Source organism: Mesorhizobium sp. B2-3-4 (assembly GCF_006442315.1).
Classification (GTDB): domain Bacteria; phylum Pseudomonadota; class Alphaproteobacteria; order Rhizobiales; family Rhizobiaceae; genus Mesorhizobium.
This window is the reverse complement of sequence record NZ_VFVY01000013.1, coordinates 1-54,879: the sequence shown is the minus strand read 5'-3', so window position 1 is coordinate 54,879 and position 54,879 is coordinate 1. Positions and strand designations below refer to the sequence as shown.

Annotated in this window: 56 protein-coding genes (1 of these 56 only partly in view); 32 read left to right on the top strand and 24 right to left on the bottom strand. The window is 64.3% G+C overall.

Features of this window, described 5'->3' with window-relative positions; translation table 11 throughout:
• A protein-coding gene (rph, locus tag FJ967_RS19555) for a ribonuclease PH (RefSeq protein ID WP_140733469.1) crosses the window boundary here: on the bottom strand, positions 1-262 show its 5' end (the start). The gene continues 455 nt to the left of window position 1, outside the view; only the first 262 of its 717 coding nucleotides appear in the window; its start codon is at positions 260-262; its stop codon lies off the left edge, out of view.
• Positions 263-440: 178 nt separating this feature from the next.
• Here rph and hrcA point away from each other — a divergent pair, with 178 nt between their 5' ends.
• The 6 genes from hrcA (at position 441) to FJ967_RS19525 (ending at position 6,273) form a co-directional block, all read left to right on the top strand.
• A complete protein-coding gene (gene hrcA / locus FJ967_RS19550) occupies positions 441-1,523 on the top strand; it encodes a heat-inducible transcriptional repressor HrcA (RefSeq protein ID WP_140733468.1) in 1,083 nt (360 codons plus the stop codon).
• Between the two features lie 239 nt (positions 1,524-1,762).
• Positions 1,763-1,960 (top strand): hypothetical protein, encoded by a 198-nt coding sequence (locus tag FJ967_RS19545; protein ID WP_140733467.1) that lies wholly within the window; start codon positions 1,763-1,765, stop codon positions 1,958-1,960.
• A 254-nt stretch (positions 1,961-2,214) separates the two neighbouring features.
• Complete coding sequence (locus FJ967_RS19540; protein WP_246675320.1) at positions 2,215-3,567, top strand: sorbosone dehydrogenase family protein; 1,353 nt, start codon at positions 2,215-2,217, stop codon at positions 3,565-3,567.
• Positions 3,568-3,681: 114 nt separating this feature from the next.
• Positions 3,682-4,299 carry a LysE family translocator gene (locus FJ967_RS19535; protein ID WP_140733465.1) on the top strand — a complete coding sequence of 206 codons (618 nt, stop codon included), beginning with the start codon at positions 3,682-3,684 and terminating at the stop codon, positions 4,297-4,299.
• Between the two features lie 231 nt (positions 4,300-4,530).
• Positions 4,531-5,511, top strand: a complete 981-nt coding sequence (gene cysK / locus FJ967_RS19530) for a cysteine synthase A (RefSeq protein WP_140733464.1) — start codon at positions 4,531-4,533, stop codon at positions 5,509-5,511.
• 135 nt (positions 5,512-5,646) lie between these two features.
• Complete coding sequence (locus FJ967_RS19525; RefSeq protein WP_140733463.1) at positions 5,647-6,273, top strand: glutathione S-transferase family protein; 627 nt, start codon at positions 5,647-5,649, stop codon at positions 6,271-6,273.
• 31 nt (positions 6,274-6,304) lie between these two features.
• Here FJ967_RS19525 and FJ967_RS19520 read toward each other — a convergent pair whose 3' ends face one another.
• Together FJ967_RS19520 and FJ967_RS19515 are read right to left on the bottom strand one after the other, a co-directional pair.
• Complete coding sequence (locus FJ967_RS19520) at positions 6,305-7,549, bottom strand: RNA polymerase sigma factor (protein WP_140733462.1); 1,245 nt, start codon at positions 7,547-7,549, stop codon at positions 6,305-6,307.
• Positions 7,549-7,917, bottom strand: coding sequence for a YciI family protein (locus tag FJ967_RS19515; protein ID WP_140733461.1), 369 nt, complete (start codon positions 7,915-7,917; stop codon positions 7,549-7,551). Before FJ967_RS19515 ends, FJ967_RS19520 begins: the two co-directional genes overlap by 1 nt.
• A 257-nt stretch (positions 7,918-8,174) precedes the next feature.
• On the opposite strand from FJ967_RS19515, the gene FJ967_RS19510 reads away from it, so the two are divergent.
• The 3 genes from FJ967_RS19510 (at position 8,175) to FJ967_RS19500 (ending at position 11,702) form a co-directional block, all read left to right on the top strand.
• Entirely contained in the window at positions 8,175-9,134 is a 960-nt protein-coding gene (locus FJ967_RS19510; protein ID WP_140733460.1) for a TAXI family TRAP transporter solute-binding subunit, read from the top strand.
• A gap of 73 nt (positions 9,135-9,207) precedes the next feature.
• Positions 9,208-11,322, top strand: a complete 2,115-nt coding sequence (locus FJ967_RS19505; RefSeq protein ID WP_140733459.1) for a TRAP transporter permease — start codon at positions 9,208-9,210, stop codon at positions 11,320-11,322.
• Complete coding sequence (locus FJ967_RS19500) at positions 11,319-11,702, top strand: DUF1850 domain-containing protein (protein WP_140733458.1); 384 nt, start codon at positions 11,319-11,321, stop codon at positions 11,700-11,702. The genes FJ967_RS19505 and FJ967_RS19500 overlap by 4 nt, the downstream gene beginning before the upstream one ends.
• Positions 11,703-11,734: 32 nt before the next feature.
• Here the strand turns inward: FJ967_RS19500 and FJ967_RS19495 are convergent, their stop codons facing one another.
• Genes FJ967_RS19495 through FJ967_RS19485 form a run of 4 tightly spaced genes read right to left on the bottom strand, consistent with a single transcriptional unit; the run spans position 11,735 to position 14,120 of the window.
• Positions 11,735-13,342 carry an SDR family oxidoreductase gene (locus FJ967_RS19495; protein ID WP_140733457.1) on the bottom strand — a complete coding sequence of 536 codons (1,608 nt, stop codon included), beginning with the start codon at positions 13,340-13,342 and terminating at the stop codon, positions 11,735-11,737.
• A gap of 21 nt (positions 13,343-13,363) precedes the next feature.
• Positions 13,364-13,801, bottom strand: coding sequence for a DCC1-like thiol-disulfide oxidoreductase family protein (locus tag FJ967_RS19490; RefSeq protein WP_140733456.1), 438 nt, complete (start codon positions 13,799-13,801; stop codon positions 13,364-13,366).
• A 51-nt stretch (positions 13,802-13,852) separates the two neighbouring features.
• Positions 13,853-13,978, bottom strand: coding sequence for a hypothetical protein (locus FJ967_RS33990; RefSeq protein WP_281405685.1), 126 nt, complete (start codon positions 13,976-13,978; stop codon positions 13,853-13,855).
• A gap of 1 nt (position 13,979) precedes the next feature.
• Positions 13,980-14,120 carry a hypothetical protein gene (locus tag FJ967_RS19485; RefSeq protein WP_013892047.1) on the bottom strand — a complete coding sequence of 47 codons (141 nt, stop codon included), beginning with the start codon at positions 14,118-14,120 and terminating at the stop codon, positions 13,980-13,982.
• Positions 14,121-14,521: 401 nt separating this feature from the next.
• Between FJ967_RS19485 and FJ967_RS19480 the strand changes: the two genes are divergently transcribed.
• The 3 genes from FJ967_RS19480 to ligD all read left to right on the top strand — a co-directional run bounded on the left by FJ967_RS19480 (position 14,522) and on the right by ligD (position 18,553).
• Complete coding sequence (locus FJ967_RS19480; protein WP_140733455.1) at positions 14,522-15,028, top strand: ferritin-like domain-containing protein; 507 nt, start codon at positions 14,522-14,524, stop codon at positions 15,026-15,028.
• 125 nt (positions 15,029-15,153) lie between these two features.
• Positions 15,154-16,023 (top strand): Ku protein, encoded by an 870-nt coding sequence (locus FJ967_RS19475; protein ID WP_140733454.1) that lies wholly within the window; start codon positions 15,154-15,156, stop codon positions 16,021-16,023.
• A 13-nt stretch (positions 16,024-16,036) separates the two neighbouring features.
• Positions 16,037-18,553: a DNA ligase D gene (ligD, locus tag FJ967_RS19470; RefSeq protein ID WP_140733453.1), complete on the top strand. Its 2,517-nt coding sequence runs from the start codon at positions 16,037-16,039 to the stop codon at positions 18,551-18,553.
• Positions 18,554-18,559: 6 nt separating this feature from the next.
• Here the strand turns inward: ligD and FJ967_RS19465 are convergent, their stop codons facing one another.
• Positions 18,560-19,234 carry a winged helix-turn-helix domain-containing protein gene (locus tag FJ967_RS19465; RefSeq protein ID WP_140733452.1) on the bottom strand — a complete coding sequence of 225 codons (675 nt, stop codon included), beginning with the start codon at positions 19,232-19,234 and terminating at the stop codon, positions 18,560-18,562.
• Between the two features lie 68 nt (positions 19,235-19,302).
• Here FJ967_RS19465 and FJ967_RS19460 point away from each other — a divergent pair, with 68 nt between their 5' ends.
• The 3 genes from FJ967_RS19460 (at position 19,303) to FJ967_RS19450 (ending at position 20,271) form a co-directional block, all read left to right on the top strand.
• Positions 19,303-19,518, top strand: a complete 216-nt coding sequence (locus FJ967_RS19460; protein WP_140733451.1) for a DUF1127 domain-containing protein — start codon at positions 19,303-19,305, stop codon at positions 19,516-19,518.
• Between the two features lie 79 nt (positions 19,519-19,597).
• A complete protein-coding gene (locus FJ967_RS19455; RefSeq protein ID WP_140733450.1) occupies positions 19,598-19,930 on the top strand; it encodes an NIPSNAP family protein in 333 nt (110 codons plus the stop codon).
• On the top strand, positions 19,927-20,271 hold the full coding sequence (locus FJ967_RS19450) for an antibiotic biosynthesis monooxygenase (RefSeq protein ID WP_140733449.1): 345 nt from the start codon (positions 19,927-19,929) through the stop codon (positions 20,269-20,271). The genes FJ967_RS19455 and FJ967_RS19450 overlap by 4 nt, the downstream gene beginning before the upstream one ends.
• Before the next feature lie 256 nt (positions 20,272-20,527).
• Here the strand turns inward: FJ967_RS19450 and mbfA are convergent, their stop codons facing one another.
• Positions 20,528-21,511 (bottom strand): iron exporter MbfA, encoded by a 984-nt coding sequence (mbfA, locus tag FJ967_RS19445; protein ID WP_140733448.1) that lies wholly within the window; start codon positions 21,509-21,511, stop codon positions 20,528-20,530.
• Positions 21,512-21,673: 162 nt separating this feature from the next.
• On the opposite strand from mbfA, the gene FJ967_RS19440 reads away from it, so the two are divergent.
• The gene (locus FJ967_RS19440) at positions 21,674-21,997 is read left to right on the top strand and encodes a hypothetical protein (RefSeq protein ID WP_140733447.1); all 324 of its coding nucleotides are present in this window, start codon (positions 21,674-21,676) and stop codon (positions 21,995-21,997) included.
• 210 nt (positions 21,998-22,207) lie between these two features.
• On the top strand, positions 22,208-23,188 hold the full coding sequence (locus FJ967_RS19435) for a threonine/serine dehydratase (RefSeq protein WP_140733446.1): 981 nt from the start codon (positions 22,208-22,210) through the stop codon (positions 23,186-23,188).
• Between the two features lie 477 nt (positions 23,189-23,665).
• Here the strand turns inward: FJ967_RS19435 and FJ967_RS19430 are convergent, their stop codons facing one another.
• The 4 genes from FJ967_RS19430 to FJ967_RS19415 are packed head-to-tail and all read right to left on the bottom strand — an operon-like array spanning position 23,666 to position 27,370.
• The gene (locus FJ967_RS19430) at positions 23,666-24,802 is read right to left on the bottom strand and encodes an ABC transporter permease (RefSeq protein WP_140733445.1); all 1,137 of its coding nucleotides are present in this window, start codon (positions 24,800-24,802) and stop codon (positions 23,666-23,668) included.
• Positions 24,799-25,719 (bottom strand): ABC transporter ATP-binding protein, encoded by a 921-nt coding sequence (locus FJ967_RS19425; protein ID WP_140733444.1) that lies wholly within the window; start codon positions 25,717-25,719, stop codon positions 24,799-24,801. The genes FJ967_RS19430 and FJ967_RS19425 overlap by 4 nt, the downstream gene beginning before the upstream one ends.
• On the bottom strand, positions 25,716-26,669 hold the full coding sequence (locus tag FJ967_RS19420; RefSeq protein ID WP_140733443.1) for an HlyD family efflux transporter periplasmic adaptor subunit: 954 nt from the start codon (positions 26,667-26,669) through the stop codon (positions 25,716-25,718). The genes FJ967_RS19425 and FJ967_RS19420 overlap by 4 nt, the downstream gene beginning before the upstream one ends.
• A complete protein-coding gene (locus FJ967_RS19415) occupies positions 26,666-27,370 on the bottom strand; it encodes a DUF1956 domain-containing protein (protein WP_140733442.1) in 705 nt (234 codons plus the stop codon). Before FJ967_RS19415 ends, FJ967_RS19420 begins: the two co-directional genes overlap by 4 nt.
• 90 nt (positions 27,371-27,460) lie before the next feature.
• Between FJ967_RS19415 and FJ967_RS19410 the strand changes: the two genes are divergently transcribed.
• The 3 genes from FJ967_RS19410 to FJ967_RS19400 all read left to right on the top strand — a co-directional run bounded on the left by FJ967_RS19410 (position 27,461) and on the right by FJ967_RS19400 (position 29,529).
• Positions 27,461-27,934, top strand: a complete 474-nt coding sequence (locus tag FJ967_RS19410; RefSeq protein ID WP_140733441.1) for a CYTH domain-containing protein — start codon at positions 27,461-27,463, stop codon at positions 27,932-27,934.
• Positions 27,931-28,869 carry a CHAD domain-containing protein gene (locus FJ967_RS19405; protein WP_140733440.1) on the top strand — a complete coding sequence of 313 codons (939 nt, stop codon included), beginning with the start codon at positions 27,931-27,933 and terminating at the stop codon, positions 28,867-28,869. The genes FJ967_RS19410 and FJ967_RS19405 overlap by 4 nt, the downstream gene beginning before the upstream one ends.
• A 264-nt stretch (positions 28,870-29,133) precedes the next feature.
• Positions 29,134-29,529 (top strand): peptidase inhibitor family I36 protein, encoded by a 396-nt coding sequence (locus FJ967_RS19400; RefSeq protein ID WP_246675317.1) that lies wholly within the window; start codon positions 29,134-29,136, stop codon positions 29,527-29,529.
• A 73-nt stretch (positions 29,530-29,602) separates the two neighbouring features.
• On the opposite strand, the gene FJ967_RS19395 is transcribed toward FJ967_RS19400, so the two are convergent.
• Together FJ967_RS19395 and FJ967_RS19390 are read right to left on the bottom strand one after the other, a co-directional pair.
• Positions 29,603-30,760: a tetratricopeptide repeat protein gene (locus FJ967_RS19395; RefSeq protein WP_140733439.1), complete on the bottom strand. Its 1,158-nt coding sequence runs from the start codon at positions 30,758-30,760 to the stop codon at positions 29,603-29,605.
• A gap of 92 nt (positions 30,761-30,852) precedes the next feature.
• Positions 30,853-31,149: a hypothetical protein gene (locus FJ967_RS19390; RefSeq protein ID WP_246675316.1), complete on the bottom strand. Its 297-nt coding sequence runs from the start codon at positions 31,147-31,149 to the stop codon at positions 30,853-30,855.
• Between the two features lie 170 nt (positions 31,150-31,319).
• Here FJ967_RS19390 and FJ967_RS19385 point away from each other — a divergent pair, with 170 nt between their 5' ends.
• From FJ967_RS19385 to FJ967_RS19370, 4 genes are all read left to right on the top strand, one after another.
• On the top strand, positions 31,320-33,365 hold the full coding sequence (locus tag FJ967_RS19385; protein WP_181176000.1) for a caspase family protein: 2,046 nt from the start codon (positions 31,320-31,322) through the stop codon (positions 33,363-33,365).
• A 235-nt stretch (positions 33,366-33,600) separates the two neighbouring features.
• Positions 33,601-33,981 (top strand): nuclear transport factor 2 family protein, encoded by a 381-nt coding sequence (locus tag FJ967_RS19380; protein ID WP_140733437.1) that lies wholly within the window; start codon positions 33,601-33,603, stop codon positions 33,979-33,981.
• Positions 33,960-34,586, top strand: a complete 627-nt coding sequence (locus FJ967_RS19375; RefSeq protein ID WP_140733436.1) for a DNA-3-methyladenine glycosylase — start codon at positions 33,960-33,962, stop codon at positions 34,584-34,586. Before FJ967_RS19380 ends, FJ967_RS19375 begins: the two co-directional genes overlap by 22 nt.
• Before the next feature lie 83 nt (positions 34,587-34,669).
• A complete protein-coding gene (locus tag FJ967_RS19370; protein ID WP_140733435.1) occupies positions 34,670-37,513 on the top strand; it encodes a caspase family protein in 2,844 nt (947 codons plus the stop codon).
• Between the two features lie 35 nt (positions 37,514-37,548).
• Here FJ967_RS19370 and FJ967_RS19365 read toward each other — a convergent pair whose 3' ends face one another.
• From FJ967_RS19365 to FJ967_RS19350, 4 genes are all read right to left on the bottom strand, one after another.
• A complete protein-coding gene (locus FJ967_RS19365) occupies positions 37,549-39,297 on the bottom strand; it encodes a SulP family inorganic anion transporter (protein WP_140733434.1) in 1,749 nt (582 codons plus the stop codon).
• A 68-nt stretch (positions 39,298-39,365) separates the two neighbouring features.
• Entirely contained in the window at positions 39,366-39,644 is a 279-nt protein-coding gene (locus FJ967_RS19360; protein WP_013528670.1) for a helix-turn-helix transcriptional regulator, read from the bottom strand.
• A gap of 93 nt (positions 39,645-39,737) precedes the next feature.
• Complete coding sequence (locus tag FJ967_RS19355; protein ID WP_140733433.1) at positions 39,738-40,433, bottom strand: phosphatase PAP2 family protein; 696 nt, start codon at positions 40,431-40,433, stop codon at positions 39,738-39,740.
• A gap of 25 nt (positions 40,434-40,458) precedes the next feature.
• On the bottom strand, positions 40,459-40,797 hold the full coding sequence (locus tag FJ967_RS19350; protein WP_140733432.1) for a hypothetical protein: 339 nt from the start codon (positions 40,795-40,797) through the stop codon (positions 40,459-40,461).
• A gap of 219 nt (positions 40,798-41,016) precedes the next feature.
• On the opposite strand from FJ967_RS19350, the gene FJ967_RS19345 reads away from it, so the two are divergent.
• On the top strand, positions 41,017-42,408 hold the full coding sequence (locus FJ967_RS19345) for a sensor histidine kinase (RefSeq protein WP_140733431.1): 1,392 nt from the start codon (positions 41,017-41,019) through the stop codon (positions 42,406-42,408).
• Complete coding sequence (locus tag FJ967_RS19340) at positions 42,405-43,067, top strand: response regulator transcription factor (RefSeq protein WP_140733430.1); 663 nt, start codon at positions 42,405-42,407, stop codon at positions 43,065-43,067. The genes FJ967_RS19345 and FJ967_RS19340 overlap by 4 nt, the downstream gene beginning before the upstream one ends.
• Positions 43,068-43,164: 97 nt before the next feature.
• Here the strand turns inward: FJ967_RS19340 and FJ967_RS19335 are convergent, their stop codons facing one another.
• Positions 43,165-43,773 (bottom strand): hypothetical protein, encoded by a 609-nt coding sequence (locus FJ967_RS19335; protein WP_140733429.1) that lies wholly within the window; start codon positions 43,771-43,773, stop codon positions 43,165-43,167.
• 278 nt (positions 43,774-44,051) lie between these two features.
• On the opposite strand from FJ967_RS19335, the gene FJ967_RS19330 reads away from it, so the two are divergent.
• Both FJ967_RS19330 and FJ967_RS19325 read left to right on the top strand, forming a co-directional pair.
• On the top strand, positions 44,052-46,055 hold the full coding sequence (locus FJ967_RS19330; protein ID WP_140733428.1) for a PhoX family phosphatase: 2,004 nt from the start codon (positions 44,052-44,054) through the stop codon (positions 46,053-46,055).
• 133 nt (positions 46,056-46,188) lie between these two features.
• Positions 46,189-46,413, top strand: coding sequence for a hypothetical protein (locus tag FJ967_RS19325; protein WP_140733427.1), 225 nt, complete (start codon positions 46,189-46,191; stop codon positions 46,411-46,413).
• A 107-nt stretch (positions 46,414-46,520) separates the two neighbouring features.
• Here FJ967_RS19325 and FJ967_RS19320 read toward each other — a convergent pair whose 3' ends face one another.
• Complete coding sequence (locus tag FJ967_RS19320; RefSeq protein WP_140733426.1) at positions 46,521-47,702, bottom strand: NAD(P)/FAD-dependent oxidoreductase; 1,182 nt, start codon at positions 47,700-47,702, stop codon at positions 46,521-46,523.
• Positions 47,703-48,104: 402 nt separating this feature from the next.
• Here FJ967_RS19320 and FJ967_RS19315 point away from each other — a divergent pair, with 402 nt between their 5' ends.
• The gene (locus tag FJ967_RS19315) at positions 48,105-49,142 is read left to right on the top strand and encodes a phosphatidylglycerol lysyltransferase domain-containing protein (protein ID WP_140733425.1); all 1,038 of its coding nucleotides are present in this window, start codon (positions 48,105-48,107) and stop codon (positions 49,140-49,142) included.
• An 87-nt stretch (positions 49,143-49,229) separates the two neighbouring features.
• Here the strand turns inward: FJ967_RS19315 and FJ967_RS19310 are convergent, their stop codons facing one another.
• The 3 genes from FJ967_RS19310 to FJ967_RS19300 form a co-directional block, all read right to left on the bottom strand.
• Entirely contained in the window at positions 49,230-49,991 is a 762-nt protein-coding gene (locus tag FJ967_RS19310) for an ABC transporter permease (protein WP_140733424.1), read from the bottom strand.
• Entirely contained in the window at positions 49,988-50,914 is a 927-nt protein-coding gene (locus FJ967_RS19305; protein WP_140733423.1) for an ABC transporter ATP-binding protein, read from the bottom strand. Before FJ967_RS19305 ends, FJ967_RS19310 begins: the two co-directional genes overlap by 4 nt.
• Before the next feature lie 180 nt (positions 50,915-51,094).
• Complete coding sequence (locus FJ967_RS19300; RefSeq protein WP_140733422.1) at positions 51,095-51,484, bottom strand: helix-turn-helix transcriptional regulator; 390 nt, start codon at positions 51,482-51,484, stop codon at positions 51,095-51,097.
• A gap of 398 nt (positions 51,485-51,882) precedes the next feature.
• Between FJ967_RS19300 and FJ967_RS19295 the strand changes: the two genes are divergently transcribed.
• The 3 genes from FJ967_RS19295 (at position 51,883) to FJ967_RS19285 (ending at position 54,716) form a co-directional block, all read left to right on the top strand.
• Positions 51,883-53,244 carry a cytochrome ubiquinol oxidase subunit I gene (locus tag FJ967_RS19295; RefSeq protein WP_140733421.1) on the top strand — a complete coding sequence of 454 codons (1,362 nt, stop codon included), beginning with the start codon at positions 51,883-51,885 and terminating at the stop codon, positions 53,242-53,244.
• Positions 53,245-53,248: 4 nt separating this feature from the next.
• The gene (locus FJ967_RS19290; protein WP_140733420.1) at positions 53,249-54,253 is read left to right on the top strand and encodes a cytochrome d ubiquinol oxidase subunit II; all 1,005 of its coding nucleotides are present in this window, start codon (positions 53,249-53,251) and stop codon (positions 54,251-54,253) included.
• A gap of 175 nt (positions 54,254-54,428) precedes the next feature.
• Positions 54,429-54,716 (top strand): GIY-YIG nuclease family protein, encoded by a 288-nt coding sequence (locus FJ967_RS19285; protein ID WP_140733419.1) that lies wholly within the window; start codon positions 54,429-54,431, stop codon positions 54,714-54,716.
• The last annotated feature ends 163 nt before the right edge of the window (positions 54,717-54,879 follow it).

The window sequence follows — 54,879 nt, the reverse complement described above, 5'->3', positions numbered from 1 at the left end:
GCGTGCGGCCGCCCTGCTTGCCGGCGGACGCCTCGCGGCGCATGCGCTCGCCGGTCGAGCGCGGCAGCATGCCGTATTCGGCCGTGACCCAGCCCTTGCCGGAATTGCGCATCCAGCCTGGAACCTTCTCCTCGAGGCTCGCGGTACACAGGACATGCGTGTCGCCGAACTTCACCAGGCACGAGCCTTCGGCATGCTTGGAGACGCCGCGCTCGAAGGAGATGGCGCGCATTTCGTCGAATTGGCGTTTGGAGGGGCGCATTCGGCCTGCTTTCTGTCGGGTTTTGAAATCGTGGCCGGCTTTTAGACGCAAGGGGGGCGGTGCGCAAAGGAAAACGGACCGGGCGGCCGCCACGACCGCCAGGGGTGAGCCGGCACAGACACCGGGTTGCGCCAGGCGTGTGGGAGTCTATATCCTGAACGAGGAGGTTTTTGGCCGAATGACCAAGGCAATCGATCCCGGTTCGCAGTCGCTTGCACTTCAATCACTCGACATGCGCTCACGCGACATCTTCCGGCGCATCGTCGATTCCTATCTGAGGGACGGCGAGCCCGTGGGCTCGCGCAGCCTGTCGCGCATCCTGCCCTCCTCGCTGTCGCCGGCCACCATTCGCAACGTGATGAGCGACCTCGAGCATCTCGGGCTGATCTATGCGCCGCACATCTCGGCGGGGCGGCTGCCGACGCAGGCCGGGCTGCGCTTCTTCGTCGACGCCTTCATGGAGCTTGGCGACCTCTCCGACGAGGAGCGCCGCGCCATCGAGGCGCAGGTGCGGGCGTCGGGCTCGGGCGCGACGCTGGAGCACATGCTGACCGAGGCCAGCCAGATGCTGTCGGGCATGTCGCGCGGCGCCGGCCTGGTGCTGGCGGCCAAGAACGAGGTGGCGCTGAAGCATATCGAGTTCATCCAGTTGGAGCCGACCAAGGCGCTGGCCGTGCTGGTGTCGCAGAACGGCGACGTCGAGAACCGCGTCGTCGACCTGCCCGCCGGCATCACCGTCTCGCAACTGCACGAGGCGTCGAACTTCCTCAACGCCCATATCAGGGGCCGCACACTGGCCGAGGCGCGCACCGAGATCGCCCGCATCAAGGAAGAGACACGCGCTGCCCTCGACACGCTGTCGCAGGACCTCGTCGAGAAGGGACTGGCGGTGTGGGCGGGCGCCGAAAGCGGCCTGCCGGCACGGCTCATCGTGCGCGGCCGCGCCAATCTGCTGGAAAACGTCACCGCCCAGGCCGATATCGAACTTTTGCGGCATCTCTTCGAGGACATGGAGACGCAGGACGGGCTGATCCAGCTGCTCGACCTCGCCGAGCAGGGATCGGGCGTGCGCATCTTCATCGGCTCGGAGAACAAGCTGTTCTCGCTGTCAGGCTCGTCGCTCGTGGTGGCGCCCTATCGCGACAAGGATGCCCGCGTCGTCGGTGCGCTCGGCGTCATCGGCCCGACAAGGCTGAACTATGCCCGCATCGTGCCGATGGTGGATTATACGGCGCAGCTGATATCGCGCATGTTAAGGTAGGAGATCTGAGGAATTGCTTTGGTTTCCACGTCGAAAGCCTACCGCGAATGCCTCCGAAAGCCGTCATCCTCGGGCTTGTCCCGAGGATCTGCTGCATCGCGGTATTTGGGTATGGCGAAGATGAGGACGGAAACAGCTTAGCTGACTTGGATGCGTTGGCAGATCCTCGGGACAAGCCCGAGGATGACGCTTTCCAGGGCGGGCCCCGATCGAAACAACAGGCGGCAAGGAGAAAAAGAATGGCGCTGGAATCGTTCAAGGCCCAGATCGGCCTGCTGCTGGAGGAGATGGTCAACCAGCCGGAGGACGTGCGCGAGGTGCAGGAGCAGTTGCGCGAGAAACTGCGCGAAATGCGCGCCATGGGCCTGCCTCTGCCGGCCGATCTCGTCGAGCTGGAAAAGCGCCTGGACAGCGACCTCGACGCCACCGAGACCTGACGGCCGCTCTGCCGTCGCTTCACCCCTACATGTGGCATGGAACCATCGGCCACGATTGGCCGTTGCCGCTCTAGAGCGGTTCAGCGTTTGGTAGAATCGCAGGCCCGCTCCAACTCTTTGTTTTACGCAATTCCCAAGGGGAAGCGCTACACGCTTCTCCCGGGAAAACCGCTACGCACTTTTCCTGGAATTGCTCTAAGCGGCAATCGGTTTGCGGCACGATGCGGAGGTCTCCCATGATCCGACTTGTCTCGATGGCCGCCATCCCGGTCAGCCTCGTCATTGCCGGCTGCGCCCTGGCGGCCGACCAGCAGCCGGTGCTGAAAGGTCCGGCCGCCTTCGGTGACTGGCGCGCCGACAGGCCGGGCGTGCGCCGGCTGATCGAGCCGGCAGACCTGCCGAAGCCCTACGTCACCAAATCGGCCTCGAACAGCGCCGGTGTCGCGGACATGCCGAGCGATGCAAAGCCGCATCTGCCGCCGGGCTTTACGGCCGAGCTGGTCGCTTCAGGGATCGACAATCCGCGCGTCGTGCGGGTGGCGCCGAACGGCGACCTGTTCGTCGCCGACAGCGAGGCCAACCAGATCCGTGTTTATCGCCTGACAGAAGGCGGCGCGAAACCGGCCGGGAAAGGCATCTTCGCCGGCGGTCTCAACCAGCCCTACGGCATTGCCTTCTATCCCCCGGGCGACGACCCGAAATGGGTCTATGTCGCCAACAGCGACAGCATCGTGCGCTTCCCCTATCGCGGCGGCGACCTGAAGGCATCAGGCGAGCGTGAAACCATCGTCGACAACATTCCGGCGAACCATCACTGGACGCGCGACATTGCCTTTTCGCCCGACGGCCAGACGCTCTATTTGTCGGTCGGCTCCGGCTCGAACGTCGCGGAGAGCATGGGCAAGGCACCGGAGGGTGGCCTCGAGGCCTGGGCGAAATCGCAGCCGCTCGGCGCGGCCTGGGGCTCCGAGGAAGGCCGCGCCGACGTCAGGGCCTTCGACCCGGACGGCAAGAACGGCCGCATCGTCGCCACCGGCCTGCGCAATTGTTCGGGCATGACGATCCAGCCGGCGACCGGCGCGCTGTGGTGCGTCGTCAACGAGCGCGATGCACTTGGCGACAATGTGCCGGCCGAATACGCGACGTCGGTCAGGGAAGGCGCCTTCTATGGCTGGCCCTGGTATTACATCGGCAACAACGAGGACCCGCGTCACAAGGGCGAGCGGCCGGACCTCGCCGGCAAGGTCACCATTCCCGACGTGCTGATGCAGGCGCATTCGGCGCCGCTCAACATCGCCTTCTACGACGGCAAGGACTTGCCCGCCGACACCGGCTTTCCCAAGGAATATCGCGGCGATGCCTTTGTCGCCCTGCACGGTTCGTGGAACCGCGGCAACCGGACCGGCTACAAGGTGGTGCGGCTCAAGTTCAAGGACGGCAAGCCGACCGGCGAATACGAGGATTTCATGACCGGCTTCGTCGTTTCCAATGGCGAGGTCTGGGGCCGGCCGGTGGGCGTTGCGGTGGCCGGCGACGGATCCTTGATCGTGACCGAGGACGGCAACGGCACGATCTGGCGCGTGACTTATGGCGGCGGCCGCTCCTGATCCGTCCTCGCGAACGGGCCATTGGTGCCTGGCGCAAGCGAATTTTGCGCTCAGGGCGTTCTCCCGCAGGGTGTGTCGTGCGACAAAGGCGTAACCACCCTTGGACGCCGCACCATGACCCTCACCGGCTTTCTCGCCTACAGCGCCGCTCTCGGCATCGCCGCCGCCATTCCCGGCCCCGGCGTCACCGCACTCGTGGCGCGGGCGCTGGGCTCGGGCTTTCGCTCGTCGCTCGCCATGTCGTTTGGCCTGATGCTGGGTGACCTCACCTATCTGACCGCCGTGGTGCTCGGCCTTGCCTTCGTCGCGCAAGAGTTCGGCATGATGTTCCTGGCCATCAAATGGGCCGGCGTCGCCTATCTCGCCTTCCTCGGCTGGCGGTTCTGGACCGCCGGCATCACGCCCGAGACGGTCGAGGCCAGGAAAGGCAAGGGCGGGCTGCTGTCGAGCTTCCTCGCCGGCCTGACCGTGACGCTCGGCAACCCGAAGACGATGATCTTCTATCTCGCGATCACGCCGACCATCGTCGACCTGAAGACCATCACGCTTGCCGACTACGGCATCCTGGCCGCGCTCACGGTCGTCGTCCTGTTCGTCGTGCTGGTGCCCTATCTGGCGCTCGCCGCCAAGGCGCGCTGGTTCCTGAAATCCCCGCGTGCGCTCAAGCTTTTGAACCGCACCGCCGCCACCTTCATGGTCGGCGCTGCTGCGGCGATCGCCGCCCGCCAGTAGCGCTTCGCGCCAAACCGTTCCGCAAACGATTTGTTTCGGGAAACGCTTTTCCGGAGCAAACGGGTTTTCAGCACGGTCCCTACTCGGATATTTCTTGCCGACAGCCTATCTTGCGCGGCTGAAGACCTTATCGTGCCGGCTGGAACGCCACTTGCCTGCGATACTTCCCTTGTCTGCGATACTTCCCTTGCCTGAAATAGTCTCTTGCCTGAAATCCTGGGAGCGAAACCAATGACCAAATCCGCCAATCCTGCCCGCGTCCCCGGCCGCGGCCGCGTCTACACGTCCATCACCGACACGATCGGCGACACGCCCCTGGTGCGGCTCGACAAATTCGCCAAGGAGAAGGGCGTCGTCGCCAACCTGGTCGCCAAGCTCGAATTCTTCAATCCGATCGCCTCGGTCAAGGACCGCATCGGCGTGGCGATGATCGAGACGCTCGAGGCAGCCGGCAAGATCGCGCCCGGCAAGACCACGCTGATCGAACCGACATCGGGCAACACCGGCATCGCGCTTGCCTTCGCCGCCGCCGCCAAGGGCTACAAGCTGATCCTGACCATGCCGGAGACGATGTCGGTCGAGCGCCGCAAGATGCTGGCGCTGCTCGGCGCCGAGCTGGTGCTGACCGAAGGGCCGAAAGGCATGAAGGGCGCCATCGCCAAGGCCGACGAACTGGCCGCGACGATCCCCAACGCCATCATTCCGCAGCAGTTCGAAAACCCCGCCAACCCCGAAATACACCGGCAGACCACCGCCGAGGAAATCTGGAACGACACGCAGGGCGAGATCGATATCTTCGTCGCCGGCATCGGCACCGGCGGCACCATCACCGGCGTCGGCCAGGTCCTGAAGAAGCGCAAACCCTCGCTGCAGATCGTGGCCGTGGAGCCGGATGCCTCGCCGGTTCTGTCTGGCGGCCAGCCCGGCCCGCACAAGATCCAGGGCCTCGGCGCCGGCTTCGCGCCCAAGATCCTCGACACCACGATCTATGATGAGATCGTCAAGGTCTCGAACGAGGATTCCGTCGCCAATGCGCGCCTCGTTGCCCGGCTCGAGGGCGTGCCGGTCGGCATCTCGTCTGGCGCGGCCCTGCAGGCGGCGATCGTCGTCGGTTCGCGGCCCGAGAACAAGGGCAAGACCCTTGTCGTGGTCATCCCCGACTTCGCCGAACGCTATCTGTCTACCATCCTGTTCGAAGGGCTGGGGGCCTAGCTCGGACCTTCGGTGGTCTCTTCGCTGGCCCGCTGAAAAATCCTTCCGTGGCCACTGGCGTCCGGCTTGAGCCGAACCCTGCTTCCGGGCCATATCGCCCCGGTCCCGCGAAAAGACGGGCCGGGGGAGGATTTCATGTACAAGCTCTACACACGTCCGGGCAGCGGCGGCTTTGTCGTCGAGGCAGCGCTGGCGCTGGCGCAAGTGCCATTCGAACATTTCGACGTGCCGAAGACCGACCAGCCTGATCCGGCCTTCCTCGCCATAAGTCCGCTGAACCAGGTGCCGGTGCTGACCTTGCCGGACGGGCGCTCGATCACCGAATCGGCGGCGATCTGCATCCTGCTCGCCGAGCGCCACCCGCAAGCCGGCCTGGCGCCGGCGGTGGACGCGCCGGCGCGCGCGGAATTCCTGCGCTGGATGGCCTTCATGTCGTCGGTGCTCTATCCGGCGGTGCTGCGGTTCTACTATGCCTATCGCTACACCGCCGACGCCGAGGGCACGAAGGCGGTGAAACAGGCGGCGGTCGCCGAGATGGATCGCGGTTTTGCCGTCGTCGATGCCGCGTTGCGCGGCCGCGACTGGCTGGCCGGCGATCGGATGTCGCTGGCGGATATCTATCTCGTCATGCTGGTGGCCTGGTATCCCGACATCGACAAGGCCCGGGCGGCCTGGCCCGATATCGAACGCCTGTGGGCGCGGTTGCGCGCGCATCCGCTGATGAAGACGCTCAACACCTCGCACGAGATGTGGCCGGCCTGACCGCCCGATAGGCCTTGCAGCGTCCGCAGCCTCAATGCATGAGCGCGGCGCGTTTTGCCTGCAGGAAACGGCGCACCGCCGGATCGCGCTCGAGGCCGATCGCCCGGTCATAGGCTTCCAGCGCCTGTGGTGCCTGGCCGAGCCTGGCCAGCAGGCCGGCCCGCGCGGCCCAATAGGGCTGATAGTCATTGAGCCGCTTGTCGTCGCCCAGCACGTAGAGGGCCGCCAGCCCCGCCACCGCGCCCTCGGTCTCGGCGATCGCCACCGCGCGGTTGATCGCCACGACCGGCGACCCGGCGATCGAAAACAACGCTTCGTAGAGCGCGCGGATCGCCGCCCAGTCGGTGCGGCCGCTCAGCCGTCGCGCCACATGCGCCGACTGGACCGCCGCCTCGAGCTGATAACGGCCGATAGCGCCCATGGTGGCGGCACGGCCGAGCAGGGTTTCGGCCTCGTCGACCAGGGCGTGATCCCACAGCGCATGGTCCTGCTCGGCGAGCGGCACATACTCTCCGGCCGTGTCGCGACGCGCGGCGCGACGCGCCTCGGCGAACAGCATCAGCGACAGCAAGCCCAGCGCTTCCGGCTCTTCCGGCAGCAATGACGCCACCAGCCGGCCGAGCCAGATGCCTTCGGTGGCGAGGTTGCGGCGCCGCGTCTCGGTGCCGGCGGGGTCGGTCCAGCCTTCGGCGAAGGCGGCGTAGATCGCCTCCAGCACCGCGTCCAGCCGTTCGCCGAGTTCGGCCCGCTCCGGCACGCGGAACGGGATGCCGGTCTCGCGGATGCGGTTCTTGGCGCGCACCAGCCGCTGGCCAATCGTGGCCGGCGAGACCAGGAAGGCGGACGCGATGGTCGCCGCATCGAAGCCCAGGATGGTCTGCAGGATCAGCGGCGCCCGCACGCCGGCCTCAATCGCCGGATGGGCGCAGGCGAACATCAGCCGCAAGCGTTCGTCAGGCAGGTCCTCGTCGGTCATGCGCGCCTCCGCCTCCTCGGCAATCAGCTTGAGATGGTCGCGGCCGGCTTCGCTGGTGAGCCGCCGCCGCACCGCATCGACCCGCCGCCGCCTTGCCACCGCGAGCAGCCAGGCTTCCGGCTTTTCCGGCACGCCGGTGCGCGGCCAGCGCTCCAGCGCCGCCGCGAAGGCATCGGCCAGCGCATCCTCTGCGCCGGCGACGTCGCGCGTGCGCGCCGCCAGCCAGGCGACCAACTTGCCATAGCTTTGTCGGGCGGCGGCCTCCGCGGCCGCCCTGGCGATTTCCGGCCGGGTGTCCATCAGCTCTTGGGCATGTACTCGTCCATTTCCCAGATCGGCCGCAACTCGACCGTTCCGGTGCTGGCCGCCGGACAGCGGGCCGCCCATTCAATGGCGGTGTCGATGTCGGCCGCCTCGATCATGTAGAAGCCGGCAAGCTGCTCCTTGGTGTCGGCATAGGGACCGTCGATGACGTTGGTCTTACCGTCGGCGATCCGCACCGAGGTGGTCGCCTGGCTCGGACGCAGCCGGTCACCGGCCAGCCAGGTGCCGGATTTCTTCAGCGCCTCGGTATAGGCGCCATAGGCCGCACTCATCTGAACCCGTGCCTCGGCCGGCACGTTCGCCAGCGCGGCTTCGTTGGCGTAGATCATGATCATGTATCGCATGGGTTTTCTCCCGTGGTTCGAAGGCCGCGTCCTTGCGGGGCCGGACGTATGTCGCGCGGCGGCGACGGATTTCGACAGGTTGCGGAAAACTTTTCTGCCGCCAACGCGCCTTGCGCAAGCGGGCATGTGTTCGGCGAGCACTCAACCATTCGTCTAAGGCGGGGAATTGCGGGTTGGCATTTCGCTTGCGCTGTCTAAACTCGCCTCGGTTCGTATCAGGGAGGCGATGCGGCCAATATTTCAGGGAGGAAAACCAGATGTTGAATTTCAGGACGAAATTTGTTGCTGCCGGTGCGATAGCGCTTTCTCTTGGCCTTGGCGCGGTATCGGCCACCGCGCAGGAATTCATCAATGTGCTGACCGGCGGAACTTCGGGCGTCTATTATCCGCTTGGCGTGGCTTTGTCTGAAATCTACGGCAAGGGCATCGAAGGCGCCCGCACCCAGGTGCAGGCGACCAAGGCGTCGGTCGAGAACCTCAATCTGTTGCAGCAAGGCAAGGGTGAGATCGCGTTCGCGCTCGGCGATTCCGTCAAGCTGGCCGCCGAAGGCAATGCCGAGGCCGGCTTCCCCGGAAAGCTCGACAAGTTGCGTGGCATCGCCGCCATCTATCCCAATTACATCCAGATCGTCGCCAGCCAGGACTCAGGCATCAAGACGCTGGCAGACCTCAAGGGCAAGAGCCTGTCGGTCGGCGCGCCGGCCTCCGGCACCGAGCTCAACGCGCGCGCCATCTTCGCCGCCGCAGGGCTGAAATACGAGGATCTCGGCCGTGTCGAATACCTGCCCTTCGCCGAATCGGTCGAGCTGATCAAGAACCGCCAGCTCGACGCCACGCTGCAGTCGGCGGGCCTGGGCGTCGCCTCGATCCGCGACCTCGCCACCTCTTTGCCGATCAACGTCGTGGCGGTGCCGGCCGAGGACGTCGCCAAGATCGGCTCGCCCTATATTTCAGTGGTCATTCCCAAGGGCACCTATGAAGGCCAGAGCGAGGATGTCGCGACCGCCGCCGTCGGCAATTTCCTCATCACCCGCGCCGATGTCTCCGACGAGACCGCCTACCAGATGACCAGGCAGATGTTCGACCATCTCGACCAGCTCGCCGCCGCTCACGCCGCCGCCAAGGCGATCGATCCGGCCAAGGCCCTCGACGGCATGCCGGTACCGCTGCATCCGGGCGCAGAACGCTATTACAGGGAAAAGGGTCTGCTGAAGTAAGGGCGCGGCAACCGGACATGTCTTCGCCAGGTGCCGTCCCGCACTGCAATTCACCCGCCCTGGAGTGCGCCGGATGAGCCACATGACGTCTGGAACCGCAACCGACGGCAAATCCTTCCATCCCGCGCCTGCCGAAGAACAGGTCGAAGGGCTGCCGCCGGGCTTCGGCGACGGCATCGCCGGCAAGGCGGCCTTCGCCATCGCCGTCGCCTTTTCCACCTTCCAGATCTACATCGCCGCCTATGGCAGCATTCCGAGCCAGGTGGTGCGGGCCATGCATGTCGGCTTCCTGCTGCTGCTCGGCTTCGCGCTGATCGCCAACCTGCGCGCCACCAGCCTGCCTGCCAAGGTGGCGTTCTGGACACTCGGCCTGCTCGGCTTCGGCACGGGCCTCTACAACTGGGTGTTCTATGCCGACCTCATCCGGCGCTCCGGCTTCCCGACCACGCCCGACCTGATCGTCGGCGCCGTGCTGGTAGTGCTGGTCTTCGAGGCGGCGAGGCGGCTGATGGGGCTGCCGCTGGCGGTGATCGCCTTCATCTTCCTCGCCTATTGTTTCGTCGGCAACCATCTGCCGCCGCCCTTCATCCATCGCGGCTATGATTTTGCCCAGCTCGTCGACACTTTCGCCTACGGCACCGAAGGCATTTACGGCACGCCGATCTATGTCTCGGCGGCCTACATCTTCATCTTCGTGGTCTTCGCCGCCTTCCTCGAACGCGCCGGCATGATCGCGCTGTTCAACGATTTCGCCCTTGGCCTCGTCGGCTCCTGGCGCGGCGGCCCGGCGCAGGTCTGCGTCCTGTCTTCGGCGCTGATGGGCACGATCTCCGGTTCGGGCGTCGCCAATGTGGTGGCGAGCGGCCAGTTCACCATTCCGCTGATGAAACGCTTCGGCTTCCGCTCGGCGTTTGCCGGCGCCGTCGAGGCGACCTCGTCCATGGGCGGCCAGATCATGCCGCCGGTGATGGGCGCGGTCGCCTTCATAATGGCCGAGACGCTGAACATTCCCTATGCCGCCGTGGTCAAGGCGGCGATCATCCCGGCGCTGCTCTATTTCGGCGCCTGCTTCTGGCAGGTGCATCTCGAGGCCGGCAAGGCCGGCCTGCGCGGCATGGCCAAGGCCGACCTGCCAAACCCGTGGGAGGCGGTGCGGCAACACTGGCCGCTGGTGCTGCCGCTGGCAGCGCTGATCTACCTGTTGTTCGCCGGCTATACGCCGGTCTTCGCCGGCACGATGGGCCTGGCGCTGACCATCGTCCTGATCCTCGGCACGCCGCTTGCGGCGCTGATCGGGCCGCTGGCGTTCCGCATCGTCTTCTGGATCGCGCTGGGGCTCGCCGCCGCCTCGTTCATGAAGTTCGGCGTCAACATACTCGGCCTCGTCATCGCGGGGCTGGTCGTGGCCTGCCTTGCCTTCAGGGGCGGGCGCGAGACGCTGCGCATCTGCGTCGATTCGCTGGCCGAGGGCGCCAAGAACGCGCTGCCGGTCGGCATCGCCTGCGCCATCGTCGGCATCGTCATCGGCACGCTGACGCTGACCGGCATCGCCTCGACCTTCATCGGCTGGATCATCTCGATCGGCGAGGACAACCTGTTCCTGTCGCTGGTGCTGACCATGCTGACCTGCCTGGTGCTGGGCATGGGCATCCCGACCATTCCAAACTACATCATCACCTCGTCGCTGGCCGGGCCGGCGCTGCTGGAACTCGGCGTGCCGCTGATCGTCAGCCATATGTTCGTCTTCTATTTCGGCATCATGGCCGACCTGACGCCACCGGTGGCGCTGGCCGCTTTCGCCGCCGCGCCGATGGCCAAGGAGAGCGGGCTCAAGATCGGTATCCAGGCGACCAAGCTCGCCATTGCCGGCTTCGTGGTGCCGTTCATGGCGGTCTATACGCCGGCGCTGATGCTGCAGGATGCCGGGCCGATCGCCGCCCAGTTCGGCTATCCCGTCGAGGTCGGCTATATCGTCGTCAAGGCGTGCATGGGCATCGTGTTGTGGGGGGCGGCGGCGGTGGGCTTCCTTGCCGCGCGCATGGCCTGGTGGGAACGGCTCGTCGCCTTCGGCGCCGGCGTGCTCCTGGTCGCGGCGCTGCCGCTGACCGACGAAGCGGGCTGGGTGCTGGCGCTGGCCTGGATCGGCTGGCATGTCTGGCGGGCACGGCAAGCACAGATCGCCGCATGAGCCTGTGCATATTCGCCGCCGGCAAGACGGTGACGCTGACTGTCGCCGCCTTCACCCTGTCCTGGACGCATTCGGTCGAGCGGACACGTTGGGAGGAGGACTGGAGGGTGACGCCGTCCGGCCTGCGGGTGATCGAGGCCCGCATCAAGGGCTCGGGCGCCGGCATGGAACCTCCCGAAGGCGCCATGCTGCGCGATGGCTGGTGGGCCTATGCGCCCAGGGTCGGGCCGCAGCCGCGTCTCGTCCTCGCCGCCTCCGGCGCCACCGGGGACGGCTGGACGCTGTGCACGGTTCAGGGCTGCCTGGAATTAGGCAGGACGGCGGGCGAGACGATCTCGCTCGAGCCGTGCGAGCCCACAGGCTCCAGCCAGCCGCGATAGCGCACGACCAGGCCGGTAAACGGGTGCGATATCTAGACATGGAAGCGGAATTTCCCGTCCTCGACGGTCTCGAAGGAGGTCGAGCGCGGGCAGAGCCACATCGGCAATGGCAGGCCGAGCAGGCTCCAGCGCCGCAGGACGAGCTTCAGCCTGCCGTCCTCGGTCGCCAGCGCCATGGCGAAGGTCAACAGGCCGAAGTGCTCGCATAGCAGGCGCCCGCTGCGCCCCTGCCCCTTAAACTGCCGGCTGGAAAAGCTGTGCGCGCCGAATGTCCGCGTCCAGGTTTCGCGCTGCGCATCGGCATCGAAACGGACACGAACCGGGATGTCCGCCGCGGCCTCGGGGAACCCGACCAGCCATGCCGCCAGCCGGCTAATAATATTCCGCCCGCGCTCGACGCTGCCACGGCCTTCAGCGGCTTTCGCGTGGTCATGCATGGCGCGGATCTCATCGGGCAAGCCTTGCCAGGCATCGCCGAGCAGGTCGGCATAGAGCGGTCGGTCCGTGCCGCCGCTGTCGTCGCGAAAGCCGGGATGGATCGTCCTGCCGGCGAACAGCGCCTCGTAGTCGGCAAGCTCGAGATCGTTCACCGCGGCTCTTGCCCCGGGCGCCGGCGCATGGCCGTCGAGCGTCTTGCGCACCAGCGCCTCGACAGCCATTGACGGGATCAGCGGCCCGTCATCGCCTTCCGCCAGCAGATGCCAGGAGCGCTTGAGCTGCCTTCCGGCCTGGTCCGTCCCCTCGACGGCCACGAACATGCCGCCGCGATGCTCGCCCCAGCGCAGGCGGTTGGTCGCCCAATGCATCAGCGGGGCGAGTGGCGACAGCGAGCGGACCAGCCTGATGCGCACCAGCCAGGCAAGGCAGATCAGGGCGCGATGCAGGATTTCGGGAACCGGGCCGGCGCCCATCCAGACGGTCTTGGCCTGCGGCCATAAATCGCCGAGCGTGCGCAGGTCCGGCACGTCGACCAGCGAGAACAGCGTATTCCTCAGCGGCACCCGCCCGGGCGGCGCTATGGTGGCGCGCATCTGCTCGGTCAGCGGATGGCCCAGCGCCTTGCGACCGCCGCGTAGCAGCGCCACCGGCTGGCCGGAATAGCCGGCGATGGCGCGGATGACGTTCTCGCCGACGCCGGCATAGGGCGACGGCGCGATGCCGCCGGTGATCGTATCGACCCGTGCCATGCCGGACGACAGCCGGCGCACCACAGCCGCCGTCAGCACCGGGAAGCTGGAGACGCCGGACAGCACGAACAGGCCTGCCCGTCCGGCGGCGTCATCGAAGGCCGGGATGCCGGCGACGAAATCCGAACCGTCGGCAAGATCGAGATAGTTGACGCCACGGCCGACACAGACTTCGACCAGGCGATAGCGTCCCTCGCCATAGGCCTGGAACGGGCCGCTGGCATCGACCAGCGTGTCGGGGCGCAGCGATGCCAGCTGGGCGGCGAGATCGCCATTGCGGTCGAACACCGCCGGCACCAGACGCGCGGCGACCGGACCCCGCTTCGCGCACCAGGCTTGCGCGCTGGCCAGCGAGCGGCCGGCGACCATGATCGTCAGCCGAGGCTCATTCTCCAGCAGTTGGACGATGCGTCCGCCGAAAGTGCCGTAGCCGCCGACAATGAGAAGCTTCACGCGCCTGCCCCCAAATTGCTCCTAGCCGATCAACCGGTCCCGCAGCCCGGCCGGCGGGACGTCGCAACTGTCCTTCCTGCCGAACAGCGCGTGACGATTTTTCGCGATGCGATCGTAGAGCCAGTCGCGCAGCGGGCGCGGCAGCAGCAACAGGACCCTGGCCACCCGCCACGGCCAGCCAAGCTCGGCCATCACGGCGACAAAACTGTCGAGGCGGATGAACGGAACGCCGCCGACCAAAGCGAGGTTGGTTTCGTAGCTGTCGGTCGGCAGGTCGTATTTGCGGAACAGGGCCTCGCCGAGCTGCGATTGCGCGGTGGCGAAGCGGAAACGGGCCTTGCGGTCGAGGCGGACCACCATGCGCACGAAGCCCGAGCAGAACACGCAGACGCCGTCGAAAACGATCAGCGGATGGCTTGCATCAAAGGGTTCGGAAGGCGGCTTGGGACGGTCGGTCACACTGGCCTCGGCTGCTCGTGTGCGACGACACTAAGCCAGCCGAAGGCGGCATCAAAGACGCGGCGATGTCGCACGCCGCCGGTCGGCGAAAGCCGGACGCTCGGCGCGGTAGGTCGTGGCGCGGGTTTCGGTGCCCGGCCTGCAGATGCGGCTGTTGTGCCTGAACTCGAAAGTCATGTCAGTGCGCGCCCAGCGACGTGCCGCGACGGGCGCAAGCCGGACCGGGGCCGCGCATGTAATAGCGCTCCGGCCGATAGGTCGGCGCGACGAACTCGCGGATGGCGGCGGCATAGCCGATGAGATGCGTGAGGAAGTTCATTTTACCTGTCCCTGTCCCGTTTTCGGATGTCCCTTCCGAATTGCCTGGGATGATAGCGTCGAGGCGTGAATAGTCGGTGAACGTGATGTTAATTTCTGGTCGAAAACCCGTCGGATCGTGGCCGGAATGCGGCTGATTCGGGGTGTTTCCGCGCCTTTTGTCGCCATTCCGGCCAGTGTGACTTTTGCATCACATATGTTTCGTTTGAATGTCGCCTTGGCGCGCTTTTGTTTCAGCTTTCGAGTCGATCCTGGAATTTCCTTGCCGGCGGCGGAGAGCACCCCGGAACCGGGCCGTGCACCGCACGTTCAGCCACAGGACCGGCATCGCCGGCTCGCAAGGTCCTGCCGCAGGCAGGCCGAAACCCCCGACACGACAAGAGCAAGGGAAAGGCTGAAATCATGGGCTTCTTTTCGAAGGACATCAAAACCCTGGACGATCTCTTCGTGCACACGCTGCGCGACATCTATTATGCCGAGAAGCAGATTGAGAAGGCGCTGCCGAAGATGGTCGACAAGGCAACCGACCCGCAATTGAAGGCCGGCTTCGAAAAACATCTCGAACAGACCAGGGGCCATATCGAACGCGTCGAGGAGACATTCGAATTGTTTGGCGTGAAGGCCAGGCAGGTCAATTGCCCGGCGATAGACGGAATTCTCGAAGAGGCGGACGACGTCACCGGCGATGTCGACGACAAGGATGTTCTCGACGCCGCGCTGATCGCCTCGGCCCAGGCTGTCGAACACTATGAAATGACGCGCTACGGCACCTTGATCGCCTGGGCCAAGCAGCTCGGCCGCAGCGACTGCGCCAATGTGCTGGCCAAGAACCTCAAGGAAGAGCAGGCCACGGATCGCAAGCTGACCGAGATGGCGGAAAGCAAGATCAACCTCCAGGCCGCCGAATAGGCAAGCGGCCAGACAAGAGCCTTGGCCCGGGTCCGGCGACAAGCGCGTCGGACCCGGCATGATGGGTTGGGAACAATAGGGATGGTCGCCCGTTCCAACTGATCTTTCTCTCACGGGGAATCATCATGGCGCCGCGCCCGGCCTGGAAAGGCTATCTGAAGCTCTCGCTGGTCACCTGCGCCATCGAACTGACCAATGTGGTCAGCCATGCCGAAAAGGTCTCCTTCCGCGTCCTCAACCGCAAGACCGGCAATACGGTGAAGCGGATCTATGTCGACGCCGAGACCGGCAAGCCGATCGAGGACGGCGACGAGATCAAGGGCTACGAGATCGACAAGGGCGATTTCGTCCACATAGAAGAAGACGAGATCGAGGCGGTGCAGATCGAATCCTCGCACACGATGAGCCTCGACGGCTTTGTCGACAAGGCTTCGATCGAACAGATCTATCTCGATACGCCCTACTATGTCGCGCCGGCCGACACGGTTTCGCAAGAGGCTTTTGCCGTCATCCGCGACGCCATGGCGGGCAAGAAAATGGCCGGGCTGGCGCGCATCGTGCTCTACAACAGGGAGCGTCCCGTGGTCATCGAGCCGCTCGGCAAAGGGATGGTGCTGACCACGCTGCGCTACGACAATACGGTGCGCCAGCCCGACAGCGTCTTCGGCGACATCAAGGCGGTGAAGACCGACCAGGAGATGACAGACCTCGCCGAACTCATCATCGACAAGAAGAAAGCGAAGTTCGATCCCTCGAAATTCGAGGACAAATACGAGGACGCCCTGCTCGAACTGATCCGCGCCAAGAAGGCGGGGCACAAGGCACCGAAGGCCAAGGCGGCGCCCAAGCCTTCCAATGTCGTCAATCTGTTCGACGCGTTGAAGAAGAGCCTGTCGGATTCCGGTTCGTCGAAGCCGTCCTCCGCATCCAAGGCCAAGCCCGCAGCCAAGCGCGCCAGGCCGAAGGCCGCGGCGGCCAAACGCAAATCGGCCTGAGGACCTGGGATCCATGGCCGGGCTCGAACAGTATCATTCCAAGCGCGATTTCAAGAAAACGTCGGAGCCGGCCGGCAAGGTGGCGCGCGGCAAGAGCGGCGGGACGGGCGGCATCTTCGTCATCCACAAACATGCGGCGACAAGGCTGCATTACGACCTTCGGCTGGAACATGGCGGCGTGCTGTGGAGCTGGGCGGTGACGCGCGGTCCGAGCCTCGACCCGCATGAGAAGCGGCTGGCCGTGCATGTCGAGGACCATCCGATCGACTATGCGCCGTTCGAGGGGACGATCCCGAAGGGCGAATATGGCGGCGGCTCGGTCATCGTCTGGGACGAAGGCACCTGGATCCCCGAGGGCGATCCGGCCAAGGCGATGAAGAAGGGCCATATCAATTTCGAGCTCAAGGGCCACAAGCTGCATGGGTTATGGCATCTGGTGCGGCTGAGGCCGCGCCCGGGCGAAAAGCGCGACAACTGGCTGCTGATCAAGTCCGACGATGCCGCGGCCCGGCCCGGCGAGGATATCCTGAAGGACGAGCCAAAGTCGGTGAAATCGGGCCTGACGATCGATGAGGTCGGCGAGGGCAAGGCGGCCAAGGGCAAGAAGCCCGAAGTCTGGCATTCCGACAAGCCGGCCGCTGAAAAGGGCGGCAAGACGAAGGCCGGCAAGCGCCTCGACTTCATCGAGCCGCAGCTCGCCACGCTGGAGCGGGACGCGCCGCCCGGCAAGGACTGGCTGCACGAGGTGAAGTTCGACGGCTACCGCATGCAGGCGCAGATAGCCGGCACCGAGGTGCGGCTGTTGACCCGCACCGGCCTCGACTGGACAGAGAAGTTCGGCACGGAAATCGCAACGCAACTCGCCGGGCTGAAATGCAGCGACGCCATTATCGACGGCGAGATCGTCGTGCTGGCCGACAGCGGCGTGTCGTCCTTCGCGCTGCTGCAGCAGGATCTGTCGGCCAAGCGGACAAACCGCTTCCTCTACTATGTCTTCGACCTGATGCGGCTCGACGGCAAGGATTTGCGGCGCGAGCCGCTGGTCGGGCGCAAGCAGGCCCTGCTCGATCTGCTCGGCGAGACGTCGGACAGCGCGGCGGTGCGTTTTTCCGACCATTTCGCCGAACCCGGCAAGATCATGCTGGAGCATGCCTGCCGCATGGGGCTGGAAGGCGTCGTCTCGAAACGTGCCGATGCGGCCTATCGCGGCGGGCGCGGCCCGACATGGGTGAAATCGAAATGCACGGCGCGGCAGGAATTCGTCATCGGCGGCTACCTGCCGTCGGACAAGACCGGACGCGGCCTGCGTTCGCTGCTGGTGGGCTATTACGAAGGCGGCGGCCTGCACTATGCCGGCCGTGTCGGCACAGGCTTTTCCACAACGGGCGCCAACGATCTGAAGAAGAAGCTCGATCGGCTGGAAGCGAAGGCTTCGCCCTTCGATGCCGCCGTGCCGAAGGGCAAGGGCCTGGTCTGGGTCAAGCCGGAACTGGTCGGCGAAGTGGAGTTTCGCAGTTGGACGTCGGACCGTATAATACGCCATGCCTCGTTCCAGGGGCTGCGCGAGGACAAGCCGGCGGAGGAAGTCGTGCAGGAAAAGCCCAAGGCGGCGACAGGCCAGAGCCCGGCCAAGACAAAGCCGGCGGCAGGCAGCGCCGGCAAGGCCAGCGGGATGACGACGTCGGTGAAACTCTCCCATCCCGACAAGTTGTTGTGGCCCGACGAGAAGATATCGAAGCAAGGCCTGCTCGACCATTACGCGCAGGTCTGGCCGCGCATGGAGCCGTTCGTCGTCAACAGGCCGCTCAGCCTGGTGCGCGCGCCCGACGGCGTCGGCGGGCCGCGTTTCTTCCAGAAGCATGCTTCGGCCGGCATGAGCGACAAGATCGCCAGGATGAAGGATCCGACGGATGGCGAGGAGATCCTGTTCGTCCGGGATTTCGACGGCATCGCGGCGCTGGTGCAGTACGGCGTCGTCGAGATCCATATCTGGGGCTGCACGATCGACAAGCTCGAACAGCCGGACCAGATCATCTTCGATCTCGACCCAGACGAGGGCGTCGACGTCAAGGCGGTGCGCGAAGCCGCGCTCGACATCAGGGGCAAGCTCGACGAATTGTCGCTGCCGAACTTCGTCAAGACCTCGGGCGGCAAGGGTTATCATGTGCTGGTGCCGCTGAAGCCCTCGGCGGACTGGGACGCGGTGAAAGCCTTCGCCCATGATTTCGCCAGGGCGCTGGAGCAGGGCGCGCCCGAACGCTACACGGCGACGCTGTCGAAGAAGGCGCGAACCGGAAAAATCTTCGTCGACTATCTGCGCAACGGCAGAGGCTCGACGACGGTGGCGCCCTATTCGTCACGGGCCAAGAAGGGCGCGACGGTGTCGATGCCGGTGACCTGGGCCGAGATCGAGGCCGGGTTGGCGCCGAACGCCTTCCCGATCGGCGGCAAGACGACGCTGAAGCTGCTTTCGGAAGCCGATCCGTGGGTGGACTTCTTCAAAAAGGGCAAGGCGCTGAAGCGGAGCTGAGCCGGCTCACCCCAGAAACACCTTTTCGAAGGCCTGCCTGCCGGGCGGCGTGAAAACCACGGCGCGGCTGTCCTTCTCGCGGCGCGCCCATTTCTCGGCAAGAATCTTGTCGAGGATGGCGGCGCCGAGCGTGCCGGCGAGGTGCGAGCGCCGCACGCTCCAGTCGAGGCAGGCGCGGCAGACCGGGCGGCGCGGTTTGGTGTAGACGTCGATGCCTATCGCCGCGAAATGCGACGCCGCCGACGGACCAAGCCTGATCTCCTTGTCGTCGCGCAGCAGGATGTTCCTGTCGACAAGGCGATCGAGCATCGCCACCGCCTGTTCGCCGGCGAGATGGTCGTAGCAGACGCGGGCCACGCGCATTGCGGCGTCGCGCGGGCCTGGCCGCACGCGCTTGGGGCCAACGGCCTCGGCAACACCTGTTATCGCCTCGATCATGCCGGCCACCTGCGGACCGGCGAGCCCGTAGTAGCGGTGCCGTCCCTGGCTGGCCAAGGTCAGCAGGCCGCCCTCCATCAGTTTCGACAGATGCGAGGAGGCTGTCGGCAGCGATACGCCGGCCTCCAGCGCCAGTTCACTTGCCGTCAGTGCGGTACCGCCCATCAGCGCGGAGAGCATGTTGGCGCGGGCCGGATCGCCGACCAGGCTGGCGATGCGGGCAATGTCGGGTCCTTCACGCATGGTTTGATCCTCATCGAAGCATTCTTGTCAGATAATCACTATTCTCCGACCAGATCAAGGAGAAGACGATGACTGCACGAACCGCTTCCGCCCCCGCGCCGCTGCCCCGCCGTCAATCGTTTCCTGTCGTCACCTGGATCCGGTCGCGACTGCTGACCCGCTGGCATGACCGCTATCGCCAGCGATGCGACCTCCGCGAGATCGACGACCATCTGCTGCGCGACATCGGCCTGACCCGGCAGGATGTGCGCCGCGAATGCGCGAAGTCCTTCTGGCAGGATTGACCTTCCTCACTAGCAGAACCGACGGCGCGACGCTTCGACGCCGCTCGAACCATCGATGCAAAACCCCATGGAGACCGAGATGACCATCACCTGCTTCATCCGCTACGAGATCGACCCGTTCGGCAAGGCCGCGTTCGAGGAATATGCCCGCAACTGGGGCCAGGCCATTCCGCGCTGCGGCGCCGATCTGATCGGCTATTACGCACCGCATGAAGGCTCGGCGACGACAGCCTATGCCGCCTACAACATCGAAAGCCTGGCCGCCTACGAAGCCTATCGCGCCCGGCTTGCCGCCGACCCCGCCGGCAAGGCAAACTACGAATTCGCCCGCCGCGAACGATTCATCGTCAAGGAGGACCGCATGTTCCTGAAGCACGTCTCTGGCCCGCATGCGAAACTGGTGCTGCCGTGATCGCCGTCATCTTCGAGGTGCAGCCGGCGGAAGGCAGGCGCGATGCTTATCTTGGCATAGCCGCTCATTTGCGCCCGCTGCTCGACGGCATTGACGGCTTCATCTCCATCGAGCGCTTCCAGAGCCTTGCCGACCCGAACCGGGTGCTGTCGCTGTCGTTCTGGCGCGACGAGGAGGCGGTGAAGGCCTGGCGCAACACCGAGGAGCACCGGCAGGCGCAGCAGGCGGGACGCGGCGGCATATTTGCCGGCTATCGATTGCGGATCGCGCATGTGGTGCGCGACTACGGACTGACCGAACGCGAGGACGCGCCGGCGGACAGCCGGGCTGTGAACGGGTGATCGAGAGGCGCGGCTCTTTCCTTTCCCTTGTGGAGTAGGCAATTGCATTTGGGTTTATCGGCGAAGGCCAACGCAAGGTCGTCATCCTCGGGCTTGTCCCGAGGATCCGCCATCGCACGTGGATATAGCGCGACCAGTTCAGAGAGGCCGGTAGATCCTCGGGACAAGCCCGAGGATGACGCCGATCAAGGCGTGCCGGCTATCTGAAGCTCAAAACCATATGCGATTGCCCTGCCTTGTTGGGAAGGAAAAAACTTCAAGCATTCCCGATCAGCACGCCGGCCGCGAACACCAGGGCGCCGCCGAGAACCACCTGGAAGGCGGCGCGCAGGAACGGCGTCTGCATGTAGCGGTTCTGGACGAAGGCGATGGCCCACAATTCGAAGAACACCACGACGGCGGCAACGGCCGTTGCCGTCCAGAAATGCGGGATGAGATAAGGCAGCGCGTGGCCGAGGCCGCCGAGCGTGGTCATGATGCCGACGGTCAGGCCGCGCTTGATGGGCGAGCCGCGCCCCGACAGCTTGCCGTCGTCGGAGGCCACCTCGGTGAAGCCCATCGAGATGCCGGCGCCGATCGAGGCGGCAAGCCCGACCAGAAGCGTCTGCCAGGTGTCATGCGTGGCAAAGGCGGCGGCAAAGATCGGCGCCAGCGTCGAGACCGATCCGTCCATCAGCCCGGCAAGGCCCGGCTGCACATAGGTGAGGATGAACTGGCGCTGCTCGGCCGTCGCCTCCTCGACCCTGACGTCGCCCGGAACATGTTGCTGCTCCAGCGCATGGGCCGAGCTTTCATGGCCCTGTTCGGCCGCGGCCAGGTCGTCGAGTAGTTTGCGGGTCGAGGCGTCCGACGTGCGCTTGGCCGCCTCGACATAGAACAGATAGGCCTGCCGCTCCATCGCCTCGGCCTGGCGACGCACGGCCTCGATGCCGAGCGGCCGCACCAGCCAGTCGGGCTTGCGCTCGTAGTAGCCCTTCACATGCTCACGGCGGATCAGCGGTATGCGCTCGCCGAAGCGCTTGCGGAAAAGCTCGATCAGCGCGTCGCGATGACCGTCTTCCTCCTCGGCCATCGCCTCGAACAGCTTGGCCGACTGTGGAAAGGTTTCGGCCAGCCCGTCCGCATAGGCGCGGTAGATGCGCCCGTCATCCTCTTCCGATGAAATGGCCAGCGCCAGGATCTCCTGTTCGGAGAGCGATTCGAAGGAGCGGCGGCCGAAACCGAAAACACGGGAAAGCATGAGGAAATCACCCTAGTTTAGAATAGTTCTAAACTAGGGTTTGCCGCGGCTTCGGTCAACCGCGCCGGCAATCGCGGGTCAAGATTTGTTGAAGCGCCCGGCCCTTCATTATCAGTGAATGTTTACCTATATTGGGGAACCAAGCCAGACGAGGAAAGACAGATGACGGCAAAGAAGCCCGCGCACGCCTATGACCCGAAGCCCGTTCTCGATCTCATCGCCAGCATCGAGGCCGACCTGCAGCGCCTGAAAGGCCTGGTCGAGCAACAGGTCGAAAAATTCGATCCCGCCAACCCGCACAACAAGGCCCTCGACGGCAAGCTGACCGAGGAAGGCGTCGAGTGCTGCTACCGCATGTTCGACGAAGGCAAGTCGCGCTATTCGGTCGCCCAGCAGATGAAGATCTCGTTCGCCGCCGCCACGCATCGCTTCAACAATTGGCGCAAGCTGGGCGGGACGAAGAGGCAGAGGACGTTGTTGGGATAGAACAAAGAGTTGCAGCGGTTCGGCGGTTCCGAGAACGGTGAAAGGCTCTAGCTGCCTGCACCATCGCTTCGGAGGGCCGGCTAATCTCGAAGGTTACCGAAGAGGAGGCAACTCCGGGCGAGGCCGATTTTGTCCCGGTCACATTTTTTCGTTGGCCTCGTGCCGGCGTTTGCGTGCACCATGGCAAGGTCAAATTCCGTAGGACCTCGCATGACCGCCACCAGCCTTCCCGGCATCGCCGACATCCATGCCGCCGCGGCACGTCTCTCCGGCCTGATCGTCGAGACGCCGCTGATCGAATCGCAGGAGCTCAACCGGCGCTTCGGCGGCCGCATCCTGTTCAAGCCTGAGACGCTGCAGCGCACCGGCTCGTTCAAGTTCCGCGGTGCCCACAACAAGCTGTCGACGCTGAGTGAGGCGGAACGCAGCCGTGGCGTGGTCGCCTTTTCCTCGGGCAACCATGCGCAAGGCGTGGCGGCATCCGCCGCCATGTTCGGCGTCAAGGCGGTCATCGCCATGCCGGCCGACGCGCCCGACATGAAGATCGCCAATGTCCGCAAGATGGGCGCCGAGGTGGTGCCGTTCGACCGTTTCAAGGACGACCGCATGACGGTGGTCCGGCCCTATCTGGACAAGGGCATGGCGCTGGTGCCGCCCTTTGACGACCCGGCCATCATTGCGGGACAAGGCACGATCGGACTGGAGCTGGTGAAGCAGGCGCGGGCGCTCGGCGTATCGCTCGACGCGGTCGTCATCCCTTGCGGCGGCGGCGGCCTGACCAGCGGCATCTCGGTCGCGGTGAAGGACGCCTCGCCGCAGACCGCTGTCTGGGCGGTGGAGCCCGAGCATTTCGACGACACGCGCCGCTCGCTGGCGGCGGGCGCCAGGGTTTCGAACGAACCGGGCCACAGCTCGATCTGCGACGCGATCCTTACCGCCGAGCCGGGCGCCATTACCTTCGAGATCAACCGCCGCAATCTCGCCGGTGCCGTCGCCGTCGCCGAGGACGCCGTCCGGCAGGCGATGCGCGACGCCATGGCCCATCTGAAGCTGGTGGTCGAGCCCGGCGGCTGCGTCGCGCTCGCGGCACTGTCGTCGGGCGAGATCGAGCTGTCGGGCAAGTGCGTTGTCGTGGTGCTGTCGGGCGGCAATGTCGATTTCGGCACCTATGCCGAAATCCTGGCCGCCTGAGCCGGCGGCAAGCGATTCGCCGGAAATGCCTCGAATCCAGCCATCCCCCAAGCGGGAGATGCGCTCGCTCGCGGGCATCCGTAGGCTGTGGCGTCAATGACATGGTCCGGACGGGATAGAATGAGAAAGACCTACGAAAAGCCGCAACTCATCAAGCGTGAGAAGCTTTGCGAGGTGGCGGCGGCGATATGCACGTTTTCACGTCCTTGTGAGAACTGAGCGTGGCTGACGGGGCCTGCCATCTCCCGCGTGGGAGATGCGGGAGCTTTAGACGTCGCCTTATGATCAGGTCGTCGTCACTGGAGACGACCTGATGGAGCAGGGGACAGCATGAAAAAGACCTACGCAAAGCCGCGGCTGATCAAGCGTGAAAAGCTCTCGGTCGTGACGGCCGTGTGCACGCCCTCTCGTCCGTGCCCGTAAGGGTCACCCGCGCGTAGCGCAGCAGACTGCGTCGGCTGAGCGAGAGCCGGTCAATCAGTCCAGCGTGCGCCTGAACCGCACCAGCGCGACGCCGGCGAACAGCGCCACGAAGACCACCAGCCAGCCGATCTCGGTCGCCACGGCCGGAAGTTGCGCGCCCTTCAGCATCACGGCGCGGGTGATGCGCAGGAAATGCGTCAGCGGAAAGATTTCGCCGAAGCTCTGCGCCCAGTCCGGCATGCCGCGATAGGGGAACATGAAGCCCGACAGCATGATCGACGGCAGGAAGAAGAAGAAGGTGAGCTGGAGGGCCTGCATCTGCGTGCGCGCGATCGTCGAGATCGTATAGCCGAGCAGCACCAGCGACAGCACGAACACCAGCACCGCCGACAGTAGCAGCGTCATCGACCCGGTGAAGGGGATGGCGAACAGAAGCTTCGACGCCGCCAGCACCACCACCACCTGCACCGCGCCCACCGCCAGGTAGGGCAGCACCTTGCCCATCATGATCTCCAGCGGGCTCGACGGCATGGCCAGCAGATTCTCCATCGTGCCGCGCTCGGTCTCGCGCGTCAGCGCGATCGAGGTCATCATCACCATGGTCATTTGCAGGATGACGCCGAGCAGGCCGGGCACGATGTTGTATTGCGAGATGCCTTCGGGGTTGTAGCGCCGGTGGACGACGACATCGAGCTGTCCCCTGGCGGCCTCCGCGGCGGCTTCCTGCGTGCCCTGGGCCCTGAGCAGCGCCTGGCCGGCGATGGTGCCGAGCGTCGAGATGGCGCCGCTGGCGACCGCCGGATCGGTGGCGTCGGCCTCGATCAGGATCTGCGGATTGTCGCCGCGCTCGACGCGCCGGGCGAAGTCGGCGGGAATGGTGACGACGAAGGCGACATCGCCGCGCGCCATCAGGAACTCGGCCTCCTCGGCGCTTTGCGCGACATGGTCGAAGCGGTAATAGCCGGTGGTCTGCAGCGCCGAGACCATGGCGCGGGTGTAGGGGTCGCTGCTGGTCGCCACCAGCGCCGCGGGCAGGCTTTTCGGGTCGTTGTTGATGGCATAGCCGAACAGGACGAGCTGGATGAGCGGCACGCCCAGCATCATGGCGAAGGTGATGCGGTCGCGCCGCATCTGGATGAATTCCTTGATCAGCAAGGCGCCTAGCCTGGCGAAGGAAAAGACGCTGTTCATGCCATATTGTCCTTCGAGCCCGACATGAACTGGATGAAGACGTCCTCCAGGCTGGTTTCGCCCGGCGTCACCGTCACGCCCTCGTGCTCTTTCCCGACATCGGCAAGGGCGGCTTCCAGCTTCTTCCTGTCGGAACCGACGACATGCAGCGTGGCGCCGAACGGCGCCACCTGGTCGACGCCGGGGCGGCCTTGCAGCGCCTGCGCCACCTTGTCGAGCCGCGGACCGTGCAGCACGAAGGTGGTCAGGCCCGCATTCTTCACCACCTCGGCGACGGTGCCGGTGGCCAGCATCTTGCCGTAGGAGATGTAGGAGATGCGGTGGCAGCGCTCGGCCTCGTCCATGTAGTGGGTGGAGACCAGCACGGTCAGCCCGCCGCTGGCCAGGCGATGGATCTCGTCCCAGAATTCGCGCCGCGCCTTCGGGTCGACGCCTGCCGTCGGCTCGTCGAGCAGGAGCAGTTTCGGCTTGTGCATGATGCAGGCGGCCAATGCCAGCCGCTGCTTCCAGCCGCCGGACAAGGTGCCGGCCAACTGGTCGCGGCGCGTGGTGAGCCCAAGCTCCTCCAGCGTGCGCGAGACATAGTCCTCGACCGGTCTCAGCCGGTAGAGCCGCGCCACGAATTGAAGGTTCTCGCCGATCGTCAGATCCTCGTAGAACGAGAATTTCTGCGTCATGTAGCCGACTTCACGCTTGATGCGGAGACTGTCGGTGCGGATGTCGAACCCCAGCACCGTACCCTCGCCCTCGTCCGGCGTCAGCAGGCCGCACATGATGCGGATGGTGGTGGTCTTGCCCGAGCCGTTGGGGCCGAGGAAGCCGACGATCTCGCCCTCGGCCACCGACATGGTCACATGGTCGACTACGGTCTTGTCGCCAAACCGCTTGACCAGGCCGTGAACGTCGATGGCGTTCATTTCGCCGATACCGTGAGATCGACATCGACGATCTGGCCGGGCTGCAGCGGCCCGGCGTCGCCCTCAGGCCGCGCCTCGACGAGATAGACCAGCTTCTGCCGGTTCTCGAGCGAATAGATCACCGGCGGCGTGAATTCGGGATCGGGCGAGACGTAGCTGACGCGCGCCCTGAGGTCGGGACCGCAGCCGTCGCAATGGACGCTGAGCAGGCTGCCGACCTTGACCGAGGAGAAGGCGGCTTCGGGAATGTAGACGCTGAGCTTCACCGCGCCGTCGGGGAGCACCGAGATGACAGGCGCGGTCGGGCCGGCCGTGTCGCCCGGATTGCGGATGACGTCGCTGACGCGGCCGGGCGAAGGGGCGGCAAGCGTGCGCTTGGACAGGCGCCACTGGGCCTGTTCGAGCTCCGCCTGCGCCTGCTTGACCTGGTTGTCGGCGGCCTTGATCGTCTCGGGCCGCGCCGGCAGGCCGCCGACGGCGAGATTGGCCTCGGCCTGGCCGACCTGGGCGTTGGCGGTCTCCAGCGTCGCCGAAGCGGTGTCGTAGTCGGCCTGCGTGCCGGTGCCGCGCTTGAACAGATCGGCGGCGCGGTCGTTCTTTCGCTTGGCGTCGGCGGCCTGTGCCCTGGCCATGTCGACTTCGGCCTTCAGCACGGCGATCTCTTCCGGCCGCTTGCCGACCTGGAGGTCGGCAAGCTGGGCCTGCGCCTGCGCAAGGGCCGCCTGCGCCTGCGCCACCGCGATCCTGGCGTCGGCATTTTCGAGGGTCACCACGGTGGCTCCCGGCGTGACGCGGTCGCCGCGCTTGACCGTCACCGTGTCGACCTGCGCCACCTCGATCGGCGCCAGGAGCACGTAGTCGCCCTCGACATAGCCGACGGCGAGCGGTGCCGACGGCGCGCAGGCACCGAACAGTTGGGCGGCGAGCGGCAACGAACACAGGAAGCTCATGGTGTCGACCCCTTTCGGGCGGCCAGTATGGCGCCGAGATTGTCCGTGGTGACCGCCACCACCTTGGCGGCCTCGGCCGGGCCGATATCGTGCCAGCCCATGCGGCGCATCACCGCCTCGCGGCCGATGCGGAAATAGATGACCTGGCCGATCAGCGTGAACACGGTGAGCCGGGTCCGTTCGCTCTCGGCCGGCTCGCCGGTCGCCTGCTCCCAGACCTGGCACAGCCGGCGGTGCGTCGGCGCGAAGACGCCGTCATAGATGCGGTCGAGCGCGGCGGTCGGATGCGAGAGCTCGCGCAGCACGAATTGCACGATCTCGCCCGCCTCAGGGCTCGCCACGACAAAGCCGACCATCCGTTCCAGCGCCGCGAAGAGCTGCGCGCGCGCCGTCTCCGGATCGCCCATGGCCGCCTGTCCGCCGCCGGGCGCCTGGCCAGCGCCCAGGGCCTGGCCGGCAACGGCCTGAATGGTCTCGACGATAAAGTCGGCCGCAGCGGCGCGCAGACCTTCCTTGCCGCCGAAATGATAGGCGATCGAGCCGATATTGGCCCCCGCCTCGGCCGCGATCTCGCGCGTCGAGGTGCCGTCGAACCCCTGCCGCCCGAACAGCTTCAACGCCGCCCGCACCAGCGCGGCGCGCGTCAGTTCGGCCGGCGATGTCTCGCGGCGGGAAGGTTTGGGGTCCGGCAATTTGATCATGCCATCTCTTTAATCAATCGATTGATTAAAGTCAACTTGTGTACGAAGCCGTCTTGCCATCGCTTTCGTCAAACGCTTTAGTGCGCGGCCATGGGCAAGGAAGTCGAGCGTAAGTTCCTGGTCTCCAGCGCCGTATGGCGGGATCTGGTGGAAGCGGATATCCGCATTCTCCAGTTCTATCTCGCCACGGCACCCGGACGGACCGTCCGCATCCGCATCAGCGACGGCGCCTCCGCCAAGCTGACGCTCAAATTCGGCAGCAGCGCGCGCGAGCGCGACGAATTCGAATATCCGATTCCGCTGGCGGAGGCGGTGGAAATGCTGGACTTCGCCATCGGACGTGTCATCGAGAAGACACGTCACCATGTTAGGCATCGAGGCTATCTCTATGAAGTCGATGTCTTTGGCGGTGCGCTCGCGGGACTTGTGGTGGCCGAACTCGAGACTCCGGAAGACGTTCCGGACGAAATGCTGCCGGACTGGCTCGGCCGTGAAGTCACCGGCGAACAGAAGTTCTACAACGCGTCGCTCGCCCTCGGGGGGATACCGGAGATCGCCGCATGAGCTTTCGTATAGACCCGCGCCTGCCGCTGACCGGCGAGGTCAGGCGCATCCTTGCCGAGGAGATCGGCAAGGCGCTTCTGCATCTGGATACGGCGCGGACACGGCCGGACCAGGGACTGCATAAATGCCGCAAGCGGCTAAAGAGCGCGCGTGCCTTGCTGCGCCTCGTTCGTTCCGGTGACGAAACATTCTGCACGACCGAAAACCAGTGCTATCGCAACGTGGCGGCTCTGCTTGCCGGTCCGCGTGAAGCCACCGCGCTGATCGAAACCATCGACCGGCTGGCCGCGGGATTTGCGAAGGAGAGCGCCGATGGCGGGCTCGACGCCGTGCGCGACAGGCTGATCGCACGCCAGCATGATCTGCACGAGGGCGCCAGGCTGCAGGCGGCGATCGGCGCGGCCACCGCCGCCTGCGAAGACGGCATGAAGCGGATCGAAACCCTTGCCTTGCCCGACCAGCCGGAACAGGCCGCCGACGTGCTTGCCGAGGGCGCGCGCGTCACCTTGCGCCGCGCCAGGAAGGCACTGGACAAGGCCGGCGCGCGTGGCGAGGCCGACGATTTCCATGACCTGCGCAAGGCTGCCAAGACGCACGGCATGCACCTGTCGCTGCTCGGCCGGCTGTGGCCGACACCGATCAAGGCGCGACGCAAGGCCGTCGACGCGCTGGGCGAGCGGCTCGGCGAATTGCACGATGTGTTCGTCATGCGCGCGCTGCTCGAGGCCGACGACCAGCCGCTTGGGCCGCCCGAGGATACAAAGCTTCTCGGCAAATTGCTGAAGCGCTCGGAGAAGAGCCTGAAGAAGGCGTGTCTTGCCGAGGCGGCCGAACTGTTCGGCGACAGCCCCAAGCATCAGACGAAAAGGCTTGCCCGCAAAGCGCGCGACGATCTCGCCGGCGCCTCATCCGCGGACGATCTGGCCGCCGCCTGAATCAACTTTCCCGTTTGTTGCTTCACCGCAATTGCTGTAATCTTGCGCGTTGGAGACGACGCGCCGGCCGTTGACTCTTGCCTGGCGGCACCAATTGTCATGCCGCATCCTTTACTGACCTGCTTGCTTGCTGACCCGATTGCTTACGACTTGATTGCTTGTCGATCCGCGCGCCGGGCCGGTCGATCCGGACCTTGCCGGTGACGGCTCGTTCGCACGGCAATTGCATATTTCGCACTCATCGAGACCGGGCTGGAGGGAGACATGAAACGGGTGAATGCCTACATTCTGGCGGCAGGTGTCGCCATCGGCATGCTGGCGAGCGCGGCCAATGCCGCGAGCCGGACCTGCACGATCTATTCGGATCGCGATTTCGGCGGCTCGCATTGGACGCTCGGCAGCGGCGACGACATGAAAATGGTGAACGCGCCCGATGTCGGCATATCGGACGGCATTCACCGCTTCATCTACGAACCGTCATGGAACGACCAGGTGTCGTCGTTCAAGGTCAAGCGCGGCTGCACCATCACGCTGTGGGAACATGTCGACCGCGGCGGCCATCACTTCCGCTCCAGCAGCAGTTACTCCTATGTCGGCAGCGGCTGGAACGACAAAGCGAGCGAGGCCGAATGCGATTGCGGCGGCGGCGCCAACTATTGACGGGCCGCAAGCAGGCAGGGCAATCCCTGACGATCGGGCATCAGTGGGGTGTTTCGACCTCTTCCCGAGCGGGTTATCCTATTGCTGCGCCGACAGTATCCACGATCTTACGGTCGATCTGGCTCACCTCGTCGCTGGATCGCAAGATGGCGGCGGCTTTCTCAAGCTCCACTGCGGCCAGTTGTTCTTGACCGGCCTGAGAATGTGCCAGCGCCCTGAAGGCGGCATTCAGGGCGCGATTCAAATCATCGGATTCGTCAGCCTCAGCAAGGTTATTCAACGCTTCCTCGTGGCGTCCCAATCGAGCAAGCGCCGCGCCGCGCGTCCCTCTCAGGGTACGGAGCTCGGGAGACATCGCAACAGCCATTTCCGTCAGGCGATCGAGGCAAGCATCGAGACGAGAGCTCGACCGAACGGGCTGGGCGAGGATCTTCGTAGCCGCGGTATCGATAAAGAGGAGTCGCTCGCTTCGAGACGTGGTGAGGGCCAACTCATCCTCCAACGCCGGGATGTCTTCGTCCGTCAGGTCAGGTTTGAACAAATAGAAAGCGACCCGATCGGACTGACCCGTTGGCTGCCACGACAGATTTTCCGGGCTCATATAAGGCCGTAAGGCGTTCAGATAAAGCTGCCGATATGCAGCGTTCGTGTCGGGATTTCTCCGAAGAATTTTCCATAGGGCCAGCATATCGTTAGGCAGCCTCTGCCCGTAGACCCTGGAATGGTGCGGAACGATGTTGCCGAAGACCATCATCATCTGGACTATGACAACCGGCGCCAAGACATTGCCTGCGAATTCTGTCCCGCGACAGATGGTCATTGCACCGCTCAGGACCCCCAACCAGCCAATATCCATCATCGGCCCCGCGGCGACAAAAAACAGATTAGCCGGCTTTGAAAAGAGCAATTGAGGAGCCGTTCTCACCCAGCCCATTAGCGGAACGGTTCCTACACGGACCTCCATTCTCAGCAGGCGGGTGCGGAATACCGTTGGTCCTAAACCGAGGTGAAGTTCCCTTATCTGCAATTTCCCTAGATGTCCGGCGAGAGCATGGGATGCCTCGTGCAGGACAAGGCTTATCCAAGCGCCGATGAATACGGAAACAGCGACAAGGAGGAGCAAGAGACAAGGTCTTTCGAAAGAATCAAGCTGGTGGGGTGCCTTGCGAACCGTATCGTCATGATCGGGCGCAATCCACTCATACGCCAGCGATTTTGCATCATCCGCCACCGCATCACTATCGCCAACCGATGCTGGCGCACGGCCTGGACCAGTGGTGACCTGAGCCGCCGGGGTCGCGGCGACTTCGGTTGCGCAACGGACTATGCCGGCATACGTGGCTTGCCAGCATCGATCCGCGCGGCGGTATCCCGCGCGTGCGGGCCGATCGGCATGATCGCCTCGAACGGCGTGGCGCCGAAGGCAAAGGTCCATTTATAGCCGACCAGTCCATCCTCGGGCGTGGTGTGCTGGTCGTGATGGGCGAGCAGTTTCGCGCGGTCGGCCAGTTCCTCGGCCTCGCGCCGCACCATCTCCGCCGTTTCCGGCCGCATCCGCCTGGAGAAGCTGACGAAGGTCGCCTCCTTCTCGATATGGGTGATCGCCCAGCCGATGAACAAACTCGTTGGCCAAGGCTGATCCGGATCACCGCCCTATGCAAGGAATCCGATCCGATTGGGAATCCGATTAAATTGGTGGATCGCGCGTCGAGCATTCTGTCTCTGCATGCCTTGAATCGGCGCCAAATGTACTTGATGCTATGTACCGGGTTGGGTTGGGCGATCGCAGAATGCGTTTTTGGTCTCTTTTTTTCAGCGGCCTTCTTCTCTTCGTCTGTAGTGCCAACGCTTCGGCGCAAGATTGGTGCGCGAAGGCAAAAAGCCCTGACGAGCTTGCAATCTGCGGCAATAGCGATCTCAAAGAACTTGACCGCCAACTAAGCTCGACATTCGCCAGTTTGAGAGATGGCGTCCGCAACCGGCAACCGGTGATCACGGAGCAGCGGAATTTCCTGAAACGAAGGGCCCTTTGCGGAGCAGACAGCGCGTGTATCCGCGCGGAACATCAGAAGCAGATCGCTTTGTATTCGGCGGTGGCCGCCAAGCTTGGTATTTCACTTCCGCAGACGCCCTCAGCGCTCACACCCGTTGCGCCCAGCATTGCGGCAGCGGACAGCCACAAAATGCAAATCACCTCCGCGACTATCGACTACGGATCACTCGGTGGCGCGGGAAATGCGATGGATGCATTTATCGTTGCCAATTGGGACTATGCAGAGCTGGACCACCTCAAGACACCCGACGCGGACGCCACGCTGGTCTCGTCAGCTTTGATGACGCGCGGTATCGCCACAAGGATCGAGCGAAATATCGGGCGCCAAGCCTTGCTCAATGCTCTTTCCAGATTCGCCGACAGTCCCCGCAAGGACGTTTTCATCTTCTACTACGCCGGTCACGCCGCGACTATCGCGGGAAACTCATCTTTGCTGTTGCCGTCCTTCAAAGTCGCAAACGGCGTTTCCAACGGTGAGTATGTTCCCATATCGGTCGTTTTGAGCACAATTTCCAAGTTGGGGTACAAGAAGGTCCTCGTTGTTTTCGATGCGTGCCGAAACATAGTCGACGTCGATGATAGCCTAACCGTTTCCACACAGGTCGCCGACGCGCAAAATACGCGCGGGGTCAAGACTCTGATGTCTCGATCCGTCGAGTTGACGGCTCTGAAGGATATGGACTACGCGATTTCATTTTCTTCGGCGGAAGGTCAAACCGCGCTCGACACCGTCAACGGCCAAAACAGCCCCTTTGCCGAAGCGTTCGCTTCGAATGTGCGAGAAAAAAGCACCTTTTTCAACGCCATCATCGAAACGCGGCGGGATGTCCGGAAAATGACAGGCGACCGGCAAAGGCCAACGCTTGAAATGAGCTGGGACGAAGACCTAGCCCTCTCCGGCAACCTTCTGAAATCGGTGGAATACAGCTTCAACGAGGGAGTCGGCGTTGAGGCTCGCGAGCCGTCGAATGATATTCATGTCGATTTGAATATGTTGTCGATCGCTCACAAAATGAGCGAAGACGATTCATGCAGACGACCCCCACCTACGCCGGGCTCGGTAAACTTCGACGGAAGTGTCTTCGATTGCCTTGCACGGGCCTACAATTTGAAACCGACGATAAATAATACCACTTTCGGCAGCGGAATTAACTTCTTCCCGCAGGAAGAGACCGACACCGGGGTCTTTCAACTTTGTGGCGGGGCAAAATTCGTCCTCGATCTCGATGCGGACGGACGCCCCGAGACCGCAACATTCGAGCAGGATCGGGACGGCGGCACTTTTACTTTCGAGCGCGACGGGCATAGAGCCATTTACTACTCCAGGCTTGGCTGCAGCATTTTGGATATGACTGTCTACGACATAGACAAGGGCGGTATCGCTGACCTGATTGTTCTCTACAGATGCGGGATGATCGAATCATGCCTTGTTATCCTAAGCGGAGAGCGCCTTGTTGCGAATGTTGATGGTATCTTTCGTGACGGCAATGAAACCAATTTGGAGAAATACTTCAAAAAAGCACAGTATATGGGCATCCTGGATGGATTAAACCGCGTCGCTCTTTTCTATGATGAACAAATAAAATATTTGGTGGCTCCGTCACCAGAAGGGCTTAGCTATCTGGGATTCCTGGATACGTGGGAGCGCGGCCAGGAAACGGGCATGCCGACCAAGCAGGTTAGCATAAGCAGAGACGGATCGATAACGCTTCGGAGCAACGGTCATACGTACGCAATTCCAAATCTGCAGGCCGACGATTTTGTGTTGAAGAGAATAAATTGAGTAACATTGGGCAGAGCGCGCCTCGCATCCCAGTGGCCAGTCCAGGCCACTGCGCCGATATCGGCACCGACGGCAAGTCGGCCCTCCATGTGCCGCCGATGAACGAGGCAAGGTCGCGGCGCTCAGGCTCGATTGAGATCGGGCGCTTCGGGGCCGACTGCGCGACCCTTCGCTAACAGCCATGCGATGGACCGTGATAGGACGGTCCCTCGACGGCATGGACAAGGAGAGCGCCATGAAAGACCGCGAGATCAGGTCGACGCTGGATCGCCACTGGACCGCTTCCGACATCGGCGACTTCGATGCGGAGCACGATATCTACCGGGAGGACGCGGTGCTCGATTACCCGCAATCGGGCGAACGCATAAGGGGGCGGCACGACATCCAGGCGTCACGCGCCGCGCAACCGAGCAGCAAGCGCTTCGCGGTGCGCCGCATCACCGGCAGCGGCGACCTCTGGGTCACGGAGTATGTCCTGACCTATGACGGGCGGCCCTCCTACACCGTCAGCATCATGGAATTCCTCGACGGCAAGGTGGCCCGCGAGACCCAGTATTTCGGCGACCCGTTCGAGCCGGGGCCTTCGCGCGCTCAATGGGCCGGGCGGATAGCGTGAGCGACTCGACCAATCATCCCCCACTCGCGCGTTCGGAACTGCCGGGGGACACGGCCGCCCTCTCACGCGCCCTGATCGGCAAGCTGGTGGTGCGCGACTTGCCCGAAGGCAGGGTCAGCGGCCGCATCGTCGAGACGGAAGCCTATGTCGTCGGTGACGCGGCCGGGCACGGCTTTCGGGGGATGACGCCACGCAACCGGTCGCTGTTTCTCGAGCGTGGGCACGCCTATGTCTACCTCGCCTACGGCATCTCGTTCATGCTGAATGTCTCCAGCGAGACACCGGGCATCGGGACCGGCGTGCTGATCCGGGCGCTGGAGCCGCTGGAAGGTGTCGCGATCATGCGGCTGAACCGCGGCGTCGAGCGGCTACGCGACCTGACGCGCGGACCGGGACGGCTGGCGATGGCGTTGCGGATCGATCGTTCGCTCGACGGACTCGACCTTTGCCGGAAAGGCCCGCTGTGGCTCGCCGATGCGGCTCACGATCCCGGCGAAATCGGGCAGAGCACCAGGATCGGCATTTCGAAGGATGCCGAGCGGCTGTTGCGCTTCTATGTCAGGGGCAGCCCGTTCGTCAGCGGTCCAAGGTCGCTCAACGGATAAGGGCCAACCAGGACTTCACTGCGCCCAAATTCCCTCGATTGTCAGATGTATCAGCGTTGGCTACTTTGGGGTGGGGGGTTCCAATGCGATATCGAGGCGCGCTTCTTGCCGCTTTTGCCCTGGTGCTGTTGCCTGGAAAGGCACCCGCGCTGGCCGCCGACCTTCATGGTGTGGCGCTGGTCATCGGCGAGAGCGATTATGACAGCGACGCGCTTCGCGATCTGGCAAATCCCAAGAGCGACGCCAGGGCGATGGACGATCTGCTGGGCAAGCTCGGTTTCGATGTCCACCGCGCGCTGAACGACAATAGGACCGACCTCGAAAGCGACATCCAGCGCTTCCTGCGCGATGCCGGCAATGCCGATGTGGCGCTGGTCTACTATTCGGGCCACGGCGTCGAGGCGGGCGGCGCCGACTATCTGGTGCCGACCGATGCCGACATCTCGACACCGGAGAAGGCAGGCGAAAGCCTGGTGCCGGTGCAGGAGATGCTGGAACAGCTGGCCAGAACCGTGCCGGTGACGATCACATTGCTCGATGCCTGCCGCACCAATGCGTTCCCTGCCGGCACGACGATCGCGCTGCCCGGCACCAGCACGGTGATCGACGTCGCCACCACCGGGCTCGGCGAACCGCGCGGCGCGGTGCCGATCGCAAAGCCCGGCGTATCCAAGGACAGCCTCGGCATGGTGATCGGCTTCGCCGCATCGCCGGGGGAGGCCGCACTCGATGGCGAGGCCGGCGGCAACTCGCCTTACGCGGCGGCGCTGCTCAAGCATTTCGGCGCCGGCGGCTATCCGTTCGACGAGCTGATGACGCTGGTGCGGCAGGAGGTCTACCTCAAGACGGACGGCCGGCAACTGCCATGGACCAACTCGTCGCTGCGGCGGGTGCTGAGCTTCGGTGCTCCGGAGCCGGTGGGCGACAAGGACCAGGAAGCCATTCGCGAGGGCAGGCGGCGCTTGCTGCTCAGCATCGCCGACACGCCGGACGATCTGCGCCGCGAGGTGGAGGCGGCCGCGACCAAGGCCGCCGTGCCGATGGATGCCATTTACGGCCTGCTGCAGGCGCTGGGACAAAAGGTGCCGAGCGACCCGGCCGAACTCGACCAGCTGCTGAAGGCGCAGACCGATACGATCAAGAAGGCGATGGCCGAACACACGGCGCTGACAAGCAGCGATCCGGAGATCGTGCGACTTTCCGGCCTTGCGCAACAGGCGCTCGACGAGGGAGCGCTCGATCTCAGCGTCACATTCTGGGAACAGGCCAAGGACCGCTACCTCGTCATCAGCAAAAGCCTCGATGAAGCGGAGGCCGACCTCAAGGCGAGGCGGCTGGAAGGCGGCGCGGTGATCGCCAGGACGGCGCAGGCCTATGTCCTCAAGGGCGACTATCCCGCAGCGGCGGAGAACTATCGGCTGGCCTTCGATCAGGTCAGCAAGTGGGACAGGGCTATCGCCGCGACCTACAAGGGCGGCGAGGCCGATGCGCTGGAGACGCTGGGCGACCAGAAGGGCGACAACGACGCCCTGAAACAGGCGATCGCTGCCTACGGCGATGCGCTGGAACTTTCGCCGCGCAAGACCGACCGCCTTCGCTGGGCGAACCTGCAGGACAGGCTGGGCGATGCACTCAAGAAGCTCGGCGAACGCGAGAGCGGTACCGACAGTCTGAATGCCGCCGTCAAAGCCTACCGCCTTGCCCTGAAGGAGCGCAGCCGCAAGCGCGTGCCGCTCGACTGGGCGTACACGCAAGACCATCTGGGCATAGCGCTGGCACAGCTTGGCGAGCGCGAGGCCGGCACGGACAGTTTCAAGGCGGCGATCGAGGCCTTTCACGCCGCGCTTGAAGAAGAAACCCGCGATCGGGTGCCGCTGGACTGGGCGACGACGCAGACCAACCTGGCCGGCGTGCTCACACAGCTCAGCGGGCGCGAGACCGGGACCGACAGCTTGAAAGCGGCGGTAGTCGCATTGCGTGCCTCACTGGAGGTATCGACCCGCGACCGGGTGCCTTTCCAGTGGGCCGGGACGCAGTACAATCTCGGTGTTGCCCTCAAAAACCTCGGCCTGCGCGAGAACGATACCGACAAGCTGACGGCCGGCGTCGCCGCCTATCGCGCGGCACTTGAGGTCATGACCCGTGATCGGGTGCCGCTCAACTGGGCGATGATCCAGAACGCCCTCGGCAATGCGCTGCGCGCGTTGGGCCAACGTGAGAGCGGGAACGACAATCTGAACGCTGCGGTCAAAGCCTACCACGCCGCGCTGGAAGAATGGACCCGCGACCGGGTGCCGCTCAACTGGGCCTTGGCGCAGAACGATCTCGGCGGCGCGCTTTACCTTTTGGGCGGGCGCGAGACAGGCACGGAAAACCTGAACGCCGCCATAGCCGCCTACCGTGCCGCGCTTGAGGAAACGACGCGCGACAGAGTACCGTTCGACTGGGCCATGATCCAGGGCAATATAGGCGATGCGCTCACCACGCTCGGTCAACGCCAGAGCGGAAAATCCGGCGCGGACGACTGGCGCGCGGCCATCGCCGCCTGGCAGGCATCGGCGGAGATCCGCACAAGGGACACCTATCCGGACCAGTGGGCGTTGCTGCAGAACGCCATCGGCTATCAGCTCGTGCTGCTGGGCGAGCGCGAGAACGATTTGACACAGTTCGAAGCCGCCATTCCGATCCTGAGGACCGGGCTCGCGGTACAGGAAACGGCTGACCCGACGGAAGTCCCCTATATGCAGGACAGCCTCTGTCACGCCTTGCTCGGGCTGGGCAGCCGCAAGAGCGACCGGGACAGCCTGATGGAAGCGAAATCGCTTTGCGAAGCAGCCATCGCGGGAAAGGCTGCCATCGGTGTCGGTGCCGGTGACACGCCGGCCAATCTCGCCGCGGTCAATGTCGCCCTGGCAAAGTTGAACTAGCCTCGCCGCCCGCCGAAAGGCGGGACGCAAGGCGGCTATGCCTCTCGCCTCCCCGCCAATTGCGTCCGCGCGTCGCGGATCGAAGCGGCGTAGGTCACGAGCGGGCGCCTGACGCCATGGTTGATCAGCATGCGCCGTATCCCTGGCGAGGCGCCCGAGATGATGAAGCGCACGCCGGCGCGGCTGGCCTTGCGGGCCGCGCTTTCGATGACATTGGCCGCCGTCGAATCGAAAAGCGGCACGGCGGAACAATCGAGGATGAAGTTCTTGCGTTGGTCTGCGATGCGGTCGAGCACGCTGCCGACGGTAGAGGCGGCACCAAAGAAAAAGGCGCCGGAGATGCGGTAGACGACGGTGTCGGCGTCGCCTGCGTCGCTCGATTCATAGGCGCGGGCGCCGTCGGCGACATCGTCCTGCGCCAGTTCCGCCTCGACCGCTACCGACTTCGCCATGCGGTCGATGAACAGGATCGAGCCGAGCGCGAAGCCTACGACGATGCCTTCGGTCAGGTCGCGGAAGACGACGATCAGGAAGGTCGCCAGCAACACCAGCGCATCGCCGCGCGATGCCTTGAGCAGCGTGGCGAAGGCCTGTTTCTCGACCATGTTCCAGCAGACCACCGCCAGAACGCCGGCCAATGCCGAAAGCGGTATATAAGAGGCAAGGGGCGCGGCAACCAGCATCAGCACCAGCAGGATGGCGGAATGGATGATGCCCGAGACGGGCCCATGCGCGCCGGCCCGCACGTTGGTGGCGGTGCGGGCGATGGTGCCGGTGGCGCAGATGCCGCCGAACAAGGCCGATGCGATGTTGGCGAAGCCTTGCGCCACCAGTTCGCAATTGGAGCGGTGCCGCCGGCCGGTCATGCCGTCGGCGACGACAGCCGATAGCAGCGATTCGATGGCGCCGAGCAGCGCGAAGGCGACGGCATCCGGCAGCACCTCGATCATCCTGCCGAGGCCGAGCGGCGGCAAGGCAGGCCATTGCAGGCTGCGCGGGATGCCGCCATAGCGCGTGCCGATGGTCTCGGCCGGCAGCGAAAACAGCGCCACGACAAGCGAGGCAAGCCCGATGGCAATCAGCATGGAAGGCCATTTCGGCCGCCAGCGCTTCAGGAAGACGATGGTGGCGACGGTCAGCGCCGCCACCAGGGTGGCGGCGGGATTGATCGTGCCGGCCGCTTCGCCGAGCGCGATCAGCTTGGCCACGAACGGTCCGGGCTCCCCGCCTGGCAAGGTCAGGCCGAACAGTTCGACGATCTGGCCGGAAAAGATGATGACGGCAATGCCGGCGGTGAAGCCGACGGTGACCGGATAGGGAATGAACTTGATGTAGGTGCCGAGCCTGAGGTAGCCGATGGCAAGCAGGAAGACACCCGCCATCATCGTCGCCAGCAAGAGACCGTCGACGCCGACGCGCGCCACCGTCGCCGCCACCAGCACGATGAAGGCGCCGGCCGGTCCACCGATCTGGAAGCGGCTGCCGCCGAGGGCCGAGATGACAAAGCCGCCGACGATGGAGGTGTAGAGGCCGCGTTCCGGCGTCACGCCCGACGCGATGGCGATTGCCATCGAGAGCGGCAGCGCGACAATGGCCACCGTCAGGCCGGACATGAAGTCGGCCTTGAATTGCGGCAGGTGGTAACCCTCCCGCCAGACCGTCACCAGTTTCGGCGTGAACAGCTCGGAAAATGTCGGCTTTGCCGACTCTTGGGCCGACCCTTGGGCCGCCGCTTGGGCCGATCCCGGGGCTGGCTGACGCACTGCCTGACGCGCTTGATCCATGGACTGCCTTCCGCACCTGCAAAGGCGGCGGGATCGTCGGCAGGACTGTCGGCGGTCGCCGTCGCGACTTATGCCGGCTCAGCCTTGGGATCGGGCGGCACGGCGGGCTTGAGGCGCACGCCCCTGCCGCCGCGCTCGCTGGCCTGATTCTCGCCGATCAGTTCGACCCCGGCCTCGTCGAGAGCCTGGATGACCTTCATCAGCGTATCGACCACGCCCCTGACCACGCCGTCGCTCGCTTCCATACGCTGGATGGTCGGAAGCGAGACGCCCGCGCGCTCGGCGAGCGTCTTCTGGTCGATGCCGGCCAGGGCCCTCGCGGCACGCATCTGCGCGGCAGTGATCATCGGCCGGAGCCTATGTCTGAGTCTGCGGAAATTACGTATAATACTGTCATTGTGATGTTTCAATCATCATTTTGCATATATCAAACATGCCGATCACTCGCTTTCACCGACAACCTGCCTGCGCTGCAGCATCCGCGCCGCCAGCCAGCATAGCATTGCCCAGGCGAAACCGGCGCACCAGCCCGCCAGCACGTCCGACGGCCAGTGGACGCCGAGATAGATGCGGCTGACACCGACCAGCACCGTCGTCAGCACGGCGAGCGACAAGACATAGATCTTCGTCGCCCGGCCGCGCAGGAACCTTGCCGCGAGCGAGCCGAGCGTCAGGTAGGTCACCGCCGACAGCATGGCGTGGCCGCTCGGGAAGGAGAGCGAGGTTTCGTTGACGAGATGCGAGATCAGCTCCGGCCGCGGCCGGTCGACGCCGACCTTCAACAGGCTGGACAGGATCTGGCCACCGGCCACGGCGACGAAGATGAGAAGCGCCGTCCCCGGCCTGCGGATCAACAGGAGGTAGATGATGGTCGCCGCCGTGATCAGCACCAGCACGCTGGCGCTGCCGAGGCTGGTGATGTCGCGCATCGCCCCTTCCAGCCAAGGCGGGCCAATAGGGATGCCGGGCTGGCCAGGCTGGCGGAAGGCGAGCAGGATCTCGGTGTCGAAACCATGCGCGGCGCTGGCACGTGCCAGTTCCATCAGTTCGACGAAACCCCACAACCCGCCGGCGATGACCAGGCCGGCCAGCAGGACCGGGAATTCGATCCGGTTGAGCAAGGCAGTGGCTTTCATCGGGAAGGTGCCGCGGTCATGTCGATCATCGCCCCTGCAGATAGGGGCCGAGCGTGATCAGCGCCACGGCAGCCACCGCCAGCACGATGCCGGTTGCCTGCAGCGCATTGACGCGCTCGCCGAAAAACACCAGCGCCACGACATTGACCGAGACCAGCTGGATGACCGCCGAGAGACTGAAAGAGACCGACATGCCGAACTCGCGGATCAACCGCAGCATGATCAGATTGCCGAGTGAATAGAGCGCCAGCGTCAGCAGAATCTTGCCCAGGCTCGGCGCCAGGCCCCATTGCTTGGCCGCAGTCGCCGCCAGCAGGAAGATCACCGTCGAAAAGCCAAGCTGCAGCAGTCCCGAAAAACTCAAAATGGTCTCCCTTGAAGCGGCTTTCGCCCGATTTGCCGCGGAACCTTGTTCTCCGAAGCACGCAGGCACGTCAAGCGATGTCGTCAGAATGGCGGCGTCGTTCAGATGGCGATGCCGTTGCGATGGCGACCTCGTCCTAATGAAGGTCTTGGCAAGGGCGGGACTGAAGCTCAATGTGCCGGAATCGCCCAGACGTCGATAGCGGGCGGTCAGGGGCTCATGACTGGCATTCTTCAGAACTTGGCGCGGCGCTGGAGCGAGCTTTCCCTTGCCCTGCAATTCGTCGTTGCCGGCGGTTTTGGCCTGCTGGCCGTCATGCTGGTGGTCGGCGCCTGGGTAACGACGCAGATCCGGGACGGCGTCATCCGCAATTCGGCCGCCACGACGGCGCTCTATGTCGACAGCGTTATCGCGCCGCTTTTGCCCGACCTGCGCAGGAGCGAGGAACTCAGCGAATCCGTCAAGCAGGCGCTCGACGAGACGCTCGGCCAGGGCGCGCTCGGCAAGCGCCTGGTGTCGTTCAGGCTCTGGCGCCGCGACGGCACCGTGCTCTATGCGAAAGAAGCCGCCTTGATCGGCCGGCGCTTCCCGTTGAACGAGAACCTGCGCGCCGCATTCGAGGGCAGCGTCACCGCGCAATTCGATACGTTCGACGAAGACGAGGAAAACGAGCGCGCCGTCGGCGTACCGTTGCTGGAAATCTACAATCCGGTGCGCGAACCCTGGTCCGGCGACGTGGTGGCCGTCACCGAATTCTTTGAAGTCGCCACCGATTTCAAAGCCACGCTGGCCTCGGCCCTGCTGTCGAGCTGGCTGATCGTGGCCGGCACCACGCTGGCGGCGTTCCTGCTTCTGTCGGGCATCGTCCTGCGCGCCAGCCGCACCATCGACGACCAGCGCGGAGCGCTGCGGCGCCAGGTGACGGAGTTGCAGGGCCTGGTGACGCAGAACACCGCCTTACGGCACCGCGTGCAGCGGGCGTCGCGTCGCGCCACCGCGCTCAACGAACGATATCTGCGCCGGATCGGCGCCGACCTGCATGACGGGCCGGCACAGCTCGTGGCCCTGGCGGCACTGCGCATGGACAGCCCCGTGTTTACCGACGAAGGCCATGGCAGCGAAGGCCGTTCGACCGAGGTCGCGATGATCCGCAAGACGCTGGAGGACGCGATGCGCGAGATCCGCGGCATCTGCACCGGCCTGGTCCTGCCGCAGATAGAGACGGCGGCGGCGGCGGACGTGTTGCGGCTGGCCGTCGAGGAACATGAGCGCCGGACGGGCACGTCGGTGACGCTCACGCAGCCCGCGCATTTGCCCGAGCCCGGCGCTTCTGAGAAGATCAGCATCTATCGCTTCGTGCAGGAGGGGCTGAACAATGCCTACCGGCATGGGCGCGGCAAGGATCAGGCGGTGCGCGCGGGAATGAAGAACGGCAGGCTTTTCGTTGAAGTGTCGGATGGCGGGCCGGGCTTCGATCCGGCGCGGTCCGAGGGGTTGGGACTCGCGGGCCTCAGGGAGCGGGTTGAAAGCATTGGCGGACAGTTCGAAACCCTGACCGGGCCGAAAGGCACGAAGCTGGTGATCCGCCTTTCGGTCGAGGAGCAAGCATGATGGGCGCCATCCGCATCGCCATTGTCGACGACCATCCACTCTTCCGCGAAGGCGTGGCGCGCAGCCTGTCTGAGATCGGAGGCTTCGAGATGGTCGGCGAAGGCGCAACCGCGCAGGACGCCGAACGCATCGCCTCGACCGTGCAGCCCGACATATTGCTGCTCGACATCTCCATGCCGGGCGGCGGGCTGGCGGCGGTTGACGGCATCCTTGCCGACCATCCGGCGCAGAAAATCGTCATGCTGACCGTCTCGGAGAGCAACGCCGATGTGACCAAGGCCCTGAATGCGGGGGTGCGTGGCTATGTCCTCAAGGGCGTCGGGTCGCGTGCACTCGCCGACATCCTTCACAACGTGGCAGCCGGCGAAAGCTACCTCTCGCCGACGCTGTCGGCCCGGCTGCTTTCCGACGTGCAATCCCTGCAACCCGCCAACGGCATGGCGGAGCGGCTGCGGCAACTCACCGGCCGACAGACCGAAATCCTGCGACTGGTGGCGGAAGGACTGAGCAACAAGGAAGTTGCCTTGCGCCTGCAGCTGCAGGAGAAGACCGTCAAGCACCACATGACGGGTGTGCTGTCGAAACTCAATGTGCGAAACCGCACGGAAGCGGCGCTCATGATGCGCGAGTTTCGCGACCGCGACAGGGACCGTTCTTAAGCCGTCGCGACGCCGGAACGCCGCGCGAAACGAGGTCACCTCCGCCGGGGGGCGGCGGAGGTGACGTGTGAAACTGGTCGTTGCCTGCTGACCAGCCTCACAAGGCCTTGAGACGGCGGACGTCGGCCGGTGTGGCCCGGCGGTCGATGATCGTGCGGCCGAGCGCATCCTTCATCCTGAAACGGCCGTTCTCGATCTTTTCGGTTATGCCGTTGGGGTGTTGAACCGAAATCCTGTTGCCGCTGACGTCGACCTTGTCGCCAGTCGTAGCGTTGACATGGCTGCTGCTCTGACCGTTGCTGGAACTTGAATTGCCGTTGCCTTCCGATCCGGAATTGCCGCTGTCGCCGCTATTGCCATTGCCATTGCCATTACCATTGCCGTTGTTGCCGCCGCTGTCGCCGCCGCCGTTACCGTTACCGTTGCCGTTGTTGCCACCACCATTGCCGTTGCCGCTATTGCCGCCGCCACTATCGTTTCCACTGTTGCCGCCGCCGTTCCCATTACTGCCGTTGCCGCCACCATTGCCGTTGCCATTGCCATTGTTGCCGCCACCATTGCCACCCTTGGCGGCATGCGCGGTCGCGGCATCGATTCCAGGGACGAAGCCGTGGAAGGCAATTCCGTAGGGAGCGATGGTCAGCGCCAGAAGAGCCGCCGACCCAAGGGCCAGCCGGCAACAGCGGGCCGTGATCGATCCGTGCATCCTGATCTCCGTCGATTGAGCCGGCGCGCCCACCCTCAACGTCGCAGTACAACCAACATCGCCGAAAGACATGGCGATCGGAAGCGACCTCCGACCGTTGCGTTTGTCCCCCAGGACCTTTGCCGGCGCAAGCTTGGACCAAAGTCCCAGATCGGGACATGGAAAACGGCATCGCGAGCAAGTCTTGACCCGGATCCGATGTCACGAAAATGTGATCAGCCTGACGTAAGGCGGTCGAGCAGGCAACACGCTCCAGCCAATTCAAGCCAGAGGTTCCCATGACCGAACATCGCTCTCCCGACGCCCGATTCCGGACCAGCCTGCTCGAGGACAACGACGGACCGGCCAACAATCCCAGTGAAAACAGCACGATGGGCGAGATCATCGCCGCGCGGTTTTCGCGTCGTGGCTTCCTCAAGGGTTCGCTGGCCGTCTCGGCGATCGCCGCCACCGTCAGCCCGCTGGCCATGATCGCCGCCAACGATGCCCGTGCCGCCGAGGGCTCCGCCTTCAAATTCGACGAGTTGGAGGCCGGTATCGACGACAAGCATCATGTCGCACCGGGTTACGACGCCGACGTGCTGCTGCGCTGGGGCGACCCGCTGTTTGCCGATTCGCCCGACTTCGAACCGACGAAACAGTCCGCCGAGGCGCAGGTCAGGCAGTTCGGCTACAACAACGACTATGTCGGCTATATCGCCATCGACGGTTCGGCCGAACACGGCCTGCTAGTGGTCAACCACGAATACACCAACCCGCATCTGATGTTCCCGGGCATCGTCAAGATCGTCGACAAGGACGGCAAGAAGTCGGCCGAACTGGCGCCGCTCTCGAAGCAGCAGGTCGATGTCGAGATGGCCGCCCATGGCGGCACCATCGTCGAAATCCGCAAGGACGGCGGCAAGTGGCAGGTGGTGCGCGACGGCAAGCTCAACCGCCGCATCACCGCCAACACCGAGATGGCGCTGTCCGGTCCGGTCGCCGGCCATGACCGCGTCAAGACCAATGCCGATCCGTCGGGAACGAAAGTGCTGGGCACGATCAACAACTGCGCCGGCGGCGTCACGCCCTGGGGCACCTATGTGATGGCCGAGGAGAACATCCACGGCTATTTTTCCGGCGAGCTGCCGGAGGGCCACAAGGAGGCCGCCAACTACAAGCGCCTCGGTATCCCGGAAGGCGCCTATGAATGGGGCGCGCATTACGACCGCTTCAACCTCGCCAAGGAGCCGAACGAGGCCAACCGCTTCGGCTGGATCGTCGAGGTCGACGTCAACGATCCCAGTTCGACGCCGAGGAAGCGCACCGCCATGGGCCGCTTCAAGCATGAGGGCGCCGAATCGATCGTCGCCAAGGACGGCCGCGTCGTCTTCTATCTCGGCGACGACGAGCGCTTCGACTATGTCTACAAGTTCGTCACCAAGGGCACGTTCAACGCCAACGATCACGCCGCCAACAAGGACCTGCTCGACGACGGCACGCTGCATGTCGCCAAATTCGCCGAAGACGGCTCGGTGGAATGGCTGCCGATCGTTTTCGGCCAGGGTCCGCTGACGGCGGAAAACGGCTTTGCCGGCCAGGCCGACGTGCTGATCGAGACACGGCGCGCCGCCGACCTGCTCGGCGCCACCAAGATGGACCGCCCCGAGGACATCCAGCCCAACGGCGTCAATGGCAAGGTCTATGTCATGCTGACCAACAATTCCAAGCGCAAGGCCGACCAGGTCGACGCCGCCAACCCGCGCGCCGGGAATGCCTTCGGTCACATCATCGAGATATCGGAAGACGGCGGCGATTTCGCCGCCACCAAGGGCAAGTGGGAAGTGCTCCTGAAATGCGGCGATCCTTCCGTGGCCGATGTCGGCGCCACCTTCTCCACCGCGACGACGGCCAATGGCTGGTTCGGCATGCCCGACAATTGCGCGGTCGATTCGGCCGGGCGCCTGTGGGTCGCCACCGACGGCCAGGGCCCGAAGGCCACCGGCCGCACCGACGGCCTGTGGGCGGTGGACACCGAAGGGGCGGCGCGCGCGACCTCGAAACTGTTCTTCCGCGTGCCGATCGGCGCCGAGATGTGCGGCCCGCTGTTCGCGCCGGACGATCAGACCGCCTTCGTCGCCGTCCAGCATCCGGGCGACGGCGGCGAGGACTGGGAAGGTTTTGGCCGGCCCTCCTATTACGAGGATCTGTCGACCCGCTGGCCCGATTTCAAGCCTGACATGCCGGTGCGGCCGGCGGTCGTGGCGATCACCAAGCAGGGCGGCGGCAAGATAGCCGTCTGACATCGGATGAGACAAAGCGGGAGGGGCTTCGGCTGTCCGGAGCCCTTCCCTTTGCGTGGCATTGCATTCAAGCCTCGGGAAAGATTGGCAATTTACACATGGCGCCCTAGATCGTGATCAGGAGATCATCGCCATGCCCAAGTCGATCTATGACCGTGGCCTGCTCAAACCTGGCGAAGTGGCCACCTTGCAACGCGTCTTCGACGAGGCCTGCCGCCGACGTCAAGCGCACCCCGAATCCGCCGAAGCGCGCGAGCTGGCGCTCAACCTGCTCGCGCTCTACAACGCCGGCATGGTCGACGAGGAGATGCTGACGGAGGCTGTCGGTTTCCGGCGGCTGGAGCCGAAATCGGCGTGAGGCGCCGGACAAGAATTGCCCCATGCGGCCCGCTCAGCGATGGCCGCGTTCGTGGCACTTCTCAAGCGAAAACCGATTGATGGAAAGCCGATTGACGGGCCAATACGCTACGTACCGGATGTCCGGGGTGAGCCGGCGACACGCCTGGCGATCGCCCTGGCCAATATGCCGGCATTGGCGAAGCAGCCGCGAATGCTCGGCCGCATGCCGGTGAACCACAGGCCCGGCAGTTTCGGATCGGCCTCGCCGCCGTTGAAGAGCGGAACGCCCTTCTCGTCGAGCACGCCGAGAGCGCCCACCATGTGCTCCAGCCCGGTGCGGTAGCCCGTCGCCGCAATGACGATGTCGGGAGCGATCAGACTGCCATTGGCCAGGATGACGCCGTCGCGGGTGAACTCCCGTATCCCAGGCACGACGACGATCCTGCCCGATTTGACGGCATCTACGGCGCCATCGTCGGCGGCGATCGCGGTATAGTCCGAAATCAGGCGGCTGGCGCCGCCGGCGCCTGCCGGCGGCATGCCGAATTTGGTCAGGTCGCCGAAAACCAGGCGCTGCGTCGCCGCTATCGCGGCATCGGCGACGCGCAACGGCAGGCGCGCCATGAGCGGCGACAGGCGATGCACGGCGATCTTGCCGATGCGCTTGGGCAGAAGGGCGGGGCCGCTGCGGGCAGACAGCCAGACAGCCGACGTATCGATGCCCGCCAGATGGTTGAGCGCATCGAAGCCCGAATTGCCGGCGCCCACAACCAGTACTTTCTTGCCCGCATAGGCCTGGGCATCGCCAAAATCCGCCGAATGGACGATCCGGCCCGCGAATGTCCGCATGCCCTTCCATTGCGGCGTGAACGGCTCCCGGTCGCGGCCGGTGGCGACAACGACATGGTGCGCCAGGCGTGTGCCGGCGCTGGTGCGGACAACCCAGTGATCGCCCCTGAACACGATGGCCTCGACGGATACGCCAAACTCGACAGGCAGGCGGTTGGCCGCATGGAAATCGTTCATATGGCGGATGACGACGTCGCGGTGCGGAAAGGCGGGGGTATTTCTGGGATAGGCAAGACCGGGCAGCGCCGAGAGATCGCGATGGGTGTTGAGATGCAATTGCTGGTGCCGCCGGCGCCAGGGTTCGGCCAGCCGGCTTTCCTTCTCCAGGACAGTCGTCGCCACCCCGGCCCTGATCAGGGCCTGCGCAGCGGCCAGTCCGGCGGCGCCGGCGCCAATGACGATCGCCGGCTCGACCGCCATCGACTGCTCCATCGTCGTCCGGGTTGTGGTATCAGCCATTCACTCTCGAATCCCATTCGCCGCGCGGCAACCCCGAAAGGCTCGCAGGACGCTGTAACAGTTTGATCGCGCATAAGGCCCGAAGGGCAACCGATGCCGATCCTAGAGGCCCGCGCCGTGCCGCGGTCTCGTTCCGAAGCATCCGCCCGCGAACAACGGCACAGTTGCCCGCTTCTGTCCGAATACATGCAGCCCTATATGGCATATGCGCGGCATCGGCGATAATCAGGTCGCGGCAATGTGATTGATTCGAGGTCCGGGGGGTTGGCGGATCTCTTTCGACGGCGCAGGAATTCGAACCCGTAACCGACTTCGGCTTCCCGCGAGTAATCAAGGCGCCACGGCGGTCTTGCGTACCATCCAGGGCACGCGGCGCCGCAGACGGCACGCGGAATCTCGACCATGCCCTCCTTGCGGATCTATTTCGACAATATCCTCGAGGGCGCCTCGCCCAAGGTCGAGCGGCTGGCGCTGACGCATGTCGAGCGCCTGGCGCTGGTGCGCCGTCATGGCGATTTCTCGCTCGCCTATTCCACCGCCGTGCAGCAAAAGCTTTCCTATTTCGGCGACGCGGACGGCTATATCGCCTTCGGCACCAAGATGAAGCACCATTTCGCGCTCGGCGACCCAGTCGTGGCTCCGGCGCGGCGGCCCGACACGATCAGGCGTTTCGTCGAGAGCGCCGGCAACCCGTGGTTCGTGCAGATCGGTGCCGAAACGGCACGCGTCCTGGCCGGGCTCGGCTACAAGATCAACCGGCTGGGCATCGACACCCGCCTGGAGCTGCCGGGCCATGATTTTTCCGGCAAGCGCAACGAGACCGTGCGCTATTCCGAGCGCTGGCTGTTGAAGAAAGGCTTTTCGTTCGAGGAGGACAAGCGCACGGTCCATCTCGACGAGATCAAGCGGCTGTCGGAAAACTGGCGCGGCGACCGCATCGTCAAGCGCTGGGAGATGGGCTTCCTCAACCGTCCCTTCAACGACCAGCTCGGCACCGACATGCGCCGTTTCGTGCTGCATGGCCCCGATGGCGAGCTGATCGCCCTGCTCGACTTCGATCCGTTGTTCCGCGACGGCAAGGTGATCGGCTACACCACCGCCTTCAAGCGCAAGCATATCGATGCCTCGCCGCATGCCGAGATCGGCCTGACCAAATACGCCGTCGACCGCTTTCGCGAGGAAGGCGTTTCGGTGGTGACGCTCGGCCTGTCGCCGCTGGTCGATATAGGCCCGAGCGGATTTGCCGAAAGCACGTTCTGGCACAACACCTTCCAGCGCGCCTACTCCTCGCCCTGGGTCAACCGCCGCCGGTTCAACCTGCAGGGCCAGGCCGCCTTCAAGCGCCGGTTTCACGGCGCCGAGGAGCCGGTCTACATCGCCTTTCGCGAGGGGACCTATATCGAGATGCTGGGGCTGCTGCGGCTGGTCAAGGCTATTTAGGGGGAGTCAATCATCCTACAGGCCGCCTCGACAAGGTCGTCAAGGCTCAGGCCGCCATGAGGCCGCGCATCGGCGGCCGCTCCCGGTTCAGTTCCTGAGCCGGTAGCCGGTCTTGAAGATCCAGGCGACGATACCGATACAGACGATCAGGAACACCAGCGTCATGCCGAGGCTGACGCCGACCGAGACGTCGGCCTTGCCGTAGAAACTCCAGCGGAAGCCGCTGATCAGGTAGACCACCGGATTGAACAGCGTGATCGTCTTCCAGATGCCTGGCAGCATATGGATCGAATAGAAGCTGCCGCCGAGGAAGGTCAGCGGCGTGACGATCAGCAGCGGCACCAGTTGCAGCTGTTCGAAGCTTTTCGCCCAGATGCCGATGATGAAGCCGAACAGGCTGAAGGTGACCGCCGTCAGGATCAGGAAGGCGAGCATCCAGAACGGATGTTCGATCCGCAACGGCACGAACAGCGAAGCGGTGGCCAGGATGATCAGGCCAAGGATGATCGACTTGGTCGCGGCACCCCCGACATAGGCGATGACGATCTCCAGATAGGATACCGGCGCTGACAAAAGCTCGTAGATCGAGCCGACGAATTTCGGGAAATAGATGGCGAAGGACGCGTTGGAGATCGACTGCGTCAGCAGCGACAGCATGATCAGTCCCGGCACGATGAAGGCGCCGTAGCTGATGCCGTCGATCTCGGTGATGCGCGAGCCGATGGCCGAGCCGAAGACGACGAAATAGAGCGAGGTCGAGATGACAGGCGAGATGATGCTCTGCAGTACGGTGCGGAACGCACGCGCCATCTCGACCCGGTAGATCGCCCATACCGCACGAAGGTTCATGGCTCTTGCCTCAGGAGATTGACGAAGATCTCTTCGAGCGAGCTGTTCTTGGTGTCGAGATCGCGGAACTGGATGCCGGCCGCCTCGAGATCCCTGATCAGCGAAGCGACACCCGGCCGGTCGCTCTGGTTGTCATAGGTGTAGGTGAGCTGGTTGCCGTCGCCCGACAGTTCGAGCGCGTAGCGCGAGAGCGCCTCGGGCACGCTGGCGAGCGGCGCGCGCAACTCCAGGGTCATCTGCTTGCGGCCGAGCTTGCGCATCAGTTCGGCCTTGCGCTCGACCAGGATGATCTCGCCCCGGCTGATGACGCCGACGCGGTCGGCCATGGCCTCGGCTTCCTCGATATAGTGGGTGGTGAGGATGATGGTGACGCCGTCCTCGCGCAGCCGCCGCACCATCTCCCACATGTCCTGGCGCAGTTCGACGTCGACGCCGGCGGTCGGTTCGTCGAGGAACAGCACGCGCGGCTCGTGCGACAGCGCCTTGGCGATCATCAGCCGCCGTTTCATGCCGCCCGACAGCGTGATCGCCTTGGCGTCCTTCTTGTCCCACAGCGACAGGTCGCGCAGCACCTTCTCGACAAAGGCCGGATTGGCCGGCTTGCCGAACAGGCCACGGCTGTAGTTGACGGTTGCCCAGACGCTTTCGAAGGCGTCGATGGTGAGTTCCTGCGGCACCAGCCCGATCAGGCTGCGCGCTGCCCGATAATCCTTGTTGATGTCGTTGCCGTCGACGGTGACGGTGCCCGACGAGCGGTTGACGATGCCGCAGACGATGGAGATCAGCGTCGTCTTGCCGGCGCCGTTGGGGCCGAGCAACGCGAAGATCTCGCCGCGCTCTATGTCGAGATTGACCTGCTTGAGCGCCGTGAAGCCGGTCGCATAGGTCTTGGAGACCCCGGAAATGGAGAGGATGGAGGGCATGGGCTGAAAACGGCTGCTTGAAAGAGGTCCCCTGATATAGGCCGAATGTCAGGGCGTGCAACCGGGAGCAATGAAGCTGCTGCCAGTTGCCGACAGCCCCTGCAGGATGCCGATTGCGAGCTACATCCGATCCGTTACAATTCACGGTCGTGTTCTTGCGACCTTGCCTCGCTTCGCACGTTACGACGGCGTGAACAACTTCCGAAGGAGGGCTTCAACTCCTGCAGCATTCGGATGGTTTGTTTCCTTGTCCGTCTGGATAATGTCATTCAACATGTCCGCGACATCCGTTTTTTCAATCACGCCAATGTTGACGAGCTTCTTTATGAGGGCTTCGGTCAGGTGGATGTTGGCGTCAATGACAATTCCCGCATCGACGTGGGTAGGCTGGATATTCATAGCTTTCTCCTTGAGGATTGCTTCAATGGCGATCGTGTGACGGATCTCAATCGGACTTTCACCGCTTTCGAGCTTCTGATACCCGCGTAGAGAGAAACCCAAGGCTTCCGCCATTTGACTCTGAGTCAGTTTCGCTGTGCGGCGCATCTGAATGAGCTTTTGGGGTTCCATTTGATTTTGCTCCGTCAGTGTCTTGCCGAGGCATCTCGCATCGGTGACTAAATTATACGAACATAGTTCGTAAATTGCAAGGACAATACGAATGCTGTTCGTATTTTAAGGCACACTTCGTCGAGCCAGGCGGCTGTCGCCTTAGAACAGGTGGGCGATCGTTAGCAGGGCGTACGCGATAGCGATCAAGATATTTTTCATGGCGGTTCTCCTTTCCATTTGTAGGGCGAAGATCGCTACGAACAGTTGTCTTCACAAAATCGCGTTGGGGATGCTGGCGGCCAGTCGAGCGCCAAAATTGTCCTTGTGGCGTTCAGCCTCGCGGCAGGACGCCGCTTTGACCTGAGCCGGGTTTCGGGCCTATCGTGCGCCAGCCCTGGAAGCAGCCGGAGCCCGCCATGGACCCGCTTATTCTGTCGCGCATGCAGTTCGGCGCGAACATCTCGTTCCATATCCTGTTTCCGACGATCACCATTGCCCTTGGCTGGGTGCTGCTGTTCTTCAAGCTGCGCTACAACGCGACCAATGATTCCGCCTGGATGCGGGCCTATTTCACCTGGGTGAAGGTGTTCGCGCTGTCCTTTGCCATGGGCGTGGTGACCGGCGTCACCATGAGCTTCCAGTTCGGCACCAACTGGCCGGGCTACATGCAGAAAGTCGGCAACATCGCCGGACCGCTGCTGGCCTACGAAATCCTCACCGCCTTCTTCCTCGAGGCGGCCTTCCTCGGCATCATGCTGTTCGGCTTCCGCCGCGTCTCCAACCGCATCCACACGCTGGCGACGGTGCTGGTGGCCGGCGGCACGACGGTCTCGGCATTCTGGATCATCGCGCTCAATTCCTGGATGCAGACGCCGGCCGGCTTCGAGATGCGCGACGGCGTGGCGCACGCCGTCGACTGGTGGGCCATCGTCTTCAACCCGTCCATGCCCTACCGGCTGGTGCACATGCTGCTCGCCTCGGGGCTGACGGTGTCGTTCCTGATCGCGGGCCTGTCGGCGCTGCGCTACCTCGCCGGCGACCGCTCGGAATCGATGTGGAAGGCGCTGCGCACCGGCGTCTTCACCGCCGCCATCCTCATTCCGATCCAGATCTTCGCCGGCGACCAGCATGGGCTGAACACGCTGGAGCACCAGCCGCAGAAGATCGCCGCCATGGAGGCCAACTGGAACACCGGCCCCAACGTGCCGCTGGTGCTGTTCGCGCTGCCCGACGAGGCGGCCAAGGACAACAAATTCGAGATCGCCATTCCCGACGGCGCCAGCCTGATACTGCGGCACTCGACCAGCGGCGTCGTGCCGGGGCTCAACGACTATCCGGGCAACCACCCGCCGGTCTTCCCGGTGTTCTGGGGTTTTCGCATCATGGTCGGCACCGGGCTTCTGATGCTCGCCGTCTCGTGGTCGGCCGCCTTCTTCCTCAAGCGCCGGCATTCGCTGCCGAGGCCGCTCGCCATGCTGATGGTGCCGATGGCGATCTCGGGATGGGTGGCGACGCTGGCCGGCTGGTACACGACCGAGATCGGCCGCCAGCCCTGGCTGGTGACCGGCATTCTGAAGACGGCGGACGCCGTCGGCCCGGTGGCCGGCAGCCATGTGGCGCTGACGCTGGCCATCTACCTCGTCCTCTACGTGCTTTTGCTGATCGCCTATCTCGGCGTGCTGGTGCACCTGGCGCTGAAGGCGGCCAAGGACGGCGATTCATCGCCGCTGCCGGGCGTGATGAACGCGGCGCTGTCGCAGCCGGCGGCGGGGGAGTAGGAAAATGACTTACGACTGGCCAACCGCGATGCCGCTGATCTTTGCCGGCCTGATGGGCCTCGCCATCCTGATCTACGTCATCCTCGACGGTTTCGACCTCGGCATCGGCATCCTGTTCGCCGTGGCCGAGGACGCCGAACAGGACACGATGATCGCGGCGATCGGCCCGTTCTGGGACGCCAACGAGACCTGGCTGGTGCTGGCCGTCGGCCTGCTTCTGGTCGCCTTTCCCCTGGCGCATGGCGTCATCCTCACCGCGCTCTACATTCCCGTCTTCGTGCTTCTGGTCGGGCTGATCCTGCGCGGCGTCGCCTTCGATTTCCGCGCCAAGGTGCCGGCGGGGAAGAAACATCGCTGGAACCGCATCTTCTTCCTCGGTTCCATCATCGCCTCGCTGGCGCAGGGCTATATGCTGGGCGTCTATGTGCTCGGCCTCGACATCGGCCCGGGCGGCATGGCGTTCGGCGCGCTGGTGGCGCTGTGCCTCGCCGCAGCCTACGCCGCGATGGGCGCCGCCTGGGTGATCTACAAGACCGATGGCGAGCTGCAGAAGAAGGCGGTGCGCTGGCTGCGCACCGCGCTGGTGCTGACCGCGCTCGGCATGGCCGCCGTGTCGCTGGCGACGCCCTTCGCCAGCCCGCGCATCTTCGACAAATGGTTCGTGTGGCCCGAAATGCTCTATCTGTCGCCGCTGCCTATCCTGTCGGCGCTGCTATTCCTGTGGCTGTGGCGGCAGACCTTCCACCTGCCCAAGCCCGACGACCGCGGCGCGCTGACGCCGTTCCTGACGCTGGCCGGCATTTTCGTGCTGGGCTTCGCCGGCCTTGCTTGGTCGTTCTATCCCTATGTGGTGCCCGACAGGCTGACCATCTGGCAGGCGGCCTCGGCGACCGAAAGCCTGGCCATCATCCTGGTCGGCGTGGTCGTCGTGCTGCCGATCATCATCTTCTACTCGTTCTACGCCTACCGCGTGTTCGGGGGGAAGGCGACGGATCTGACATATGATTGAGAGGTGATTGAGCGCCTTGGTCTTTTGGCAAAACCCAATGGATTCGTCATCCTAGGGCGAAGCAAGGAGCGGAGCGACGCGGCGCAGACCCTAGGATCCATGCCGTGATGTCGGCCGTAGAATGCAACGGATAAGAATGGCGCTTATGCACGCACCGACCCTCGTTACCTGAACCATGACGGGCTATGTCTACATGACCGCGAGTCAGAAACGTGGCACCGTTTACATCGGTGTCACCAACGATCTCGGCCGCCGCATGCCGGAGCACAAATCCGGTCAGGGTGCGGGCTTCACCAGCCGCTACGGCGTGCAGCGGCTGGTCTGGTACGAGGAGTTCTTCGACATCACCGATGCCATCCAGCGCGAGAAGTCGCTGAAGCGCTGGCCTCGACAGTGGAAGATAGACCTGATCGAAAAGGCCAATCCCGAATGGTTTGAACTATTCCGTGGGACGGGCTGGTAGCCGACCATTTTACCGCGGTAGCACAGCACGAGCGTCACGGCATGGATCCTAGGGTCTCCGCGACGTCGCTTCGCGACTGCTCCGCCCTAGAGCGTTTCCTGCTTTGAGAGAATCGTAGGATTCCCAAATCAAGGTGTTTGTGATTCAAGATGCTGGCTGGATT

What these genes read in the sequence shown, in the direction of transcription:
- FJ967_RS19355 (WP_140733433.1), bottom strand. Translation starts at nt 40,433, where the DNA reads ATGAAAGCCACTGCCTTGCTCAACCGGATCGAATTCCCGGTCCTGCTG.
- FJ967_RS19315 (WP_140733425.1), top strand. Translation starts at nt 48,105, where the DNA reads ATGCCCTCCTTGCGGATCTATTTCGACAATATCCTCGAGGGCGCCTCG.
- FJ967_RS19385 (WP_181176000.1), top strand. Translation starts at nt 31,320, where the DNA reads ATGCGTTTTTGGTCTCTTTTTTTCAGCGGCCTTCTTCTCTTCGTCTGT.
- FJ967_RS19485 (WP_013892047.1), bottom strand. Translation starts at nt 14,120, where the DNA reads ATGAACTTCCTCACGCATCTCATCGGCTATGCCGCCGCCATCCGCGAG.
- FJ967_RS19465 (WP_140733452.1), bottom strand. Translation starts at nt 19,234, where the DNA reads ATGCGTGAAGGACCCGACATTGCCCGCATCGCCAGCCTGGTCGGCGAT.
- FJ967_RS19455 (WP_140733450.1), top strand. Translation starts at nt 19,598, where the DNA reads ATGACCATCACCTGCTTCATCCGCTACGAGATCGACCCGTTCGGCAAG.
- FJ967_RS19535 (WP_140733465.1), top strand. Translation starts at nt 3,682, where the DNA reads ATGACCCTCACCGGCTTTCTCGCCTACAGCGCCGCTCTCGGCATCGCC.
- FJ967_RS19365 (WP_140733434.1), bottom strand. Translation starts at nt 39,297, where the DNA reads ATGGATCAAGCGCGTCAGGCAGTGCGTCAGCCAGCCCCGGGATCGGCC.
- FJ967_RS19300 (WP_140733422.1), bottom strand. Translation starts at nt 51,484, where the DNA reads ATGGAACCCCAAAAGCTCATTCAGATGCGCCGCACAGCGAAACTGACT.
- FJ967_RS19380 (WP_140733437.1), top strand. Translation starts at nt 33,601, where the DNA reads ATGAAAGACCGCGAGATCAGGTCGACGCTGGATCGCCACTGGACCGCT.
- FJ967_RS19480 (WP_140733455.1), top strand. Translation starts at nt 14,522, where the DNA reads ATGGGCTTCTTTTCGAAGGACATCAAAACCCTGGACGATCTCTTCGTG.
- FJ967_RS19290 (WP_140733420.1), top strand. Translation starts at nt 53,249, where the DNA reads ATGACTTACGACTGGCCAACCGCGATGCCGCTGATCTTTGCCGGCCTG.
- mbfA (WP_140733448.1), bottom strand. Translation starts at nt 21,511, where the DNA reads ATGCTTTCCCGTGTTTTCGGTTTCGGCCGCCGCTCCTTCGAATCGCTC.
- FJ967_RS19520 (WP_140733462.1), bottom strand. Translation starts at nt 7,549, where the DNA reads ATGGACACCCGGCCGGAAATCGCCAGGGCGGCCGCGGAGGCCGCCGCC.
- FJ967_RS19325 (WP_140733427.1), top strand. Translation starts at nt 46,189, where the DNA reads ATGCCCAAGTCGATCTATGACCGTGGCCTGCTCAAACCTGGCGAAGTG.
- FJ967_RS19440 (WP_140733447.1), top strand. Translation starts at nt 21,674, where the DNA reads ATGACGGCAAAGAAGCCCGCGCACGCCTATGACCCGAAGCCCGTTCTC.
- FJ967_RS19310 (WP_140733424.1), bottom strand. Translation starts at nt 49,991, where the DNA reads ATGAACCTTCGTGCGGTATGGGCGATCTACCGGGTCGAGATGGCGCGT.
- FJ967_RS19295 (WP_140733421.1), top strand. Translation starts at nt 51,883, where the DNA reads ATGGACCCGCTTATTCTGTCGCGCATGCAGTTCGGCGCGAACATCTCG.
- FJ967_RS19415 (WP_140733442.1), bottom strand. Translation starts at nt 27,370, where the DNA reads ATGATCAAATTGCCGGACCCCAAACCTTCCCGCCGCGAGACATCGCCG.
- FJ967_RS19375 (WP_140733436.1), top strand. Translation starts at nt 33,960, where the DNA reads ATGGGCCGGGCGGATAGCGTGAGCGACTCGACCAATCATCCCCCACTC.
- FJ967_RS19340 (WP_140733430.1), top strand. Translation starts at nt 42,405, where the DNA reads ATGATGGGCGCCATCCGCATCGCCATTGTCGACGACCATCCACTCTTC.
- FJ967_RS19360 (WP_013528670.1), bottom strand. Translation starts at nt 39,644, where the DNA reads ATGATCACTGCCGCGCAGATGCGTGCCGCGAGGGCCCTGGCCGGCATC.
- FJ967_RS19345 (WP_140733431.1), top strand. Translation starts at nt 41,017, where the DNA reads ATGACTGGCATTCTTCAGAACTTGGCGCGGCGCTGGAGCGAGCTTTCC.
- FJ967_RS19400 (WP_246675317.1), top strand. Translation starts at nt 29,134, where the DNA reads ATGAAACGGGTGAATGCCTACATTCTGGCGGCAGGTGTCGCCATCGGC.
- cysK (WP_140733464.1), top strand. Translation starts at nt 4,531, where the DNA reads ATGACCAAATCCGCCAATCCTGCCCGCGTCCCCGGCCGCGGCCGCGTC.
- FJ967_RS19320 (WP_140733426.1), bottom strand. Translation starts at nt 47,702, where the DNA reads ATGGCTGATACCACAACCCGGACGACGATGGAGCAGTCGATGGCGGTC.
- FJ967_RS19405 (WP_140733440.1), top strand. Translation starts at nt 27,931, where the DNA reads ATGAGCTTTCGTATAGACCCGCGCCTGCCGCTGACCGGCGAGGTCAGG.
- FJ967_RS19425 (WP_140733444.1), bottom strand. Translation starts at nt 25,719, where the DNA reads ATGAACGCCATCGACGTTCACGGCCTGGTCAAGCGGTTTGGCGACAAG.
- FJ967_RS19285 (WP_140733419.1), top strand. Translation starts at nt 54,429, where the DNA reads ATGACGGGCTATGTCTACATGACCGCGAGTCAGAAACGTGGCACCGTT.
- FJ967_RS19410 (WP_140733441.1), top strand. Translation starts at nt 27,461, where the DNA reads ATGGGCAAGGAAGTCGAGCGTAAGTTCCTGGTCTCCAGCGCCGTATGG.
- FJ967_RS19500 (WP_140733458.1), top strand. Translation starts at nt 11,319, where the DNA reads ATGAGCCTGTGCATATTCGCCGCCGGCAAGACGGTGACGCTGACTGTC.
- FJ967_RS19305 (WP_140733423.1), bottom strand. Translation starts at nt 50,914, where the DNA reads ATGCCCTCCATCCTCTCCATTTCCGGGGTCTCCAAGACCTATGCGACC.
- FJ967_RS19540 (WP_246675320.1), top strand. Translation starts at nt 2,215, where the DNA reads ATGGCCGCCATCCCGGTCAGCCTCGTCATTGCCGGCTGCGCCCTGGCG.
- hrcA (WP_140733468.1), top strand. Translation starts at nt 441, where the DNA reads ATGACCAAGGCAATCGATCCCGGTTCGCAGTCGCTTGCACTTCAATCA.
- FJ967_RS19505 (WP_140733459.1), top strand. Translation starts at nt 9,208, where the DNA reads ATGAGCCACATGACGTCTGGAACCGCAACCGACGGCAAATCCTTCCAT.
- FJ967_RS19515 (WP_140733461.1), bottom strand. Translation starts at nt 7,917, where the DNA reads ATGCGATACATGATCATGATCTACGCCAACGAAGCCGCGCTGGCGAAC.
- FJ967_RS19330 (WP_140733428.1), top strand. Translation starts at nt 44,052, where the DNA reads ATGACCGAACATCGCTCTCCCGACGCCCGATTCCGGACCAGCCTGCTC.
- FJ967_RS19510 (WP_140733460.1), top strand. Translation starts at nt 8,175, where the DNA reads ATGTTGAATTTCAGGACGAAATTTGTTGCTGCCGGTGCGATAGCGCTT.
- FJ967_RS19525 (WP_140733463.1), top strand. Translation starts at nt 5,647, where the DNA reads ATGTACAAGCTCTACACACGTCCGGGCAGCGGCGGCTTTGTCGTCGAG.
- FJ967_RS19430 (WP_140733445.1), bottom strand. Translation starts at nt 24,802, where the DNA reads ATGAACAGCGTCTTTTCCTTCGCCAGGCTAGGCGCCTTGCTGATCAAG.
- FJ967_RS19335 (WP_140733429.1), bottom strand. Translation starts at nt 43,773, where the DNA reads ATGCACGGATCGATCACGGCCCGCTGTTGCCGGCTGGCCCTTGGGTCG.
- FJ967_RS19435 (WP_140733446.1), top strand. Translation starts at nt 22,208, where the DNA reads ATGACCGCCACCAGCCTTCCCGGCATCGCCGACATCCATGCCGCCGCG.
- FJ967_RS19475 (WP_140733454.1), top strand. Translation starts at nt 15,154, where the DNA reads ATGGCGCCGCGCCCGGCCTGGAAAGGCTATCTGAAGCTCTCGCTGGTC.
- FJ967_RS33990 (WP_281405685.1), bottom strand. Translation starts at nt 13,978, where the DNA reads ATGACTTTCGAGTTCAGGCACAACAGCCGCATCTGCAGGCCGGGCACC.
- FJ967_RS19460 (WP_140733451.1), top strand. Translation starts at nt 19,303, where the DNA reads ATGACTGCACGAACCGCTTCCGCCCCCGCGCCGCTGCCCCGCCGTCAA.
- FJ967_RS19545 (WP_140733467.1), top strand. Translation starts at nt 1,763, where the DNA reads ATGGCGCTGGAATCGTTCAAGGCCCAGATCGGCCTGCTGCTGGAGGAG.
- ligD (WP_140733453.1), top strand. Translation starts at nt 16,037, where the DNA reads ATGGCCGGGCTCGAACAGTATCATTCCAAGCGCGATTTCAAGAAAACG.
- FJ967_RS19370 (WP_140733435.1), top strand. Translation starts at nt 34,670, where the DNA reads ATGCGATATCGAGGCGCGCTTCTTGCCGCTTTTGCCCTGGTGCTGTTG.
- FJ967_RS19420 (WP_140733443.1), bottom strand. Translation starts at nt 26,669, where the DNA reads ATGAGCTTCCTGTGTTCGTTGCCGCTCGCCGCCCAACTGTTCGGTGCC.